A 46,207-nucleotide genomic window follows, 5' to 3' on the forward strand; every position below is an offset into this window, starting at 1 on the left:
GCGCAGCGCAGCGGCAAGAGCCTCGACGATGTCGCCATACTCGTCCGCGCGCAGCACCAGACGCGCGAGTTCGAGGACCGGTTCATCGCGATCGGCATGCCCTATCGCATCATCGGCGGCTTCCGCTTCTACGAACGCGCCGAGATCCGCGACGCGCTCGCCTATCTGCGTATCGTCAACCAGCCGTCCGACGATCTCGCCTTCGAACGCATCGTCAACGTCCCCAAGCGCGGCCTCGGCGACAAGGCGCTCGCCAAGATCCACCAGCTCGCGCGGATCGAGGGCGTGCCGCTGACCATCGCCGCGGCGCGCATCCTCGACACCGACGAACTCACCCCGCAGGCACGGCGCGCGCTCGGCAACCTCGTCGGCGACATCGCACGCTGGCGCGACATGGCGCGCGACCTGCCGCATGCCGAGCTCGCCCGCCAGTTGCTCGACGAAAGCGGCTATACCGCGATGTGGCAGGCCGAGAAATCGGTCGACGCCGCCGGCCGGCTCGAGAACCTCTCCGAACTCGTCCGCGCGATGGAGGAATATGAATCGCTCGGCGCGTTCCTCGAACACGTCAGCCTCGTCATGGACCGCGAGGGCGGCGTCCAGGACCCGCAGGTGACGATCATGACGATCCACGCCGCCAAGGGGCTAGAATACGACACCGTCTTCCTTGTCGGCTGGGAGGAGGGGCTGTTCCCGTCGCAGCGCTCGCTCGACGAGGGCGGCACCAAGAGCCTCGAGGAGGAACGCCGCCTCGCCTACGTTGCGATCACCCGCGCGCGGCGGCGCGCGACGATCCTCCACGCCGCCAATCGCCGCATCTACGGCCAGTGGACGTCGAGCATCCCGAGCCGCTTCGTCGGCGAACTGCCCCCCGAACATACGGACGCCGAGACGACGATGTCGGGTGGCGAAAGCCTGTGGCGCGCGAACTGGAGCGAGCGCGCCGACCCCTTCGCCGACGTCGGCCGCGGCACCGGCCGCGGTCCCGGCTGGCAACGCGCGGCGGGTGCCGCCTCGGGATTCTCGACCGCGCCGACGCGCGTCGTCGAAAGCCGGTCGAGCGCGGTCAGCATCGGCAACAAGGGGCGCAGCGACCTGTCCGTCGGCCTGCGCGTCTTCCATCAGAAATTCGGTTATGGCGCGATCGCCGAGATCGAGGGCAACAAGCTGGAGATCGACTTCGAGGCGGCGGGGCGCAAACGCGTGATGGACAGCTTCGTCACGATCGGCTGAGCGGCGGCCGGCTGAGCGGCGGCGCGGCGGGTTCGTTCAGGAACCGCCAAGGTCGGATCGGCGTATGACCGTTGCGGACCCGACTCAACGGGTCCGGTAGAGGATCATTTCGATGTTCAGGTCCCTTTTGCTCTCCGCCGCGGTCTGCGCGACGCTCGCCGCGACCGCGCCGGCGCTTGCCCAGTCCGCCGCCGACGATGCGCGCTTCGCCGCCGCGCAACAGCGGTTCGACGCCGAAATGGCGCGCTATCGTGCCGAATTCGATCGCTATCGCGCGCTGCGCGGCACGCCAGGCCCAGGCGGCTATCGCCAGGCGCCGGTGCCCGGCGGCTATGACGATCAGCGCTACGACGATCGCGACGACGACCGTTACGAAAACGGCTACGATCCCGCGCGTTACTACCGCCCCGGCACACAGGAGCGGGTGCTGAACCCGAACGATCGCGTCTATGCCGGCACCGACGGCCGCTATTATTGCAAACGCAGCGACGGCACGACCGGCCTGATCGCCGGCGGCGCGGCGGGCGGCATCCTCGGCAACGTCATCGACGGCGGCCACAGCCGCATCGTCGGCACCTTGTTAGGCGGCGCGGTCGGCGCGCTCGCCGGCAAGGCGATCGACCAGAACCAGGCACAGGTGCGCTGCCGCTGATCGATCGGCGGTCGGGCGGTCAGGCCCGCTCGACCGCCATCAGCGTCACGCCCTCGTATTTCTCGGCTGCGGGTTCGAACAGGCTGCTCGGCGTGAACGCCTTGTCGGTCAGCGTCGGTTCGCCCAGCCCGTCCATCTTGAACGTACCGACCTTCTCCTCGCGCGGCGGCTTGCCGTCGCGCTCCACCGTCACCGCATCGACGTAGATTTCGCCGTGACGGGTGTAGAGGATATGCGGGGCGATCGTCACCGTCCCCTTGTTATAGGTGGCGGTCACGGTCAGCAGGCGCACGATCGCTTCGAACATCGTCGGCACCGGCCCCGACGGTGCGGCAGTCACGGCTTCGGTCTGGGTCATCGGCGGCACCATAAACGTTCGTGTTGCGTCGCAGCAAGAACGCTTTGGCGTTAACGATGTTTCACGGCCGGCGGATCGCGCCGCCGGCCGCCGTTCGATCAGCGATAGACGGTGAAACAGCGCCGCTCCGGCCCGTAATAGCCGCGATGCACCCGGCAGACGACCCGGCCGCGACCATAGCCCCGTCCGTAACCGCCGCCATAGCCCCCGCCATAGCCATAACCCCGGCCACGATCGAAACCGCGCCCGTGGTAGCGCGGGCCACCGCGCCATCCGCGATCGTCGCGCCGGTCGTAGCCGCGGTGATCGTAGCCGCGGTCATAGCCGCGATCGTAGCCGTATCGCTGCGCCTCGGCGGGCGCGGCGGTCATCAACGTCCCGGCAGCGAGCGCTGCGGCGCTGAACAAAGCAATGAGCTTCATAGGGTTACTCCTCACACGCCCGACATCGGGCATAGGAGCACCATGACGGGCGCGTCATGCATGCGATCTGAACCCGCGGTTGTCAGAATGTCAGGAATGCTGCCCCGCTACCCGTCAGGGCAGCCGCACCGTCAGCCCGTCGAGCGCCGCGGTCAGCCGTACCTGACAGGCGAGCCGACTCGTCCGCGATGCGGCGGGGACGAGATCGAGCAGATCCTCCTCCTCCGCAAGCGCGGCGGGGATGCGGGCGAAATCCTCCGCGGCGATGACGACGTGGCAGGTCGCGCAGGCCATGTCGCCGTTGCACGTCCCTTCGAGGGGGTGACCATCCGCCTGTGCGAGATCGAGCAGCCGCGCGCCCTCGGCGCCCTCCGCCTGCCGCGCGCGGCCATCGGGATCGACGAACACCACGCGAATCATGCCATCACCCCCTGCCGAGTCGCCGCCGCGACGATAGACGCGAGTCCGTCGCGCAGTTCGTCCTCGCCGGTATAGCGCCCGAAGCCGAGCCGGATGCTCGACCGCGCCTGCGCCTCGGTGAGGCCGAGCCCGCGCAACACATGGCTCGACCGTCCCGAGCCGCTCGCGCACGCCGAGCCCGCCGAGAAGGCGAGGTCGCGGCATTCGCTCATCAGCCGCGCCACGTCGAGCCCGTCGCGTCGCACGTTGAGATTGCCGTGATAGCGCCGCGTCACCGAGCCGTTGACGTCCCACCCCGCCAGCGCCGCGGTCGCGATCGCCCACAACCGGTCGACATGCGCCGCATCGGCCGCGGCCCGCTCCGTCATCAGCCGCGCCGCCGCGCCGAACCCCGCGCACAGCGCCGGCGACAGCGTCCCCGAGCGCCCCGCCGCCTCCTGCCCGCCGCCATGGACCAGCGGCACCAGCGTCACGCCGTCGCGAATCCACAGCGCGCCGATCCCCTTCGGCCCGTGCAGCTTGTGCGCCGACACCGCGACCAGATCGCACGCCGCCGGCACCGGGATGCGCCCATAGCCCTGCACCGCGTCGCACAGCATCAGCGCGCCCGCGTCGTGCGCCAGTCCGGCCAGCGTATCGATCGGCTGGATCACGCCGATCTCGTTGTTGACCAGCATCGCCGCGACCAACCCTACCCCCGGCCGGATCGCCGCCGCCGCCCGATCGAGATCGACCAGCCCGTCGGCACCGACCGGCAACACCGTCACCCGCCGCCCCCGCGCCGCCTCCGCCGCGACGGTGTCGAGAACCGCGGCATGTTCGGTCGCCAGCGTGACGATCGCCCCGGTCGTCCCCTTGATCGCCCAGTTGAGCGCCTCGGTCGCGCCGCTGGTGAAGCTGACACTGCCCCCCGCCGGCGCGAGTGCCGCGATCGCATCGCGCGCCACCTCCACCGTCGCCCTGGCGGCGCGGCCGGGCCGGTGCGGCGAATGCGGATTGGCATGCTGCGATTCGAGCCACGGCAGCATCGCCGCCAAGGCTTCGGGCGCGAGCGGCGTCGTCGCCTGATAATCGAGGTAGATCATGCCGCGCGCCGCGTCGTCCGCGCCATCTGCCGCCAGCCAGCGACGAAGGCGTCGACGTCCGCCTCGCTGGTGGTGCGGCCGAAGCTCACCCGGATCACCTCGCGCCCGGCGGCCTCGTCCCAGCCCATCGCGCCGAGCACGTGGCTGGGCTTCATGCTGCCGCTCGAACAGGCGCTGCCCGCCGAGACGGCGAAGCCGGCGCTGTCGAGCAGGATGAGCTGCGCCGCAGCCGCGACGCCGCGCAACCGATACGATCCGATCGCCGCATGCCGCGGGCTGTCGGCGGCGACGATCTCGCCCCCCGATCGCAGGATCGCATCGTCGAGCCGCGCCCGCAATGCGCGATGGTCCGGCTCCGCCTCGCCGAGCGCCGCGGCATAGCCGAGCGCGCCGGGCAGGTTCTCCGTTCCCGGCCGATAGCCGCGCTCCTGCCCGCCGCTCGGGTGCAGCAGCGCCAGATCGCGCACCAGCAGCGCGCCGATCCCCGGCGGCCCGCCGCGCTTGTGCGCCGACAGCGCCACCATGTCCGCCACCTCGGCCAGCTCCGCCGATGCCGGCATCTGCGCGGCATCGACCAGCAATCGGCCGCCCGCGTCGCGCACCAGCGCGGCGATCTCCGCCAGCGGCTGCCGCACCCCCGTCTCGCTGTTCGCCCATTGCACGCAGACCAGCGCCGGCCCCGCCGCGAGCAGCACCGCGAGCGCCGCCGAATCGACGATCCCGTCCGCAGCCACCGGCGCCACCGCGGCATCGCCGCCGGCGCGCAGCACCGCATCATGTTCCACCGCGGTGACGATCCGCCGCGGCAGCGTCGTCCGCCCCAGCGCGATTCCCAGCGACTCGCTCGCGCCGCTGGTCAGCAGCGTCTCGCCGCACCAGCCATAAGCGGCGGCGATCCCCCGCCGCGCCGCCTCAAGCGCCGCGCGCGCGGCGCGCCCCTCGGCGTGCGGCGACGATGGGTTCGCCCATCGCGCGAGTCCGTCGACGACGGCCGCGCGTGCGGCGGCGGTCATCGGCGTCGTGGCGGCATGATCCAGATAGAGACGATGGGACAGGATTCGTTCCAATTGCGTGTTGGAGCCCGACGCCTATATAGCGCGCAACGTTCTGCGCTCCACAGCGCGCCCCTTCTTACGTGGCGAGACCCATGCCCGAAGTCATTTTTCCCGGCCCCGAAGGCCGTCTCGAAGGCCGTTTCGCTCCCGCTCCCCGCCCGCGCGCACCGGTGGCGATGATCCTCCATCCGCACCCTGCCGCCGGCGGCACGATGAACAGCCGCATCGTCCAGGAACTCTACAAGACCTTCCAGCGCCGCGGTTTCGCGACGCTGCGCTTCAACTTCCGCGGTGTCGGCAAGAGCCAGGGGACCTTCGACAACGGCATCGGCGAACTGTCCGATGCGGCGAGCGCGCTCGACTGGGTGCAGAGCTTCCATCCGGAGGCGTCGACCACCTGGATAGCCGGGGTCAGCTTCGGCGCGTGGATCGGCATGCAGTTGCTGATGCGCCGTCCGGAGATCCGCGGCTTCATCTCGATCGCGCCGCCGGCGAACATGTTCGACTTCTCGTTCCTCGCGCCCTGCCCGTCCTCGGGCATCATCATCCAGGGCGAGGCCGACGAGGTCGCCACCCCCGGCGCGACGCAGAAGCTCGTCGACAAGCTGCGCACGCAGAAGCACATCACCATCCATCACGACACGATCCCGAAGGCGAACCACTTCTTCGAGAACGAGACGCCGGAACTGATGCGTTCGGTCGACAAATACCTCGACATGCGGCTCGACCCGAATTCGCCGATCCGGTGAGGGCGACGCTTGGGGCGCGATATCGCGCCCCCGGGTCACGCTTGCGGCGGCCGATCGCGATCAGTCGCCCGTCAGCAGCCTCTCGGAATCACGAATGCCGGCGTGATATCGCTCGCCCCGCACCTCTTCGCGTGTTTCAAAGACCTGACGCAGCTTTAGCGGTCAACGAGCAAACCAAAAAGGCTCATCGATGCCGCGCCTCCAATACTCTTTAAATTCGTTCTGGCTTATCTCTATTAGGTCCGCATCCGTAAAGCCATCGGCGAGGGAGCAATCCCATAAGGATGGGCAATGATCCCCATTCCGTTGCTCGATGTCGATACTATTCCGAGTGACTCTGCCATCGGAATACAGATCGACTGTCCTGATTACCGCGTCCCGCTCACGGCTAATCTCATACAGATAATATTCGGCCTCACCCGCGGGAACCTCGGGATCAGGCCATCTACCCCGGAAATATTCGAGTGTTTCGGCGGACATTTCCTTTGCCTCATAGCACGCCATGAAGGCGATGGAGCGCTAGTCTTCTACGTTACAGAAGCAAATTGAAGATTACAGAAGGCGAGTGACACGGCACATGCGCCGTTGATAATCGAAGATTTTCATATTGACCGCCCCATCAACGGTTGATCGTAGCTACCATCGACTTCGAAATCACAGCTGCCAGATCACCACATTGCCCAGCAATACCGCCGCCATCACCAGCAACAGTATCGCCTTGCGGCGATCCCCGCCGCGGGCGAGTAGCGCGCCGCCGCCGATCAGGCAGGCGAAGCAGCCGAGCATGGCGAGGGCCGGGGCGGCGTTGGCGATCGATCCGAGAAGCGCTTGCATCTCGCCAAATTGCCTCTCACGGCCTGCGATGTCGAGACGACACGAACGCGCGCGACCGGATATCGCGCTATCCGATCGCCCGCGCATAAGCGTCGATATCGACGTTGCCGCCCGACAGGATCACCAGCAGCCCCGGCTCCGCCGTCACCTTGCCCGCGAGCACCGCCGCGAGCGCCACCGCGCCGCCCGGCTCGATCACCAGCCGCAACTGCGCCGCCGCCCAGCGTTGCGCCGCCGCGGTCTCCGCCTCGCTCACCGCGACGCCGGTCGCATCGCGCCGCGACAGCACGTCGAAGGTCAGCGGCGACACCCGCTGCGTCTGCAACGCGTCGCACGCGGTCGGCGGCGGGTTGTCGCCGACCGGCTCGATCCACGACGCTTCCAGCGACCGGCGCATGTCGTCCCACCCCTCGGGCTCCACAACCGTCACCGCGCTGTCCTTGAGCGCCAGCGCGAGCCCCGCCGCCAGTCCGCCGCCGCCGCAGGGCACGACGACGCGGGTCGGCACGCCGAGCCCCGAGGCTGCCATCTGCGCCGCCGCCTCGATCCCGGCGCTGCCCTGCCCCTCGATGATCCACGGATCGTCGAAGCTCGGCACCAGGGTCGCGCCGCGTGCCTCGGCGAGCCGCGCGGCGATGCCCTCGCGGCTCTCGGTCGCACGATCGTAGCGCACCACCTCGGCGCCGAGCGCCAGCGTCGCCGACAGCTTGGCGCGGGGCGCATCCGCGGGCATCACGATCGTCGCCGCGATCCCCAGCCGCCGCGCCGCCCAGGCGACCCCCTGCGCGTGATTCCCCGACGAGAAGGCGACCACGCCGCGCTGCCGCGCATCCTCGTCCAATGCGGTGAGTCGATGCCAGGCGCCGCGAATCTTGAACGCACCAATCGGCTGGAGCGACTCGGCCTTGAACGCCACCGCTACACCGTTGATTTCATGCAGGTAAAGCGGCGTCGGCGGCAGGATTCGCGCGATTTTCTCGGCCGCATCGCGCACCCCGGCGCGTGTCGGTTGTCGCAAAAACGTCACTTTTCGTCCTTTCCTGCGCTAACCCACTTTACATGGGGGTCGGACGACCATAGATCGCGCCTCCGCTGCCCCATGGGACTTCCAACCGCAAGGCAGCTTTTGTCACCGTATGCCGAAAGGCAATTGGAGGTCCCTTGAATTGGCCAAGCACCATAGCGCGCTGGGGTTAGCGCCCCTCTCGACCGCCCGTTCCGCTCACCGCAGCACGGGCATCGACATCGCCAAGAGCCGACCGGTCGATCCGGTCACGCTCGTTCGCCCGCACGCCGCTGCGCGCGCCGCCCGCTTCTTCGTCGAGAAGTTTCCGGGTCGCTCGATGTATGCCGTGAAGGCGAATCCCAGCCCGGACCTGCTCAAGGTTCTCTGGGACAATGGCATCACGCATTACGACACCGCCTCGATCGCGGAAGTGCGCCTGGTCAAGGCGACGCTGCCGCAGGCGACTTGCTGCTTCATGCATCCGGTCAAGTCGGAAGAGGCGATCGCCGAGGCGTATTTCGTCCATGACGTGAAGACGTTCTCGCTCGACAGCATGGAAGAGCTGGCGAAGATCGTCCGTGCCACCGACGGCGCCACCGACCTCACGCTCTGCGTGCGGCTGCGCGTCTCGTCCGAATATGCCAAGCTCAGCCTCGGCTCGAAATTTGGCGTCGGCCCCGGCGAGAGCAAGGAATTGCTGATCGCCACCCGCCAGGTCGCGGACGCGCTCGGCATCTGCTTCCACGTCGGCAGCCAGACGATGTCGCCGGACGCCTATACCAACGCGATGGAGCGCGCCCGCGCGGCGATCGTCGAGGCGGCGGTAACCGTGGACGTCATCGACGTCGGCGGCGGCTTCCCCTCGGCCTATCCCGGCATGACCCCGCCGCCGCTGGAGCGTTTCTTCGAGACGATCCATCGCGCGTTCGAGAGCCTGCCGATCAGCTATTCGGCCGAATTGTGGGCCGAGCCCGGCCGCTCGTTGAGCGCCGAATATGCCTCGGTCGTGGTCCGCGTCGAGCGGCGCCGCGGCACCGAGCTGTACATCAACGACGGCGCCTACGGCACGTTGTTCGATGCGGCGCATATCGGCTGGAAATATCCGGTGCAGCTGCTGCGCGAGCCGGATTCGGACGCGCGCGACATGGACTTCGCATTCTGGGGTCCGACCTGCGACGATCTCGATTACATGCAGGGCCCGTTCCCGCTCCCCGCGGACACGGTCCCCGGCGATTATTTTGAGATCGGCATGCTCGGTGCCTATGGCTCGGCGATGCGCACCGCGTTCAACGGCTTCGGCACCGGCGACACGGTCGTCGCGACCGACGAGCCGATGCTGTCGGTCTATCTCGACGACGAGATCGCCGACGTGCGTACGAACAACGTCGTAAAGCTGTAACCACAACGCTATAACCGATTGTCTTCCCTCCTCCCGCTCCGGCGGGAGGGGCGGCCCTGGGTTTCCGCGTCCCCAATGTTGAACGACGACGGCTGGATTAGCCAAAGGCGAGCCATGACCGACACCTTGACGAAGACCGCCGGCGCCAACGCGCCGATCAACGACAACCGCAAGGCCGAACTGCTCTCGAAGCAGGTCAAGCATATCGACATCAAGAGCTTCGACGCGCGCCCGATCGTCGATGCGATGGCCGACATGAGCTTCACCAGCCGCGACCTCGGCCGCGCGACCAACATCTACAACCAGATGCTGGCCGACAAGGATTGCTCGATCTTCCTCGTCATCGCCGGCTCGACCTCGGCCGGCGGCTGCATGGACCTGTACGCCGAGCTGGTTCGCAACAACATGGTCGACGGTATCGTCGCGACCGGTGCGACCATCGTCGACATGGATTTCTTTGAAGGCCTCGGCCACAAGCATTACCAGGCGCTCGAGATCCCCGACGACGATACGCTGCGTTCGCTCTACATCGATCGCATCTACGATACGTATATCGACGAGGAAGCGCTCCAGAACGTCGACCACACGATCTTCGAGATCGCCGAGAGCCTCGAGCCGCGCGCCTATTCGAGCCGCGCCTTCATCCGCGAGATGGGCAAATATCTCGTCGAGCACGGCAAGAAGGACAACAGCCTCGTCAAGCTCGCCTATGAGCATGACGTGCCGATCTTCTGCCCGGCGTTCGTCGATTCGTCGGCGGGCTTTGGCCTCGTCAAGCATCAGGTCGATGCGGCCAAGGCGGGCCGTCCGTATCTGATGATCGACGCGGTGGCGGACTTCCGCGAGCTGACCGAGATCAAGATCCAGGCGGGCACCACCGGCCTGCTGATGATCGGTGGCGGCGTGCCGAAGAACTTCATCCAGGACACCGTCGTCTGCGCCGAGATTCTCGGCCACGACGACGTGCAGGTCCACAAATACGCAGTGCAGATCACCGTCGCCGACGTCCGTGACGGCGCCTGCTCGTCCTCGACGCTGCAGGAAGCGGCGAGCTGGGGCAAGGTCAACACCGGCATCGAACAGATGGTCTTCGCCGAGGCCGGCTCGGTGATGCCGCTGCTGGCGTCGGACGCCTATCATCGCGGCCTGTGGAAGGACCGCCCGGTCCACCGCTGGGGCGCGATCTTCGACAAATAAGCCATACCTAAGTCCTCCCCCGCCAGGGGGAGGTGGCACGGCGAAGCCGTGACGGAGGGGGAGGACAGGGCGAGACTTCGTTATGGAGCTGCCACCCTGTCCTCCCCCTCCACCATTCGGCTGAAGCCGAACGGTTCCCCTCCCCCTTGCGGGGAGGAATTGTGGATATTGCCCCCGCCTCCCCGATCCGTCACTCTGCCCACAAAAGGAGAGTGACCACCGATGCACAGCGAAATCCTGCGGCCGATGGCGGCGCTCGTCGCCTGGACGCTCGTCATGCTGGTCTGGATGCTCGCCACCCGCCTGCCGTCGATGAAGGCCGCCGGCCTCCGTCTCGGTACGCTCGTCGGCACCAAGCCGTCCGACGCCGACCGTGGCCTGCCGCCGCAGGTCCAGTGGAAGGCGCACAATTACAACCACCTCCACGAACAGCCGACGCTGTTCTACGCGATCTGCACGGTGATCGCGCTCAGCGGCACCGGCGACGGCGTCAATGCGATGATCGCCTGGCTGTATGTCGGATTGCGCGTGATACATTCGCTGGTACAGGCGACCACGAACAAGGTAGGGCCTCGTTTCATGCTCTTCATCGCCTCCAGCCTCGCGCTCGCCGCGCTCACCCTCCACGCCGTCATGGCGGTGTTCTGATGGCCAAGGGAGAGGTGTTCGAACGCCACCGCCAGCCGTGGACGCAGGACGAGATCCAGAAGCTCCACCAATTCGCCAAGAAGGGCATGGCGCTGAAGGCGATCGCCAAGGCGCTCAAGCGCAGCGAGGAATCGACCAAGGACCGCGCCAAGGAAGACAATCTGTCGATCGCCAAGCTGCGCTAGACGGCGCCCGGGCTCGTACCGAGCCTGTCGACCCTTAGCCGAACAGCCGCTTCGCGCTGCGCTCCAGCATCAGCAATTGCCACAAGGTCCGGCCGTGGTCGGCCCGCCCGCTGCGATGCTCGTCGGCGAGCTTCGCGACCTGCGCCATGTCGAGCCAGCCGCTCTCCACCAACGTCCGCGACCGGGCCAGCCCCTCCGCCTCCGCCGCCAACGCGCCGCGGAACCACGCGCTGATCGGCGTCACGAACCCCATTTTGGGCCGGTAGAGGATGTCCTTGGGCAGATAGCGTTCGAGGCTGCGCTTCATCAGCCATTTGCCCTCGCCGCCGTGCAGCCGCATGCCGACCGGCAGCGTCGCGCAGAATTCGACCAGTCGGTGGTCGAGCAGCGGCTCGCGCGCTTCCAGCCCGACCGCCATGCTGGTCCGGTCGACCTTGGTGAGGATGTCGCCGGGCAGCCAGATCATCATGTCGGCATATTGCGCGCGGTCGAGCGCATCGCGCGCCGGCGCCGCCCGCATCGCCGCGACGTAGCGATCCTCGGCGCGATGCCCGCCGAGCACCCGCCGCGCCTCCGCGCTCAACAGCCGCGCGCGCAGCTCGGGCGAGGTCACTCCCACGGCGCGCGCGTAGGCTTCGTCGCCATCCGCGCCCAGCGCGAGCAGCGTCGCCTTGGCGCGCAGCGGACGCGGCGCCCAATCGGCCTTGGGATAATAGCGCCCCAGCGTCCCGAACGCCGCGCGCCGCCAGCGATCGGGCAGCATGCCGCGCACCCGCTCCTCCGCCGCCTGGAATTTGTAGCGGCGATAGCCGGCCAGCATCTCGTCGGCGCCATCGCCCGACAGCGCCACCGTCACGCTCTTCCGCGCCAGCGCCGCGACCTGATAGGTCGCCAGCGCGCTGCCGTCGGCGAAGGGCTCGTCGAAATGATGGACCAGCGTGTCGATCAGCGCGAAATCGTCGGGCCGCACCACCTGCGCGTGATGATCGGTGGCGAAACGCTGCGCCACCATCGCGGCATGCGCGCGCTCGTCGTGCCCCGCCTCGTCGAAGCCGATCGTGCAGGTCTTGACCGCCGCCTTGCTCGCCTCGGCCATCAGCGCGACCACCGCCGAACTGTCGACCCCGCCCGACAGGAAGGCGCCGAGCGGCACGTCGGCGACCATCCGGCTGCGCACCCCGTCTCGTATCCGCGCCAGCAGTTCCTCGCCGAGCGCCTTGGCCGAGCCGCTCGCGCGGTCGGCGAAGCTCAGCGACCACCAGCGCCGCGGCCGCGGCACCCCCTGCCAGCGCTGCACCAGCAGAAAATGGCCGGCGGGCAGCTTGCGTACGCCCGCGACGAGACAGGCATCGTCGGGGACATAGCCGAAGGCGAGGAAATCCTCGATCGCGGTCACGTCGGGCACCCGCCGCAGCAACGGATGCGCGAGCAGCCCCTTCAATTCGGAGGCGAAGGCAAGGCTGCCATCGGACAGCTCGACATAATGGAGCGGCTTTACCCCCATCCGGTCGCGCGCGAGGAACAACGTCCCCGTGTCGGCATCGTGCAGCGCGAAGGCGAACATGCCGTTGAGCCGGTCGAGCAACGCAGGCCCCCACGCGCGCCAGCCGTGCAGCAGCACCTCGGTATCGCCATCGGTGACGAAGCGCGCGCCCTTGCGCTCCAACTCGCTGCGCAATTCGGCGAAATTGTAGATCTCGCCGTTATAGGTGATCGTCAGCGCACCCGACTGCATCGGCTGCGGCGATCCGGCGAGATCGATGATCGATAGCCGGCGATGGCCGAACCCGACGCCGGGCGCGGTCCATATCCCCTCGCCGTCCGGCCCGCGATGCGCCTGCGCCGCGATCATCGCGGCGATCCGCGACGGGTCGACCGGCTTGGGCGTCTCCGGGTGGAAGATACCGGCGATGCCGCACATCAGCGCGGCGCCACGACGGCATCGCTCAAGCCGTCGACCGGACCGAGCGCCGTCGCCAGCGCGGCGATGTCCGCCCGCGCGTCGCGGCCCGGCACCACTTCCGCCGACAGATGGATCGCCACCGCGCGCTGTGCGCCGCCGAGCAGCTTCGCCTTCATCGTCTCGATCTTCACCACGCGCTCGTCCGACGTTACCGTATCGCCGACGACGTACCATGTCGCGACGATGCGCTCCACCGGCCCCGCGGCGGTGATCCGCATCGCCCTGCCGCCCGCGACCGGCGCTTCGTCGGCGACGCGCACCCAGCGGTCCTCCTCGCGCAGCACACCGGTGCCGAACGCGCCGATCTTATGCCCCTCGCCCTGCGACCCGAACACCGCGATCGCCAGATCGACCGCCGCCCCGCCCCGCGCATAGCGGCCGAACAGCATATGGTCCGCGCCCGGATAGAACGGCTGCCACGGTGCGCGGAGGCTCAACGGCGCACGCGTCCAGCCCGCCACCTGCGGCAGGGCGATGCGCGCCGGCAACGGCGTCGCGCGATGCGCGATTGCGCCGCTCCATGCGGGCCACATGCCGGCCACCGCCACGGCCAGCACCACGCCGATCGGCAACCCCATCCACCGCCCGCGTACCGGCGGCAGCGCGGCGGGATCGAACGCCGGCGCATCGGGCGCGCGATCGAACCAGCGCCAGCCGATCGCCAGCACCGCCGCCATCACCAGCCCGAAGAACAGCCAGCCGTAGACGATATGGTCGAAGCCGGTCGCCGCCTCGACGCTGGTCAGATGCGCGGCATAGATCGTCCCGAAGGCGCGCACGCCGTTGGCGAGCACCGGCACCACCAAGGCCGCGAGCAGGAACCACGCCCGCCGCCGCCACGACACGAAACAGACGTCGGCGACCAACACGCCGAAGGCGAGCATCGCGATGACGAACTTGGCGCCCGAACACGCCTCCGCCACCTCGAACCAATAGCGGCCCGCATGGATCAGCACGCCGTTCGAACTCGCCGGCACACCGAACGCATCGAGCAGCGGCATCACCATCCGCACCGTCACCGCCTGCAACAGCGGCTCCAGTTCCTCGCCGAACGGCACCAGGAACAGCGCATAGCCGAGCGGAAAGGCGAGCCCCCGCGCCACCTGCGGCCCGAGCAGCGTCACCACCGCGCCCTGCAGCATGACGATAAGCCCCAATTGCCGCGCGAAGCTCACCGACCCCGCGTCGCCCATCAGCCAGCCCGCGCCGCCGACCGCGACCAGCGCCAGCCCCGGCCACCACGCGACCGGCGTCAGCGCCGCCAGCTCGCGCCGCCGCTGCCACACCAGCCAGCCGATCACCGGCCCGATGAACAGGCAATGCCCGAACGTCGTGCTCGTCCACCAGATCGACACCAGCCGCGCGACGTCGTTGCGGAACAGCAGCAGGATCGCCGCCGTCGCCAGCGCGAGCCCGATGGCGTGCCGCCGCCACGGTATCGCGGTCACGCCAGCCCCAGCAGCGTATCGAGCGGTGCCAGCCGCGCGGTCCAGTCGTAGCGCGCGATCACCCGCGCCCGCGCCGCCGCACCGAGCGCCGCCGCAGCGTCGGGATCGTCGAGCAGCGCGCCGATCGCCGCGACATGCGCCGCCGCATCGTCGGCGACGCGCAACGCCCCGCCATGATCGATCCCCTCCGCCGCCGCGGCCGAGGCGACGACGGGGCGCGCCATCGCCATCGCCTCGAGCACCTTGTTCTGGATGCCGCGCGCCAGCCGCAACGGCGCGACGCATACAGCCGCCGCCGCCAGCCACGGCCGCACGTCGTCCACCGCGCCGGTGACGATCACGGCGTCGGAGGCGAGCGCCTGCACCACCGCCACCGGCGCCCGCCCGACGATCGCGAAGCGCAGGCCGGGATAGCGCGCGCGTAACGCCGGCAGGATGTCGCGCGCGAACCAGATCACCGCCTCGACATTCGGCCGGTAATCCATCTGTCCGGTGAAGACGATCAGCGGCATATGACGCTTCGACCCGCCCCCCGATTCCCCCGTCACCGCGGACTCGTCCCGGGGTCCACTCGGCGGCGAGGAGAGCGGCTCGTGAGTCGCTACCGTCCCGGGGACGGGTTGCCCCCGGAACACGTCCGGGGTGACGGCGTGGGGGAAGCCGACGTCGCCTGCCACCACGCCCGGATCGAACGCCGCCGCGTCGATCCCGTTCTCCACCGCGACGATCCGCCCCGCCGCGTTGCCGGCGCGGAACAGCGCCGCTTCCGCCTCGCTGACGAACAGGCTCGCCGAGACCTCGGCCGCCACCCGCCGCTCGAACTTGCCGAGCAGCCGCGCCTCGCGCCGCATCATCCATCGCAGCGGCAATGATCCCGCCTCGGCGAAGCCGGCGAACTTGACCGAGTCGACATCCACGAAGTCCATCACCGCCGGCACCCCCGCCGGCAGATATTGCGCCATCTGCCCCGAGAAACAGTAGACCGCATCGGCGCGCACCGCCGCGACCGCCCGCCGCATCTCCGGCGATTCGAACGCGGTCAGCGACACCGGCAATCCCCGCGCCAGTGCCTCCACCGCCGCCATCGCCTGCGACTTGCGCCGCCGCACGATCGTCACGCTCACGAGCGCATCCAGCTCGGCTGGCAGATCGAAATCCGCCTCGCTCTCCCCGAATGCGACCAGATGCACCCGCGCCCGCGTCATCAGATAACGCAGGACGTGATAGCTGCGGATCTTGTCGCCGCGGTCGGGTGGAAAAGGGGCGCGATGGGCGAGGAACAGCAGCTCCATCACCCCAGCCCGCGCGATATCCACGGCCCCAGCATAGTGGCGACCGGCAACGGCAGCCGCTGCCATGTTCGCACCATCAGCGCATATTTCGGGTTGAGCGGATTGACCTCGCGGCTCCCGCCCTCGCTCCGCTTGGCATAGAGCCGCGGCACCCCGGCGAAGCCCCAATTCTTCTTGAACGCCGCCGCACCCGTCCCGGTCTTCGACCGCCCGAAGTCGAACCGCGTGCAGCCGCGCGCCCGCGCATGGCTCATCAGCGTGAAATACATCCGGTCGTTGGCGCGCAAGCCCCGCGCCGCCGCGGTGCCACCACCCCAATAAGGAAACACCGTCCCCTGGAAATACAGGCTGAGCACGCTCGCCACCGCCCGCCCCTCATGGCGCACGGTCAGCACGTCGGCGTCCATCGCCTCGGCGACGCAGCGGAACAGCGCCGCGGGAAACACCGGCGTGCCGAGATTGCGCACCGATTCGGCATAGACGCGGTAATGATCGCGGAGCAGCGCCGCGCCCCCCGTCTCCACCGCCAGGTCGAACCCCAATGCCCGCCGTACCTCGGCACGCTGCTTGCGCGGCACCGCGAGCAGCTCGGCGTCGTCGTCCGCCGCCAGATCGCGCACGAAGCCCAGATAGGAGGTGTCGTCCGTCTCCCACCCCGCCGGCGCCGGCCCGCCGCGCAACTCGACGCCGGGACAGCCGATCCGCCGCGCCAGCGCCCAGGCCGCCGCGCCCAACGCATCGACCCCGTCGCCCAGCACCCCGCCATCCACTCCGAAGCCGGTGGACACCAGCGCCTTGCCGAACAACGGCGAGCGCATCACGGTCAGCGGCAACACCCCGACGAGCTCGCCGCCGCGCTCGGCGACGAGATAGCGCGCGCGCTGTCCGCAGCCGCGCTCGACCGCACGGCTCCATGCGGTAAGGTGGAAGGGCGTCGCCCCGGGGGTGCGTGCGACGAAGCCGTCGATCGCCGCGCTCTCGCCGGCATCGCGCAGCGCGGCCTCGCGCACGGTCGACGACGTCACGACAGCAGCGCCGCCTCGCGCGCCACCACCGCATCGACCCGGTCCCAATCGTGGCGTGCGATCAGCCCGCGCAGCTTGCCCGCCATCGCCCCCAGGCGCGAATAATGGCGCACCTTCGACCGCAGCGGCGCCTCCCGCACCCGCGGCTGCGCCGGATCGACCTCCCACGGGTGGAAATAGAAGATGCCGGCATGGCCTTCGCGATTGACCTGCCGCACCGCGAAGTCCGTCAGCGCCGACGGCAGCAGCCGGAAGAAGCCGCCCCCCGTCGCCAGATGCCGCCCGCCGATCCGCGCCACCGTCACCGGCAGCTCGACCAACGGCGAATCCGCCAGCGGGCGAAACGCGTAGCGCGGCGCGTCGCGCCAGCCATAATGGTCGTGCGCGACCGGCGCGACACTCGACGAATAGGCATAGCCGGCCTCCGCCAGCGCGTTGAACGCCCACAGATTGCGCGTGTCGATCGAGAAGCTCGGCGCGCGATAGCCCGTCACCGCCTGCCCGCCGGCATCCTCCAGCGCCGCTCGCGCGCGCGCGAGATCGGCGCGGAACGCCGCCGCGTCCATCGTGAACACACGCTGATGGTCCCAGCCATGGCTGGCGATCTCATGCCCCGCCTCGGCGATCCGCCGGATGAGCCGCGGCTGCCGCGCCGCCACCCAGCCGAGCGTGAAGAAGGTCGCCTTGACCCCGCTCTCCGCGAACAGGTCGAGCACCGCGCCGGTGTTCGCCTCGACGCGGCTGGCGATCGTCGCCCAGTCGCTCTTGTCGATCACCCGCTCGAACGCGCCGACCTGAAACCATTCCTCGACATCGACCGACAGGCCGTTGCGCACCGCGCTACGCGGCATGGTCCCACGCCGCCGGAGGACGGATCGGCACGTGATCGTCGCGGATGTCGGATGCGCCCGCCGCCATCGCCGCGGAGGCCGCCGCCGCCTCGTGGCGATCCGCCTCGACCCAGTCGACCAGCAGCGTCAGCACGCGGCGCAAGGCGCCCTCCTGCTGGTCGATCCGCGCCTCCAGCGCCGCGATCCGCGCCTCCGCCGCCGCGGACACCCCCTCGGGCGCGGCGGCACGATCCGGCATGGGATCGGCGATCGGCTCCGCCGGCGCGGCGCGCGGGACGAAGCGCCGCACCGAACTCTCCTGCGCGACCGGTGCCGGCGGCTCGACGCTGACCGCCGGCGGCTCGCTCACCGGCATCGGCAGGTCGCCGTGGAGGTCGCCGAGCACCTGCCGCACGATCGCGCCGTCGATGATCTCCGACCCTTCGACCGCGGCATGCAGCATCACCCGCCCGGCGAGCTGGTTGAGCCGTCGCGGCACGCCGCCCGAACCCTCGTACAGCGCGGCGAACGCATCCGCGGCGAAGTCCGGCCGCCCCTGCCAGCCGACCACCGACAGCCGGTGCGCGACATAATCGGCGACCTCATGCGCCTCCATCGGGTCGAGATGGTGGATCGCGATCACCCGCTGGCGCAATTGCTCCAGTCGGTCCGAACCATGCAGCCGCTCGCGGAATTCGGGCTGGCCGAGCAGCAGGATCTGCAACAGCGCATGTCCGCCCGCCTGGAAGTTCGACAGCATGCGCAGCTCTTCGAGCGAATCGATCGGCAGCGCCTGCGCCTCGTCGACGATCAGCAACGTCCGCCGTCCCGAGCGCGCCACGGCATGGAGGCCGCGTTCGATCGCGGTCAGCAATTGCGCCTTGGCCAGCCCCTGCGGATCGACGCCGAGGCCGGTCGCGACGATGCGCAGCAGGTCGTCCGCGGGGATCGCGGTCGAAACGATGGTGATGACGTTGAGCGCCTCGGGATCGACCTGCGCGGTGAGATGCCCGACCAGCGTCGTCTTGCCCGCGCCGATGTCGCCGGTGACGACGACGAAGCCCTCGCCCTGCGCGAGACCGTAACCGAGATAGGCCATCGCCTTGCGATGCGTCGCCGTCTCGTACCAGAAGCGCGCGTCGGGCGTCAGCTGGAACGGCCGCCCCGATAATCCGAAATGCGCGTCGTACATAAGCCGATGCCCTTAGAACGAGTAGCGCGCGGCAAGCAGTGCCTGCGCCGACCAAGCGGTATCCACGTCACCGGTATCGAAGGCGTAAACGCCCGCGCTCGCCGTGGTGGTGATCCGCCCGAAACTGTGACCATAACTCGCCGTGCCGCCATAGGACCAGAGCCCGGCGCTGCGCGCGATCCCAGATTCATAGTAATTGACGAACAGATTGGCGTCGAACGTCGACAAGGCGGTCAGCGTGCGGTTGAAGAAGAGCTGGCCATAGGCGCTCTGGTCCTCGATCCCGAACAGCGTCACGCCCGGCACGCTGTCGCGGTTGAACAGCTTGCGGTTGGCATAGCCGACGCCGCCGCCATAGGTCGACCGCCCGCGCGTGATCGACAGCACCGCATCGACGCCGCGCGCACGATAGCTCGCGGTCGAGATCGACTGGAACACGTCGTTGAGGCAGCCGCCCGGCGTCGATCCGCTGGTCGAGAAGATGCAGCCGTTATATTGCTGGGTGAAGGCGTCGCGCGCGGACAGGAAGCTGGTCGGCAGATTGGCGAGCCCGGTCCGCAATTGCCGGCCGAAGGTGGTGACGCTGTCGTAGACGTCGGCGGCGAACCCGACATGCTCCGACGCCTGATAGGTCAGCAGCCCGGTATAGCTCAACGATCCATACCGCTTGCCGACATGCGCCTCCGCCGCCAGCCGCCGGTTGGGCCGCCACACCACGCCGGCATCGTAATAAACGCCATCGGTGCGATAGGCGATCTGCCGCGGCGCCGCCGGATCGGTGACGAACCGTCCGTCGCGGTCGACCACCGGCGCGCCCGCCGCATCGGTCAATGCCGCACGGTTGCTCGTCTCGACGCGCTCATAGCCGATCCCGCCGGTCAGCGCGACATAGGGCGACACCGGCAGCAGCGCGTCACCGCGGACCCGCCAGCTCTGGTAGCGGCCATCGAGCTGCCCGGCATCCTCGCGCTCCCAGCCGCCGCTCGCGGTCAGCCCGACCGGCAGCACCTGCCCGGGCCGCACGCTGGCGCTGACCCCCGCCGCCTGGCCGAACGAATCGTCGTAATAATCGAGCCGCGGCTGCCCCGCCGGTACCGCGGTGAAGCTCGGGCTCTCGACCTTGGTATAGCCCGCCTGATAGCTCGCCGCGATCGCCACCGGCCCGGCGCGGGTCGCATAGCTCGGCCCGCCATAGACCGCATAGACCTGGCTGATATTGTCGACGTTGCCGACCAGCACGCCCGGCGCCGCGCCGCGGATGTCGGAGCGGCTGCGCGTCGCGATGCCGCCCGCCTCCAGCGTCAGCCCGCGCGCGACCTGCGCCGAGACGCGGGCGAGCCCGGTATGGATGTCGTCGTCGCCGATCCGGTCGTCCCAGGCGATCCGCCGCTCATAGCGATAGGACAATTGGCCGGTCAGCCGCGCGCTGCTCGCCGCGACGTCGATCCCCGCGGCGATCGTCGAATAGGTCAGCACGTCCCCGGAATTGAGATCGGCGTCGAGCACCTGCCCCAGTTCGATATACGGCACCGCGGTCAGCCGCCGGCTCTGCGCCTCGGCCTGACCGGCGACCGCCAGCGCAGCCAGCGCCACCCCTGCCGACAGCATCCGGATCACTTGCCGGGCTCCTGCCCGTAATAGGTGCCGTAGCGGTGGCCGCCGGGGACGAAGGACACCGCATTGAGCACCAGCGCGATCTCGTCGCAACCGTCGAGCCGCTGCACCGCCTCGCGCAATTCGCTCTCCGGCGTGCGGTCGGCGCGCACCACCAGCACCACCTGCCCGACCAGCATCGCCAGCACCGCCGCGGGCGACGCCGCGAGCGCCGGCGGAGAATCGAAGATCACGATGCGCCGCGGGTTGGCCTCGAGCAGCCGTGCGAGCACCTCGCGCGTCCGCGCCGAGGCGAGCAGCTCGGTATCGGTCGCGGTCTTCGTTCCCGCCGGCAGGATCGCCAGCCCGCCGACATCGGTGCGGATCACCAGGCTCTCGACATCGATCCGGCTGTCGGCGAGCGCGTCGAGCAGCCCCGGCTGTTCGGCGAGGCCGAGCCGCGCGAGCACGTCGGGCTTGGCGAAATCGGCATCGACCAGCAGCACTTCGGTGTCGCGCTCCGCCGCCATCGACAGCGCCAGATTGACCGCGCAGAAGGTCTTGCCGTCGCCCGGCCGCGCCGAACACACCAAAGCGGTCCGCGCCCGGTCGCGCGCGGCGGGATCGTCGCGTCCGGCGCGGGACACGCGCTCGCGGGTTATCAGCAACTGCCGCTTGATCAGCCGGAATTCCTCGGCGAGCGGCCCGACCGGCGCGCCCGGCACGATCATCCCCGCCTCGGCGAGCATGCCGCGGTCGATCCCGGCGATATCGGTCAGCTCGGGCGTCTCGTAGAAGGCGTCGGGCAGTTCGTGCCCGACCGGCGCGCGCAATTCCGCCGGGATCGCCAGGAAGGTCGGGTCCGCACCCGGATCGGCCACTGTCCAGGCATCGACCGGCGGTGGCGGCGGTGGTGGCGGCGGTGGTACGGCGACCGCCTCGAGCACCGGCAGGTCGTACGCCGGCGCGCGGCGGCGCAGATGCGAACCGAAATCATAGACGCGTGCGGCGCGCTCCAGCAGCGATTCGGCACGATCCGGCGTCGGCGTCATCTCGTCATCCCGTCGCAGCCCGTTCATGCCGCCATCCCCCGTTGCAGCACTTCGACGCCGAGCAGCAGCACATAGGCCGCGACCAGCCCGGCGGTGCCGCCGAGGAACAGCTTGAGCCGCTTGCCGCGCTGGTCCGCCTGCATCCGCGTCACCACCTCGCCGATCGAGCCGATCACCGGCATGCCCGTCGCTTTCTCCAGCCGCGGCCCGGTCGCGAAGGTCGCGCGCAACTGGCCGAGCGCGAACGCCGCACCGATCCCGGCGGCGAGCCCGGCGATCAGCACGCCGGTCAGCAGCAGCATCCGGTTGGGCGCGGTCGGCGCGCGCGGCATCGTCGGCGGGTCGATCACCGAGAATTTGACGTTGTCGGTCTGCGTCTGAGCCTGGCCACGCAACGCGATCTGTTGCCGCTGGGTCAGCAATTGGTCGTATTGATCCTTGAGCACCTGATAGTCGCGATCGATCTGGCCCTGCTCCGCCGCCACTTCGGGATCGCCCGACAATTTGGCGTTGAGCTGGTCGAGGTCGCCCTGCAACTGCGCCTTGCGCATCTTGAGCGCCGCCACCGCCGATTGCTTGTCGGCCATCATCGATTGCAACGACAGGTACAGCGGGTTGGGCGTGCCGCCACCGCCCGCGCCGATCGGCTCTCCCCGCGCGGCCGCCTGCGCCGCGGCGAGCTGCCGCTTGAGCGCCACCACATCGGGATGCTGGTCGGTATAGCCCCGCGCGCGCGCATCGGCGAGCTGGCCCTGGATCGCGTTCAGCGCGGCGCGTGCCGGCCCGGCGGCGACGCCGCCCGCCCCCGGGATCGTCGCCGGCGTCCCGGCCATCTGCCCCTGCACCGCCGCGAGGCTCGACTGCGCCGCGGCGAGGTCGCCGTCGACCTGCGCCATCTGGCTGCGCGACGCGCCGATCCGGTCGCCGACCGATCCGGTGCCGGGCAGCGCGCCGAGATAGCGCGTCTGGAAGTCCGATCGTTTGGCATCCGCATCGGCGAGCTGCTTTTGCAACTGGTCGAGCTGTTTGTTGAGGAAGTCGAGGCTCTGCGTCGTCTGGCTGCGGTCGCGGCCGAGGTTCTGCTCGACGAAGATATCGATCAATTTCTGGGTGATCGCGCGCGCCAGCTTGGGGCTGGCGGCGGTGGTCGTGATCTGGAACAGATTGTCCTGCTGGCTCTCGACCTTGATCGCGCTGGCAAGGCCCGCGACGCGATCGGCGACGTCGCGATCGCTCGACACCGTCTGCGCCAGATCGGTGCCGCGCACCACCTTTTCGAGGTTGACCGCGCTGATCAGCGTCTGGCGTATCGTATCGACGTCCTTCTGCTGCGTCTGCGCCGGCGCGTCCATCGCGGCGGGCAGGATCGACTGCATCTGTACGAAGACGCGCGCGCGCGATTCGTAGCGGCTCGGCATCTGGCTGACTACGAACCAGCCCGCGACGCACACGCCCCATGCCACCGCCAGCGCCAGCCAGCGCCGCGTCCAGATCGCATGCAGCGCCAGCCGCGCCTCGTCGTAGATGCCGTTCATCGCGCGCGACGCCCGCAGGATCGGTTCGGAAGAGCCACGCCCACGCTCAGAACATCGATTCTGGGATGATGATCACGTCGCCCGGCTGCAGGCTGACGTTGGCGCTCGAATCACCCTTCTTGAGCAGATCGGCGATCTGCAGCTGATATTCCTGCTGCGCCCCGGTCTTGCGATCGTGACGGACCAGCTTCGCCTTGTTGCCGGCGGCATATTGGTTGAGGCCGCCGACAGCGATCATCGCATCGAGCAACGTCATGTTGGCCCGATACGGGATCGACGCCGGCTTTTCGGTCGCGCCAATGATCCGCACCTGCTGGCTATAGGTGCCCGAGAAATTCTCGACGATCACCGAGACGATCGGGTCCTTCACATATTGGCCCAGCGCCTGCTTCATGTCGGCGGCGAGCACCGACGGCGTCTTGCCGACCGCGGGCATGTCGTTGATCAGCGGCGTGGTGATGCGACCGTCGGGGCGCACCTGCACCTTCGCCGACAACTCCGGATTGCGCCACACGAAGACGTTGAGCTGGTCGAGCGGACCGATGACATATTCCTCGCCCGGCTGCTCCTTGCTCGCGACATAGGTCGCCGGCGGCAGCACCGGGCCGCTCGCGCTGCTCGCGCAGCCGCCGAGCACCGACGCCGCGGCACCGACGGCGAGCAGGACACGGACGGGAACACCGGAACGCATAATCTTCTCCTGACCCCCAGGCGCATCGCCGCATCGACGGCGGAGCGCGTGCGGCACGTCATGCGGCGGGAGAGGTGAAGATAGCGTTAGGAACGCTAGTTCAACGATTTCGCCGACATGCCGACGCCCTCCCCAAGACCGCCAGCCTTCGTTATCATGAAGCGATGATCCGTGCTCTTCTTTTGGTGACCGCGTCGTTCACCTTCGCCAATCCCGTTTCGGCACAGTCTTCGTCGCCGCTGACCGATCTCCAGATCACCGCGATCAGCTCCGTCACGCAGTCGGAGCGGATATCGCCCGGCCAGCAGCAGACCGTCCGCCGCCACAGCGGCCCGGTCAGCCTGGTCGTGACGGAAAAGGGCTTCGGCCGCGCCCGCCTGCTCCGCATCGACGGCGTGGTCGCGGCGGCGGAGGCGAGCCAGCGTCCGCTCTGCGGCACCGCGGTCACCGCGGGCGCCTGCCACCCGGGCGACCCCGCCACCGGCGTCGAGATCACCTATCACCTCGGCCCGCTCCCGTCCGGCACGGTCCTGACGGTACAAGACACCACCACGACGCTCCCGCCGCGGACGCTGACCGCGGCGATCGAGCTGCGCTGAGAGCTGGGCTAAGCGGCGCGTTGCCTGCTGCGCACGCTAATGCCTCCTCGACTTCGGCGCAGCGCAATCGCTGGTCGTCAGGACGCTCGATCACCCCGAACATCCGTCACCCCGGATCTCGTCCGGGGTGACGAAAGGACTGGAATGGCGGAAGGGCTAGAGCCGCCAGCCATTTGGAATATCGTCGATATGCCCCCCTCCCCATCGCAAGGAGGGAGGCACCTGCATCAGAAGTGATAGCCCGCGGTCAGTTGCAGGATCGGATACACCTTATATTTGGCCGCGTCCTTCTCCACGCTCTGCCGCTCCGCTTCGAGATCGTCGGTATCGACGCCGTTATTGCTCGCGGTCAGCGATTTGACCCGCAGCGCGCCCTCGAACATCGCTCCGGCCTCGATGCCGAGCTTGAGCCCCTTGGTCAGATGCCCCGAATAGCCCAGCGACAGCGTCGGCGCGATCGGCTTGAAATCGGCGTGCGCATGCAGCGTCCCGATCTCGGCCGGGGTATAATCCTCGTCGCCGATCTCGGTAATCGTCGTCGGCGTCGCATAGGCATGCGCATGATTCTTGTTGAGCCGCGCCCCCGCCGACACGAAGAAGCCGCTGCCGCCGACGTGATAGTCGACCATCAGCCCGACCGAGCGGAACCGCGCTTTGCCGTTATATCTGACGTCATCCGAATCGAAGTCGTGCGACAGGTTGAAGAAGGTGACGTTGCTGCGCACCGCAAAGGTGTTGCCGAGCGCGACGCTCGCCTCCGGGCCGATACCGAGCGTGCCGGCGGTGATGCCGACCGAGCCCTTGGCAGGCTCGCCACGGGCGAGCGCGGGCGATGCGGCTGCGACGGCAGCCAAGGCCAGAACGACCGGCGCCAGCCGGACGATGGAACGTTGCATTTTCCCCCCTAGGGATTGGGGCACAGTCGCGGAAGTCTGCGCCACGGTACAGGAACGAAGGCCGCGAAACTCGTCAGACCCTCGGCCCCGAAGGACCGTGGCGCGCGCGTCGGAGATGAGTCAGGGCGCTGCGGCGACGCAGCGGGCGCGGGCATGGCGCGGCAAGGCCGCTATCGAGCAGATGTAAGCCGACCCGCGATGGCGTGCCGATATGTCCCGAAGCGACCGCTGCTGCTGCATTGATCCATTATAGCGGCGCCCGCGACCGAACCGCGGCGTCGCTGGAAAAATGCCGCGACGGACCTAACGCCGGGCTTCCGCCCCTGCGTGGAACTCCGAGCGAGTCGATGTGGACCGCCCACATCAGGCGGCGGTCACGCCCCAGACTAACCTGCGACGATCTCCACCGCCGCCGGATGGCCGAGGAACCCCGCGGGGCTCGCCGAGGCGCCATAGGCTCCGGCGAGGAACACCGCGATCACATCCCCCGGTTCGGCATGCGGCAATCCGACGCGGTCCCCCAGCCGATCGAGCGGGGTGCACAATGGCCCGACCACCGACACGTCCTCCGCCGCCGCTCCGCCGACATCGCGCGCCAGCGCCAGCGGATAGTTGCGCCGCACCACCGTTCCGAAATTGCCGCTCGCCGCGAGCTGATGGTTGAGCCCGCCGTCGGTGACGAGGAACGTCTCGCCCTGGCTCTGCTTGCGATCGACGATCCGCGTCAGATACACGCCCGCCTCCGCGACCAGCCACCGGCCCAGTTCGATCGCGAACCGCGCCTCGCGCAGCACCGCCGCACGCCCGGCGAGCGCCTCCGCCAGCGCCGCCCCGACCCGCTCGACATCGAGCGGCACGTCCCCGGAAAAATAGGGCACCCCGAACCCGCCGCCGAGATTGACCAGCGGCGGCACCGCCCCCGCCTCCTCGGCGAGCCGCGCGGCCAGCGCCAGCGTCGCCGCCTGCGTCTCCACGATCGCGTCCGCGTCGAGCGCCTGGCTGCCCGCGTAGATATGGAAACCGCGCCAGTCCGCGCCGGCTGCGACCATGCGCCGCACCAGCGCCGCCGCCCGCACCGCATCGACGCCGAACGGCGACGGCCGCCCGCCCATCTTCATCCCCGATCCGCGCAGCTCGATATCGGGATTGACCCGCACCGCCAGCCGCGGCGCCACGCCCAATTCGTCGCCGAGCCGCAATGCGCGCTCCGCCTCGCCCTCCGATTCGACGTTGAGCGTCGCGCCGCTGCGGATCGCGCCGATCAGCTCGGCATCGCGCTTGCCCGGCCCGGCGAAGCTGATCGCCGCCGCCGGCTTCACCGCCAGCGCCGTCTCCAGCTCGCCCCCCGACGCGACGTCGAGCCCGTCGACCAGCGGCGCCACGCGCGCGAGCAGCGCCGGCAAGGGATTGGCCTTGATCGCATAATGCAGGTCGACGTCCGGGAATGCCGCACGGAACCGGCCGACCCGCGCCGCCACGATCCCCACGTCGTAGACGAACGCCGGCGTCTCCACCGCCCAATCGACCGCCGCCGTCCCGGCGATCGTCAGCATCCCGGCTTGCGCGGCGAATTCCGCCGGCAAAGGCCCCATCGGCTTCATGCCGTCACCTCGCTGCGGATCGCGGCGCGATCCAGTTTGCCATTGGCGTTGCGCGGCAGTTCCGCGCGCCAGAGATAGCGTCCCGGCTGCATGAAGCTCGGCAGCAACGTTCGCAATCGGGCCCGCAGCGCCTGCTCCTGCGCCGCATCGCCCGCCAGCATCACGACGATCCCTTGTCCCAGCCGCGCGTCGGGCACGCCGACCGCGACCGCCTCGCGCGCCTCGCCGCCGGCGAGCACCGCCTCCTCGATTTCCAGCGGGCTGATCCGGTTGCCCGCACTCTTGATCATCTCGTCGTCGCGCCCGACGAAGCGGAACAGTCCATCCGCCCCCTCGATCACGTTATCCCCCGACCAGACCGCCAGCCCGCCGCTCGCCGCCCAGTCCGGCGCCGGCCGGAAGCGATGCGCGGTCCGCTCGGGATCGCGCCAATAGCCCTGCGCGACCAGCGGCCCGGCATGCACCAGCTCACCCGGCTCGCCCGCCGCGCGCGCGCCGTCCGCGCGCACCGCCATCACCTCGGCGAAGGGGATCGCCCGTCCCATCGCGTCGGGATGCGAATCGATCAGCGCCGGATCGAGCCACGTCGAACGGAACGCCTCGGTCAGCCCGTACATCGCCACCAACTCCGCCTCGGGGAACCGCGAGCGCAGGCTGCGCACCAGCCGCTCGGTCAGCGCGCCGCCCGAGTTGGTCAGCCGCCGCAACCGCGCCGCGGTCGCCGCCGGCCAGTCGACGTCGAGCAATTGCACCCAGAGCGGCGGCACCCCGGCAAGCGTCGTCGCGCCGACCCGTTCCACCGCCTTCACCACGTCGCGCGCGGTGAGATAGTCGAGCGGCGCCACCGCCGCCCCGGCATACCAGCTCGAAAACAATTGGTTCTGCCCGTAATCGAACGACAAGGGCAGCACGCCCAACACCCGATCGTCGGGCGCGATACGCAGATAGTGCGCCACCGACACCGCCCCCAGCCAGAGATTGGCATGCGACAGCATCACGCCCTTCGGCCGCCCGGTCGATCCGGACGTGTAGAGGATCGCGGCCAGCGCCTGCGCATCGGCCGTCGATCGGCCCGGCCCGGCGCCATCGAGCGGCACCGCCGCATCGTCGACCACCCGGCACCCCGCCGGCGCATCGCCCGCCTCCAGCGTCGCCGCCCGCGCCGCCTGCGTCACCAGCAGCGCCGCGCCGCTATCGGCGAGAATATGCGCCACCTGCGCGCGTCGCAGCGCCGGATTGACCGGCACATGCACCAGCCCCGCCCGCGCCGCCGCCAGCGGCATCACGCAGGCAAGCGCGGTCTTGGGCAGCCACGTCGCCACCCGCTCGCCTGCCGCCAGCCCGAGCCCGCCGAGCCATCCCGCGACGCTGGCGACCGCCGCCTCCAGCTCGGCGAACGACCACGTCCGCCCGCGCTCGATCAGCGCCGGCGCGTGCGGCGCCCCGCGCAGCAGATGGTCGACGGGAAAGGGCGTTGGATCGATCGGCACCATGGCCCCTCATAGCGCCACCCCGTTGCCGAATGCAGCCCCAGCCTCTAACGGGCGTCGATCCGCAACCGGTAAGGGCCGCCGCTTTGCTTCCCGAAGGCTATGATACCGTCGAAACCACCGTCCGCGCCGTGCTGCGCGACGTACTCGGCCTCTCTGCGGACCGCGTCGCGGGCTTCACCGCGACCACGCCGCTGTTCGGCGCTTTGCCCGAGCTCGATTCGATGGCGGTGGCGGGCGTGCTCACCGAGATCGAGGACCGGCTCGGCATCCTGATCGAGGACGACGAGGTCGACGGTGAGATGCTCGAGACGTTCGGCGCGCTCGTCGAATTTGCGGCGAACAAGGCGCTCGTCTAGCGTCGCGCGGCATGGCGCCGCGCATCGATCATTACGAATGGACCGGCGGCCGCGAGGCGATGCTGCGCTTCGGCCCCGATACCGGCCCGCTGCTCGTCGCCGCACTGCCGCTGTTCGAGGAGGCGAACCGCACCCGCACCTTCGCCGTCACGCTGCTGCGCGTGCTGGCGACCCGCGGGATCGCGAGCGTGCTGCCCGACGTGCCGGGCCAGGGCGAGAGCGCCGCGCCGCTCGCCACGCTCCCCGATATGGCCGAGGCGCTCGCCGCGGTCCCTACCGACGGCCGCCCGACCTACGCGCTCGGTCTCCGCAGCGGCGCGCTGCTCGACACCGCCGCCGCGCGCAGGGACCGCTGGCATTTCGCGCCGCAGACCGGCGAGCAGCTCGCCCGCATGCTCCAGCGCACATGGCACGCCGCGGGCAACAGCGGCCCCCAGCCCGACCCCGTCGAGATCGCCGGCAACGTCATCCCGCAAGCGTTCCTCGCCTCGCTAGGCGCCGCCTTGCCGATCGCGGCCGACCGCATCGTCCGCCTGACCAGCGACCCGGAGGACGCCGACCGCAAGGTCGACGCCGCCCCGCTCTGGCGACGCAGCGAACCCGGCAACGATCCCGCGCTGGTCGAGATACTTGCCGATGATATCGCCGACTGGCTGGCCCGATGCGAAGCCTGATCGCTTTCCCCTGCGCCGGCGAGACGCTGATCGGCACGCTCGACGCCGCCCCCGGCCGCACCGGCCTGCTGATCGTGTCGGGCGGCAACGAGATCCGCTGCGGCGCGCACCGCGGCATGGCTTTGCTCGCCGCCCGCGTCGCCGCGGCAGGCTATCCCGTCTTCCGCTACGACCGCCGCGGCATCGGCGATTCGACCGGCGAGGACCGTGGTTATCTTTCGGCCCGCGACGACCTCGTCGCCGCCACCGCCACCTTCCGCGCGCGCGCGCCGCAGCTCGCGACGATCCTCGCTTATGGCAATTGCGACGCCGCCAGCACGCTCGCGCTCCACGGCCACACCGCCGGCATCGATCGCCTCCTGCTCGCCAATCCCTGGACGATCGAGCAGGTCGACGATCTACCCCCCGCCGCCGCGATCCGCGCGACCTACCGCGAGCGGCTGACCAGCCCCAGGGCATGGGCGAAGCTGCTCACCGGCCGCATCGATCTTGCCAAAGCAATCAAAGGCTTACGAAAGGCTTCTGCCAAGACGCCGCAGACGCTGGCCACGCAGATCGTCGCTGCGATCGAAGGCTGGGGAAATGCCGCCAAGGTCATCCTCGCCACCGGCGACGCCACCGCCCAAGCCTATCGCGCCGCCGCCCGCCACCTGCCCGCGCGGACGATCGCAACCGCCTCGCACAGCTTCGCGCGCGAGGAGGACCAACGGCAGCTCCGCGATGCGGTGCTGGCGACGCTGGCGGAGGCTTGATCCACGCGAAGGCGCGAAGAGGGTTCGCACAGAGACGCCGAAGTGTTGCTTTGAACAAGCGCCGGCCTGAGTTCTGCCGCTCTTCCCAATCGTCACCCCGGTGAACGCCGGGGCCATGGTTGCGACGATCCCGATAGCACGCCCGAACCCCACCGGCTGCGTGTCCATGGGTTCCGACTTTCGTCGGAATGACGAGAAGCAAGGCCGGCCGCCTTCGGACAATATCTGCGCAGGCGGCCACCCCACACGACCCATCTTCGCGCCTTCGGCCTTCGCGACAAAACGCTATTCCGCCGCCTCGGCCAGTTCCTCGAACTCCGCCGCCGCGAGGAAGCGCTCCGCATCGAGCGCCGCCATGCACCCGGTCCCCGCCGCGGTCACCGCCTGGCGGTACACCTTGTCCGCGACGTCGCCGCAGGCGAACACCCCCGGCACGTTGGTCCGCGTCGAGCCCGTCTCGACCGCGATATAGCCATCGTCGTCGAGCGCGAGATGCCCGCGGAACAGCTCGGTCGCCGGATGGTGGCCGATCGCCACGAACCCGCCCTCGACGTCCAGCCGCGAGTGTTCGCCCGTCACCGTATCCTCCAGCGTCAGCGCGACGAGCCCGGCATTGCCGCCACCGTCCACGAATTCGCGGACTTCCTTGTTCCACAATACCGTGACGTTGGGATGCGCGTGCAGCCGTTCCTGCAGGATCCGCTCCGCGCGCAGGGAGTCGCGCCGGTGGATCAGCGTCACGTCGTCGCTGTGGTTGGTCAGGTACAGCGCCTCCTCGACCGCGGTATTGCCGCCGCCGATCACCGCCACCTTCTTGCCGCGATAGAAGAAGCCGTCGCAGGTCGCACAGGCCGACACACCCTTGCCCTTCATCGCCTCCTCGCTCTCGAGGCCCAGCCACTTGGCCTGCGCGCCGGTGGCAATCACCAGCACCTCGCCCTCGTAGACGTCGCCGCCGTCGCCGATCAGCCGGAACGGCCGCTGCGACAAATCGACCTCGACGATCGTGTCCCACATCAGCCGCGTGCCGACATGCTCGGCCTGCTTCTGCATCTGCTCCATCAGCCACGGCCCCTGGATGACGTCGGCGAAGCCCGGATAATTCTCGACGTCGGTGGTGGTGGTGAGCTGCCCGCCGGGCTGGATGCCCTGCACCACGATCGGCGCCATGCCCGCCCGCGCGCCATAGATCGCCGCCGACAGCCCTGCCGGGCCGGAGCCGAGGATCAGCATACGCGTGGAATGAGTGGTCATGGGAACAACGCCTGTCGGGGAAGTGGAAGATTCGATCCCTGATCTAGGGGATCGCAACGCGGATTTGAATGCCGTCGGATCACGTCGAGGTCGCAGACCGTCTATCATGGGCCTGGCGGCGGAGAGAACGACGATGACATGGCGCCTGATCCTGTTGGCCGCGACGATGCCGGTCGATCCGGCGGCACTGGAGCGCCTGCCCGCCGTCCGCATCGTCTATTACGACGTTCACGGCCGGCACTATCGGGAGATCGACAGCGATCAGCACCGGCGGGGTCCGGTCGATCCCGCGGACGGACGCCGCTACGACGCATTCACCCGTTTGCGTATCCGCTGGCGCTGGCCGATCGGCCGCGATGGCCGGTGCGATCGGCGACACCCGGACGTGATCTACCGGATCACGGTGACGCTGCCCCGCCTGCACGATCGCGACGCGGTGTCGCCCCTGCTGCTGCGACGCTGGGATCGGCGGGTCATGCGGCTGCGCGTCCACGAAGCGGGGCATGTCGGGCTCGATCTCGCGTATGTGCGGCACGTCACGCAGGCGTTGCGCCGCTCGACCTGCACGCCCACCGATCCCGTCGCTGCGGCACTCGGCGACCAGCTCAACGCCCGCACGCGCGCCTACGATCGGATCACCGATCACGGGCGGCGTCAGGAACGCTGGCATGGTACGGATATCTGACGGTTTGCCCTGCATCCATCCCGCCCTTCCGCGCGTTCCCGTCCGCGAAGCGTGAGGGATGAAGCCAGTGGCCGACGACAAGATCAGCACCGAACCCTATACCGGTCCGTCCGGCGGCTGGGGGTCGATGAAATCGGTCGCCCGCATCAATTTGCGCGAGAAGGTCAACCCCGAGACCGTCCGCGAACTCGCCCGCCAGAACAAGCCGGAAGGCGTGATGTGTGTCTCCTGCGCCTGGGGCAAACCCGCGCATCCGCATATCGCCGAATTCTGCGAGAACGGCGCCAAGGCGACGGCGTGGGAGCTGACCACCTATCGCACCACCCCCGAATTCTTCACCAAGCACAGCGTCACCGAGATGCGCGGCTGGAAGGATTACGATCTGGAACAGGCGGGCCGTCTCACCCACCCGATGAAGTACGACGCCGCCAGCGACCGCTATGTCGCGGTGAGCTGGGACGAGGCGTTCCAGGATATCGGCGCGCACCTCAAGACCTACGACCCGACGAAGGTCGTCTTCTACGCCTCGGGCCGCGCCAGCCTCGAGACGAGCTATATGTGGCAGCTCATGGCGCGGATGTACGGCAGCCAGAACCTGCCCGATTCGTCCAACATGTGCCACGAGACCACGTCGGTCGGCCTCAAGTCGGCGATCGGATCGCCGGTCGGGACGATCCACCTGTCGGATTACGACAGCTGCGACATGATCCTGTATTTCGGCCAGAACCCGGGCGTGAACAGCCCGCGTGCGCTGCACCCCCTGCGCGCCTGCGCCAAGCGCGGCGTCGAGATCATCGTCTTCAATCCGTTGAAGGAGCGCGGCCTCGAACGCTTCACCGATCCGCAGAACCCGATCGAGATGGTGACCGGCAAGTCGACGCCGATCGCCAGCCAATATCATCAGGTCAAGACCGGCGGCGACATCGCGGCGATGATGGGCATCTGCAAATACGTCATCGAGGCGGACGACCAATGCCGCCGCATCAACGCACCGGCGATCCTCGACCACGACTTCATCGCCCAGCATACCAAGGGGTTCGAGGCGTTCGCCGAGATGGTCCGCGCGACCGCGTGGGAGCGGATCGAGCATGAAAGCGGCCTGACCCGCGCCGAACTGGAAGGCGTCGGCGCGATCTACGCCAGATCGAAGCGGGTGATCTGCGTCTACGGCATGGGTCTGACCCAGCACGTCCACGGCATCGACAATCTGCACACGCTGGTGAACCTGATGCTGCTGCGCGGCAACGTCGGCAAGCCCGGCGCGGGCTTCGGCCCGGTCCGCGGCCACAGCAACGTCCAGGGTCAGCGCACCGTCGGCATCACCGAAAAGCCCGAGCTCGCGCCGCTCGACCGGCTGAAAGCGCTCTACGATTTCGAGCCGCCGCGCGAGAAGGGCTGGGACACGGTCGAGGCGTGCGAGCATATCATCGCCGGCACCGCGCAGGCGTTCGTCGGCCTCGGCGGCAACCTCGCCCGCGCCGTGCCCGCCACCGCGGAGATCGAGCCGGCGTGGCAGCGCATGGACCTCACGGTCAGCATCGCCACCAAGCTCAACCGCACGCATCTGCTGCCCGGCAAGACCTGCTATCTGCTTCCCTGTCTCGGCCGGATCGAGACCGACGAACAGGCGAGCGGGCCGCAGGCGGTGACGATGGAGGACAGTTTCAGCCGCGTCTACGGCTCGCGCGGCAAGGCGACGCCCGCCGCGGAGACGTTGCTGTCGGAACCCGCGATCCTCGCCGGCATCGCCAAGGCGACGCTCGCGCCCAATCCCAAGGTCGACTGGGATGCCTGGGTCGGCGATTACGGCCTCGTCCGCGACGCGATCGAGGCGACCTATCCGGACAAATTCACCCGCTTCAACGAGCGGATGTGGGTGCCCGGCGGCTTCTGGAAGGGCGTCGAGGCGGCGCATCGCCAGTGGCTGACCGAAAGCGGCCGCGCCGAGTTCAATGTGCCGACGACGCTCAACGCCACCGGCTTCGAGGAGGCGCCCGGCCGCTTCCGCCTGATGACGCTGCGCTCGAACGACCAGTTCAACACCACGGTCTACGGCTATCACGACCGCTTCCGCGGCATCAAAGGCACGCGCGACATCGTCTTCATGAACCGCGGCGACATGGCGAACATGGGGCTGGCGGAACACGATCTGGTCGATCTGGTCGGCGATGCCGGCGAGAATGGCGACCGGCGGGTCAACAAATTGCTCGTCGTCCCCTACGACATTCCGCAGGGTTGCCTCGGCGCTTATTATCCGGAGTGCAACATCCTCATGCCGGTGACCCACAAGGCCGAACAAAGCCATGTTCCGGCGGGCAAATCCGTGCCGGTCCGGGTGGAGCGCACCGTCTGATCCTCGCCGCGATCCTCGCCGGCGGCCGCTCCAGTCGATTCGGACGGGACAAGGCGGCCGCCCTGTTCGACGACCGGCCGCTGCTAGATTACATGCGCGACCTCGGCGAGCAGCGTGCCGACGCGGTCGTCGTCGTCGGGCGCGACGGCGGGGTGCCCGACCTGCCCGGCCCCGACCTCGGCCCGCTCGGCGGCATCGCCGGCGCGCTCGCTTATGCCGCCGCACAGGGTTTCGAAACGGTGCTGACGCTCCCCTGCGATATGCCGCGACTGCCCGCCGCGCTGCTCGACGCACTGCTCCGGCGCGCGCCGAGCGTCTGCAGCGACGCGCCGGTGATCGGCCATTGGCCCGCCGCGCTGGCGCCCGATCTGCTCGCGCATCTCGCCCGCTCCGAACGCCGCTCGGTGATCGGCTGGGCGCGGGCGATCGGCGCGCTGCCCGTCGCCAGCCCGGAGCCGCTCGCCAATATCAACACCCCCGCCGACCTCGCCGCTTTATGACCGCGGCGCGGCCGGAAGCGACGCTGATCCTGCGCCCCGACGGCTCGGTCACCCCCGGCACCCGCACGATCGCGGTCGAGACGCCGGTGGCGATCGAGGTCGACGGCCTCGGCTATGCGGTGATGATGATGACGCCGCAGGATCTGGAGGCGTTCGCCACCGGCTTCATGCTCACCGAACGGCTCGCCGACACCCCCGAGGACATCCTCGACATCGACGTCTTCCATGCGCCGGCGGGCTGGATCGTCCGGATTGCGCTCGCCGACCGCTGCCGCGACCGCATCCACGACCGTGTCCGCCACCGCACCAGCGACACCAGTTGCGGCCTGTGCGGCATCGCGAGCCTCGAACAGCTCGCCCGCCCGGTCGCGCGCCGCCCCGGCCGCCCCGTCGCGTCGCCCGCCGCGATCTTCGCCGCGCTGGCCGCGGTCCGCGACCACCAGCAGCTCAACCGCGAGACGGGTGCGGTTCATGCCGCCGCCGCCTGCGCTGCGGACGGTACGATCCTCGCGCTGTGCGAGGACGTCGGCCGTCACAATGCGCTCGACAAGCTGATCGGCCGGCAGGCGCCGGGCGCGTTCACGCTGGTCACCTCGCGGATCAGCTTCGAGATGGTCGACAAGGCGCTCGTCGCCGGCACGCCGCTGCTCGTCGGCATTTCCGCGCCGACCAGCCTCGGCATCGATCACGCGCGCGCCCACGGCCTGACGTTGGTGGCGCTGGCACGATCCGACGCGATGCTGGTGCTGAGCGACCCCTGGTCGCTATTCGGTCAGTGACCCCAGTCCCAGACGTGCGCCGACCAGTCGCGCACGCCTGCCGCCACGCCTGAGACCCCGTCGACCACCATATGCCGGAGGTAGCCGTCCCAGAACGCGCTGTCCGCGACGATCATCACCATCACCACCGCCGCCCATAGCACGCCGCGGTGCATCGGCTCGGGCTTGCGGACCAGCCTGATCTCGCTCGCACGCCGGTCGGCCAGCCGCCGCTCGGGCGCGCCCGGGCGCGGCACCGTCGCGACGCGGCGATCGCTGCGCCGTCGTTCGGGGGGATGATGATAGGGCATGACGGGCCTCGTTGCGCAACGCCGCCCGGCGTCGCACGCCGAACGTTTACAAAGCGTTCGCAGCTGTCCGTATCGCTCACACCGGCGGGCGCTACCGAAGAAATGGTAGCGGAGGAGGGACTTGAACCCCCGACCCCAGGATTATGATTCCCGTGCTCTAACCAGCTGAGCTACTCCGCCCCGCCGTGTGAGGTGGCGCCTATAAGTGTGCGATGCAGCAGCCGTCAAGCGAACATATGCCGGGAAAGTGCCTCCCACGGTCCGCCGCGATACCACCAGCTCGCCAACCCGACGATCTCGACGTCGCGCGGACGGAAATCGCGGCTCAGGGCGGTCAGCAGCAGCTTGGCGATATTGGGCTGCACCTTGTTCTGGATGGTGACATGCGGCCGCCATCCGCCTGCGTCCTGCGGCGTCAGCAGCCCGACGAAGGCATCGGCCAGCTCGGCGCGGATCGCCACCAGCTCGGGCGATTCGATCCGATAGGCGACGCCGCGGCCAAGCGAGATCAGTCCGCCGACGCGCGCGACCGGCGCGGCCACCCCGCGCGTCATCCCGGCGAGCCGATGCTTCAGCTCGGCCTCCGCCGACGGTGGCAGATGGTGGAACATGGTGAGATGCGCCGACAGCTGGTTGCGCTCGGGCGGAAAATGCGCGGCGCGTTGCGCGTCGAACCAGCCCTGATCCTGCCGCCCGAACAGCGCGGTCACGATGATCGGCGCGGTCACGATGATCGGCGCGGTCAAATCTCCACCTGGCTGCCGAGCTCGACGACGCGATTCGTCGGCAGGCGGAAGAATTCCATCGCGCTCTCCGCGTTGCGCAGCATCCACGAGAACAGTTTCTCGCGCCACAGCATCATGCCGGGCCGTTCCGAGGGCAGCAACGTCTGGCGCGACAGGAAGAAGCTGGTGTCCATCATCTTGAAATCGGTGCCGCAGCTATGCACGCGCTTCAGCGCGGCGGGCACGTCGACCTCCTCCATGAAGCCGTAGCGCAGGATCAGGCGGAAGAAGCCGTCGCCCATCTCCTCGTTGCTCGCGCGGTCCGCCTCGGGCCAATAGGGTTGCTGGACGATCTTGACGGTCAGCAGGATGACGCGCTCGTGCAGCACCTTGTTGTGCTTGAGGTTGTGGAGCAGCGCGTGCGGCACGCCGTCCGACGACGAGGTCATGAACACCGCCGTCCCCGGCACCCGGCTCGCGGAGCTGGCGGCGGAGGTGATGAACACCTTGATCGGCATCGCCGCCTCGCGCAGCCGGTCCATCATCAGCTGCCGTCCCTTCGACCAAGTGGTCAGGAAAGTGAAGACGATGAAGCCGACCATCAGCGGGAACCAGCCGCCGTCGGGCACCTTGGTAAGGTTCGCCGAGAAATAGGCGCCGTCGACGAGGAAGAAAACCGCCAGCAGCGGCGCGGCGGCATAGATCGGCCAGTTCCACAGCCGCGTCAGCGCGACGCCGAGCAGGCAGGTGTCGATGAACATCGCCCCCGTCACCGCGATGCCATAGGCCGAGGTGAGGTTGGACGAGGTGCGGAAGAACAGCACCAGCAGGATCACCATCACCATCAGCATCCAGTTGACGATCGGGATGTAGATCTGCCCCGCGGTCGAGGCGCTGGTATGTTCGATGCGCAGCCGCGGCATGAAGCCCAATTGGATCGCCTGCTGCGTCACCGAGAACGCGCCCGAGATCACCGCCTGGCTGGCGATGATCGCCGCCATCGTCGCGAGCAGCACCAGCGGCAGCTGGAGGCTGTCCGGCGCCAGCATGTAGAAGGGGCTCTTGAGCGCCTCCTGCCCCTCGCGGAACAACAGGGCACCCTGCCCCAGATAATTGCACATCAGCGCCGGCAGCACGAACACCAGCCACGACAGGCCGATCGGGCGGCGGCCGAAATGGCCCATGTCGGCATAGAGCGCCTCGGCGCCGGTCACCGCCAGCACCACCGAGCCCAAGGCGAGGAAGGCACGAAGCGGGTCGGCGACGAAGAACCGCACCGCATGATGCGGCGAAAAGGCCCAGAGCACCTCGGGCGTCTGCGCGACGCTGATCAGGCCGAGCACCGCGATCACCGCGAAATAGACGAGCATGATCGGCCCGAAGACGAGGCCGATCCGCGCGGTGCCGCTCTTCTGCACCCAGAACAAGGCGATCAGGATGACGATGACGATCGGCAGCACCAGCCCCGCGAAGGCCGGCGCGGCGATCGCCAGACCTTCGACCGCGCCGAGCACGGTCACCGCCGGGGTGATCATCGAATCGCCGTAGAACAGCGAGGTGGCGAAGACGCCGAGCAGGATGATCCCCGCCGACCAGCGCCGGCTTTTCGTGCGGCCCGAGACGAGCGCGAGCAATGCGAGGCTGCCGCCCTCGCCCTTGTTGTCGGCGCGCATGATGATCGCGACATATTTGATGGTCACCACGATCATCATCGACCAGAACATCAGGCTGAGCACGCCCATGATGTGCAGCGGATCGAGCGTGAGCTGGTGATGGCCCGCGAACGTCTCGCGGAAGGCGTAGAGCGGGCTGGTGCCGATATCGCCGAAGACGATGCCGATCGCGCCCACCGCCAGCTTGAGCAGGCCGTCATGATGGCCGTGATCGCCGGATTCGTCCCGCGCGTTGGGCACGGCGGCCGGTACGGGGCCACTCACGAGCGGTACGACCGATCCGACGCGCTGCGGAGACCGGCGCTGTTCCCAACCTGTTCCATAGACGCGCGCCTTAGCATGGGCTGAACGATGCGGGCAACGGCATCGCTGGGTCGGCGTGTCGATCAGGGACGCCTAAATACCTCGCGGATCACGAAATGCGAGGCGAGCCGGGTGACGCCGGGCAACCGCGCCAGCGTCTCGCGGTGGATGCGCTCGAACGTGTCGTCGCGCCGCACCTCGACGTGGAGCATATAGTCGGCTTCGCCGCTCATCAGGAAACAGTCGCGGATTTCCGGCACTGCGCCGATCTCGCGCTCGAATGCGGCCATCGTCTCCTCGCGCTGGTCGCGCAGCGTGACGTTGACGAGCACGACGCTGGGATTGCCGCGCGCCGCCTTGCTCAGCACCGCGCGGAAGCCGGCGATATAGCCGCGTTCCCTGAGCGAGCCGACGCGGCGATGCGCGGCGCTCGGCGACAGGCCGACCGCCTCGCCCAGTTCGGAGCTGGTCAGGTCGGAATTGGCGAGGAGCTGGGCGAGGATTTTGCGGTCGAGGGCGTCGAGCATGATTTTCCCGCTATACCGCGGCGCGACGCAAAACCATCCCGCCTGACATTGGTCTGTCGCAAAACATTGCGACCTTCTCCTGCGCGGTCGCGGCTATGGGTAGGGCAGAAGAGGAGAATATGATGCGCATCGGCGTGCCCAAGGAAATCAAGAACCACGAATATCGCGTCGGCCTGACCCCGCCGTCGGTCGCCGAACTGGTCGCCGCCGGCCATGAGGTCGTCGTCGAGACGAAGGCCGGCTCCGGCATCGATTTCGAGGATCAGGATTATATCGATGCGGGCGCGAAGATTCTGCCCGATCCCGCCGCGGTGTTCGCCGCCGCCGACATGATCGTGAAGGTCAAGGAGCCGCAGGCGAGCGAGATCGCGCTGCTCGAACCGCGCCACCTGCTGTTCACCTATCTCCACCTCGCCGCCGACAAGCCGCAGGCCGAGGGGCTGATCGAGTCGGGCGCGACCTGCATCGCCTATGAGACGGTGACCGCGGCGCGCGGCGGCCTGCCGCTGCTCAAGCCGATGTCGGAAGTCGCGGGCCGCATGTCGGTGCAGGTCGGCGCGCATTATCTCGAGAAGGAACAGGGCGGCCGCGGCGTGCTGCTCGGCGGCGTGCCGGGCGTGGCGCCGGCGAAGGTCGCGATCCTCGGCGGCGGCGTCTCGGGCGTCAACGCCGCGCAGATGGCGGTCGGCATGCGCGCCGACGTGACGATCTACGACATCTCGAACGATCGCCTCGCGGAACTCGACATGTTCTTCTCCAGCCAGATCAAGACCGCTTATGCCAGCAAGGCGGCGATCGCGGCGGCGGTGAAGAGCGCGCATCTCGTCATCGGCGCGGTGCTGGTGCCGGGCGCGGCGGCGCCCAAGCTGGTGACGCGCGAGATGGTCAAGACGATGAAGCGCGGCGCGGTGATGGTCGATATCGCGATCGACCAGGGCGGCTGTTTCGAGACCAGTCATGCGACGACGCATGAGGACCCGGTGTTCGAGGTCGACGGCGTCACCCATTATTGCGTCGCCAACATGCCGGGCGCGGTCGCGCGCACCTCGGCGTTCGCGCTCAACAATGCGACCTTGCCGTTCGCGCTGAAGCTCGCCAACCTCGGCGCCGAGGCGGCGATGGCGGCCGATCCGCATCTCGCCAACGGCCTCAACGTCTCGGGCGGCAAGATCCGGCATCAGGCGGTCGCCGAGGCGCTCGACCTGCCGTTCGAGGCATGGAACGGCTAAGCGGAACGAACGTGGAACAGGGTGGTTGAAGCCTCCGATACCAAGAGAGGCTTCAACCATGTCCGAGACCGAAAACCCCAAGACCCACCCAACCTCGAACGCCGAGAAGGATCCGGATGACTGGACCACCGGCGACGAGACGATGACCGGCGCGCAGGCGAGCTATCTCAAGACGCTGTCCGAGGAAGCCGGCGAGGAATTCGACGATACGCTGACCAAGGCGGACGCCTCGAAGCGCATCGACGAGCTGCAGGGCAAGACCGGCCGCGGAAAGTAACCACGCCGCTGGCGTAAGACGGGCCTCGGCGCTCAGGTACGAACGGTCGTTCGCCTGACGCCGGGGCCCGTTTCGCATGAACCTGCCCGGCGACGCAGATGCAGGCGGCAGGGACGCGCGCCCGGTAGGATCGCATCCGTCTCAAGCGACTGCATCCACAGCGTAAATCCGCCGCGCTGTCCTACACCGCACGCAAGATGCTAGGGATCGCCATCACCCGGCGTTCTTTCTCATCGTGATCGATCAGCACAGAATCGGAAACGATAAGGCCGGATCGTTTCCGTTCAAGTGTCCATGTTGTCCATGTTGCCACGAACTAGCCACACTTACTGCGGGCGTTGCGTAGCCAGCAAACGGTCGAGCAAGTCGAGCCGGACCGCGATGTCGCGGCGGTAGGATGCCCCCTCCGGGCACAAGGCCAGCGCCTTCGCCCATGCCTGCCGCGCCGCCGGATAATCGTTGGCGCGGACATAGGCGAGGCCGAGGAAGAACAGCGGCGCCGGATGCTCGGGAGCGATGCGGATCGCTTGGCGAAAGGCGAACAGCGCCGGCGGCGACAGGGTATTACCGTCATGCGTCGCCAGCGCGGTGCCGAGCCCGGTCCACAGCATCAGGCTGCGCGGATAGCGGTTGAGCCCGCCGAGGATCGCCCGCACCGCCGACCGCCGGTCCCCCGACCGCGCCATCGCATCCGACGCGATCAGATAGGCAGCATCGGCGGTGAACCGCCCGAGCATCCGCTCGCGCAGGTCGACGAGCGACGGATCGTCGGCGACGCGCAACGCCTCTGGCCGCGCCGGAATGGCCGGCAGCGTCGGCGAACCCTGCCACGCATAGCCCGCCGCGCCGAGCATCAGCGCCGCGCCGACCATCGACCACAGCAACCGGTCGACGCGCAGCAGCACGAGCGCGGCCATCGCCGCCGCCGCGATCAGCACGAGCGTCAGCCAGCCCATCAGCGCCGCCGCCGCCGAAAGCTCGACCGCGCGATCACGGCGCCCACCACCAGCAAGGCGATCGGCGCGAGCCACAAGGGCCAGGTCGCCGCGCCGAGGGGCGGATCGTAGCTGACGTAATCACCGTAGCGTTCGATCAGCCACGCGCGGATCGATTCGGGCGTCTCGCCCGCGGCGATGCGGCTGCGCACGAACGCGCGCATGTCGCCGGCCATGCTCGCATCGCTGTCGGCGATCGACTGCCCCTGGCAGACGAGGCAGCGCAGCGTCGCCATCAGGTCGCGCGCCTTCGCCTCCTGCGCGGGATCGCGCAATTGCGTGTTGGCGAGCGCCGCTGGCGGCGTCGAGGGATCGGCCGCGACCGGTGCCGCGATCAGCGCCAGCAGCAGCAGCGCGCGCTTCATCGCGCGCTCCTGACCGCGGCGGCGATGGCGTCGACGTCCTCGGCGCGGATGTCGCCGATATGCTGAAGGACGATCCGTCCCTCGCCGTCGATCACGAAGCTCTCGGGCACGCCCGACGATCCCAGCGCGAGTTGCACCGCGCTCTGCGCGTCGGCGCCGATCCGCTCATAGGGGTCGCCGTAGCGGGCGAGGAAGTCGCGCAGCGCCGGCGCGGTATCGCGGATCGCGATGGCGTCTATCGGGATGCCCATCGCCTTGAGGCGCAGCAGCTGCGGCGATTCGGCGGCGCACGGGATGCACCAGCTCGCAAAGACGTTGAGCAGGTGCGGCTGGCCCTGACGGAACACCGCGGTGGACAGGCCGGGCTTGCCCGGGGCGATCGGCGGCAGCGCGAAATCGGGCAGCGGCTTGCCAATCAGCGCGGACCGCACGGCCTGATCGGCGGGCGCGAACAGCCCGCTGGCCACCACCACGACGATCGCGGCGAACACCGCGAACGGCGCCCAGAGCAGCCACCGCCTCATCGATAGGCCTCCCGGGCCGCCGCCCGGCGCTCGCGGCGCCAGCGGCCGACGAGCGACAGCGCGCCGCCCAAAGCGATCAGCGCGCCGCCGAACCAGATCAACGTCACGAACGGCTTCCACCACAAGCGCAACTGCCAGCGCCCCTGGCTGTCCGGCTGGCCGAGCACGGTATAGAGCTGGCCATCCCATTCGGTGGCGATCGCGCTTTCGCTGGTGGTCGTCACCGGATCGGAGAAGAAGCGCGACTGCGGACGCAGCACGATCCGTTCGCCTTCGCGGGTGGCGCCGAGCCGCGCTTCGAGCGCCGACCAATTCTCGCCCACCACCGGCTTGATGCCGTCGAGCCGGACGACATAGGGGCCGACGCGCACCGGCTGGCCGACGCGGGCGGCGACGAGCGTTTCGGCGGTATAGGCGCTATCGCAGGCCATGCCGGCGAGGCTGACCGCGATGCCGAGATGCGCGACGACCATCCCCCAGGTGAACAAGGGCGTCCGCCACGGATTGCGGCCGATCAGCGGCAGCACGCTCGCCACCGCCAGCCCCGCGGCGAGCGACAGGCCGAGCAGCGGCATCACGCCGGGCGGCGCCAGCGCCACCAGCCCCGCGCCGGTGAAGCCCGCCGCGGCGATCGGCCACACCAGCCGTTCGAGCAGCGCGCTCGCCTCGTCGCGCCGCCAGCGCAGCAGCGGCCCGACCGCCATCGCCACCACCAGCGCGAGTGCGATCGGCCCCGCGGCGGCGTTGAAGAACGGCGGCCCGACCGAGAGCTGGACGCCGAAGCTCGCCGCCACGAGCGGATAGAGCGTGCCGATCAGCACGACGCCGAGAATCACCGACAGCAGCAGATTGTTGATCACCAGTCCGCCCTCGCGGCTGACGAAGTCGAAGGTGGTGCCGGCGCGCACGGTACCGATCCGCGCCGCGAACAACGCCAGCGCACCACCGATATAGAGCGCGAGCAGCACGAGGATGAACGTGCCGCGTGCGGGATCGACCGCGAAGGCGTGGACGCTGGTCAGGATGCCCGAGCGGACGAGGAAGGTGCCGATCATCGACATCGAAAAGGCGACGACGGCGAGCATCACCGTCCACGCCCGCAGCCCGTCGCGGGTGGCGAGCACCGTCACCGAGTGGAGCAGCGCAGTCGCCGCCAGCCACGGCATCAGCGAGGCGTTCTCGACCGGGTCCCAGAACCACCAGCCACCCCAGCCCAGTTCGTAATAGGCCCAATAGCTGCCCGCGGTGATGCCGAGCGTCAGGAATATCCAAGCGCCCAGCACCCACGGCCGCATCGCCTTGGCGAAAACCTGGCCGACGTCGCGGGTGACGAGCGCGCCGACCGCGAAGGAGAAGGCCACCGAGATACCGACATAGCCGATGTAGAGCGTCGGCGGGTGGAAGGCCAGGCCGGGGTCCTGCAACAACGGGTTGAGGCCGAGCCCGTCGCGCGCCGCCGGGCTGATCCGGGCGAAGGGGTTGGAGGCGAAGAGCAAGAAGGCGTAGAAGCCCAGCGCGATGCCCGCCTGCGCGCCGAGCGTCGCGACCAGCGTGCGTTCGGGCAGCCGTCGTTCAAAAATCGCGACCGCACCGCCGGCGAGGCCGAGGATCGTCACCCAAAGCAGCATCGACCCTTCATGATTTCCCCACGCCCCGGCGAATTTGTAGAGCCACGGCTTGGCGGAATGGCTGTTCTCGACGACCAGTTTCACCGACATGTCGGAGGCGAGGAACAGCGCGATCAGCGCCGCCATGGCGATGGCGGCAAGCCCGCCCTGGACGATCGCGATCGGGCGTACCGCGGCAACGCTGGCCGGATGCCCGCGGCCGAGCCCGAGTGCGGCCACCGCCACTTGCAGCGCGGCGAGCGCAGCGGCGAGCCACAAAGCGGCGAGGCCGGCTTCGGCGGTCATGGCTCGAGCGTCCGCGTCTCGTGCATCTTGCCGGCGAGTTCGGGCGGCATGTACTTCTCGTCGTGCTTGGCGAGCAAATTCGTGGCGGTGAAGCTACCGTCGCGGTTGAACTGCCCCTCGGCGACGACGCCGGAGCGTTCGCGGAACAGATCGGGGGTGATGCCGGCGAAGGTGACGGGGGTGGTCGCGATGCCGTCGCCGACGACGAAATGGACGGTGACGCCATCCGCGGCGCGCTTGATCGAGCCGGCTTGCACCATGCCGCCGAGCCGCACCGCGCGCCCGAGCGGCAGCCCCTGCCGCGCGACATCGGAGGGCGCGTAGAAGAACGACGCCTGATCCTTCAGCGCCGACATCGCCAGCAGCGCCGCGGCGACCACCGCCGCCAGCCCGAGCAGCGCCAGCGTAAGCCGTTGATGCTTGGCCTTCATTTCTCGGCGCGCTTCATCGCCAGCCAGCTCGCCAGCGTCAGCGCCGCCGCGGCAGCGAGCGTGATCGCATAAGCGGCGATGACGAACGGCCAGGCGTTCACGACCGCGCCATCCGCCGCATCCGCGCTTCTGCCTTCAGCCGGGCAAGCGTCGCGCGCATCCGCATCAGCACGATTCCCGCGAACAGCAAGGTGAAGCCCGCCACGGTGAAGCCCAGCGGCCAGAGGATGCTGCCGGCGATGCTCGACCGGGTGAGGCCGATCGACGGGCCTTGATGGAGGGTGTTCCACCACACCACCGAATAGCGGATGATCGGCAGCAGCACGGTGCCGGCGATGCCGTAGAGCGCCGGGATACGGCCGTCGCCGCCGCGCTCGGCATCGGCGCGGGCGAGCGCCATATAGCCGCAATAGACGAAGAACAGCAGCAGCATCGAGGTCAGCCGCCCGTCCCATTGCCACCACGTCCCCCAGGTCGGCCGCCCCCAGATCGAGCCGGTGACGAGGCAGATCGCGGCGAATACCGCGCCGGGCAGCGCGATCGCGCGCGCCGCGACCGCGGCGAGCGGGTGGCGCCAGACGAGGAAGGCGATGCTGCTGATCGCGAGCCCGCTCCAGCCGCCCATGCCGAGCCAGGCGGCGGGGACGTGGATGTAGAGGATGCGGACGCTGTCGCCCTGAAGATAATCGGGCGGCGTCCGGGTCAACCCGGCCCAGCAGCCGATCGCCAGCAGCACGATCCCCAACCCGAGCAGCACCGGCGTCGCCGGACGCGCGATCGCGACGAAACGGGCAGGATTGGCAAGGGCATGAAGGGTCGGCACGGCTGTGCAAGTCATAGGAAGCTTTGCGGCCGGCGTCACCCGTTACCGTCGGGTGTTGGACGACATGGACAACATGGACACCTCAACGGAAACGATCGAGCCTTATCGTTTCCGAAATTGCACCGATCGCCACGATGAGAAAGAGCGTGGCGCAGGTTATAGCGATGTGGCGGGGTGTAGGACAGGGCTTCGGGCAATGATGGGGTGGCATATCGCTGGCTTCGCGCCCGCGGAGACGCCCCCTCCACCACTCGCCTGCGGCGAGCGGTCCCCCTCCCCCGCTAAAGCGAGGGAGGAATTTGATCGGGCAGCTTAGTAATTCCTCC

48 protein-coding genes and 1 tRNA gene (1 of these 49 running past the window's edge) are annotated in these 46,207 nt (G+C 69.0%); 17 read left to right on the forward strand and 32 right to left on the reverse strand.

Annotated elements, in window-relative coordinates:
- Both SFC76_RS10510 and SFC76_RS10515 read left to right on the forward strand, forming a co-directional pair.
- Positions 1-1,233, forward strand: partial view of an ATP-dependent helicase gene (locus SFC76_RS10510; protein ID WP_322849418.1) — the 3' portion only. 1,056 nt of this gene lie to the left of the window's left edge; 1,233 of the gene's 2,289 nt are visible here — the last part of the coding sequence; the start codon falls outside the window, past its left edge; its stop codon occupies positions 1,231-1,233.
- Positions 1,234-1,345: 112 nt separating this feature from the next.
- Positions 1,346-1,885 (forward strand): glycine zipper 2TM domain-containing protein, encoded by a 540-nt coding sequence (locus SFC76_RS10515; RefSeq protein WP_322849419.1) that lies wholly within the window; start codon positions 1,346-1,348, stop codon positions 1,883-1,885.
- 19 nt (positions 1,886-1,904) lie between these two features.
- Here SFC76_RS10515 and SFC76_RS10520 read toward each other — a convergent pair whose 3' ends face one another.
- The 5 genes from SFC76_RS10520 to SFC76_RS10540 form a co-directional block, all read right to left on the reverse strand.
- Positions 1,905-2,243, reverse strand: coding sequence for a hypothetical protein (locus tag SFC76_RS10520; RefSeq protein WP_322849420.1), 339 nt, complete (start codon positions 2,241-2,243; stop codon positions 1,905-1,907).
- Between the two features lie 98 nt (positions 2,244-2,341).
- Positions 2,342-2,665 (reverse strand): hypothetical protein, encoded by a 324-nt coding sequence (locus tag SFC76_RS10525; RefSeq protein ID WP_322849421.1) that lies wholly within the window; start codon positions 2,663-2,665, stop codon positions 2,342-2,344.
- A 114-nt stretch (positions 2,666-2,779) separates the two neighbouring features.
- Positions 2,780-3,085 (reverse strand): 2Fe-2S iron-sulfur cluster-binding protein, encoded by a 306-nt coding sequence (locus SFC76_RS10530; RefSeq protein ID WP_322849422.1) that lies wholly within the window; start codon positions 3,083-3,085, stop codon positions 2,780-2,782.
- The gene (locus SFC76_RS10535) at positions 3,082-4,170 is read right to left on the reverse strand and encodes a cysteine desulfurase family protein (RefSeq protein ID WP_322849423.1); all 1,089 of its coding nucleotides are present in this window, start codon (positions 4,168-4,170) and stop codon (positions 3,082-3,084) included. The genes SFC76_RS10530 and SFC76_RS10535 overlap by 4 nt, the downstream gene beginning before the upstream one ends.
- Positions 4,167-5,183 (reverse strand): aminotransferase class V-fold PLP-dependent enzyme, encoded by a 1,017-nt coding sequence (locus SFC76_RS10540; protein ID WP_322849424.1) that lies wholly within the window; start codon positions 5,181-5,183, stop codon positions 4,167-4,169. Before SFC76_RS10540 ends, SFC76_RS10535 begins: the two co-directional genes overlap by 4 nt.
- Before the next feature lie 134 nt (positions 5,184-5,317).
- Between SFC76_RS10540 and SFC76_RS10545 the strand changes: the two genes are divergently transcribed.
- On the forward strand, positions 5,318-5,974 hold the full coding sequence (locus SFC76_RS10545) for an alpha/beta hydrolase (protein ID WP_038659670.1): 657 nt from the start codon (positions 5,318-5,320) through the stop codon (positions 5,972-5,974).
- A gap of 654 nt (positions 5,975-6,628) precedes the next feature.
- Here the strand turns inward: SFC76_RS10545 and SFC76_RS10550 are convergent.
- Together SFC76_RS10550 and SFC76_RS10555 are read right to left on the reverse strand one after the other, a co-directional pair.
- Positions 6,629-6,808: a hypothetical protein gene (locus SFC76_RS10550; RefSeq protein ID WP_322849425.1), complete on the reverse strand. Its 180-nt coding sequence runs from the start codon at positions 6,806-6,808 to the stop codon at positions 6,629-6,631.
- A 67-nt stretch (positions 6,809-6,875) separates the two neighbouring features.
- Positions 6,876-7,835: a threonine/serine dehydratase gene (locus SFC76_RS10555; protein ID WP_322849426.1), complete on the reverse strand. Its 960-nt coding sequence runs from the start codon at positions 7,833-7,835 to the stop codon at positions 6,876-6,878.
- 139 nt (positions 7,836-7,974) lie between these two features.
- Between SFC76_RS10555 and SFC76_RS10560 the strand changes: the two genes are divergently transcribed.
- The 4 genes from SFC76_RS10560 (at position 7,975) to SFC76_RS10575 (ending at position 11,243) form a co-directional block, all read left to right on the forward strand.
- Complete coding sequence (locus SFC76_RS10560) at positions 7,975-9,213, forward strand: type III PLP-dependent enzyme (RefSeq protein ID WP_322849427.1); 1,239 nt, start codon at positions 7,975-7,977, stop codon at positions 9,211-9,213.
- 114 nt (positions 9,214-9,327) lie between these two features.
- Positions 9,328-10,410, forward strand: a complete 1,083-nt coding sequence (locus SFC76_RS10565; RefSeq protein WP_322849428.1) for a 1,9-bis(guanidino)-5-aza-nonane synthase — start codon at positions 9,328-9,330, stop codon at positions 10,408-10,410.
- 222 nt (positions 10,411-10,632) lie between these two features.
- Positions 10,633-11,058: an MAPEG family protein gene (locus SFC76_RS10570; protein ID WP_322849429.1), complete on the forward strand. Its 426-nt coding sequence runs from the start codon at positions 10,633-10,635 to the stop codon at positions 11,056-11,058.
- Positions 11,058-11,243 carry a hypothetical protein gene (locus SFC76_RS10575; protein WP_137899689.1) on the forward strand — a complete coding sequence of 62 codons (186 nt, stop codon included), beginning with the start codon at positions 11,058-11,060 and terminating at the stop codon, positions 11,241-11,243. The genes SFC76_RS10570 and SFC76_RS10575 overlap by 1 nt, the downstream gene beginning before the upstream one ends.
- Before the next feature lie 34 nt (positions 11,244-11,277).
- Here the strand turns inward: SFC76_RS10575 and SFC76_RS10580 are convergent, their stop codons facing one another.
- The 10 genes from SFC76_RS10580 to SFC76_RS10625 are packed head-to-tail and all read right to left on the reverse strand — an operon-like array spanning position 11,278 to position 23,864.
- Positions 11,278-13,164, reverse strand: coding sequence for an XrtA/PEP-CTERM system amidotransferase (locus SFC76_RS10580; RefSeq protein ID WP_322849430.1), 1,887 nt, complete (start codon positions 13,162-13,164; stop codon positions 11,278-11,280).
- Positions 13,164-14,654, reverse strand: coding sequence for an exosortase A (gene xrtA / locus SFC76_RS10585; RefSeq protein WP_322849431.1), 1,491 nt, complete (start codon positions 14,652-14,654; stop codon positions 13,164-13,166). The genes SFC76_RS10580 and xrtA overlap by 1 nt, the downstream gene beginning before the upstream one ends.
- A complete protein-coding gene (locus tag SFC76_RS10590; protein WP_322849468.1) occupies positions 14,651-15,946 on the reverse strand; it encodes a glycosyltransferase in 1,296 nt (431 codons plus the stop codon). Before SFC76_RS10590 ends, xrtA begins: the two co-directional genes overlap by 4 nt.
- On the reverse strand, positions 15,946-16,971 hold the full coding sequence (locus SFC76_RS10595) for a FemAB family XrtA/PEP-CTERM system-associated protein (protein ID WP_322849432.1): 1,026 nt from the start codon (positions 16,969-16,971) through the stop codon (positions 15,946-15,948). The genes SFC76_RS10590 and SFC76_RS10595 overlap by 1 nt, the downstream gene beginning before the upstream one ends.
- Positions 16,968-17,822, reverse strand: coding sequence for an XrtA system polysaccharide deacetylase (locus tag SFC76_RS10600; RefSeq protein ID WP_322849433.1), 855 nt, complete (start codon positions 17,820-17,822; stop codon positions 16,968-16,970). Before SFC76_RS10600 ends, SFC76_RS10595 begins: the two co-directional genes overlap by 4 nt.
- A complete protein-coding gene (locus SFC76_RS10605; protein WP_322849434.1) occupies positions 17,812-18,993 on the reverse strand; it encodes an ExeA family protein in 1,182 nt (393 codons plus the stop codon). The genes SFC76_RS10600 and SFC76_RS10605 overlap by 11 nt, the downstream gene beginning before the upstream one ends.
- A gap of 12 nt (positions 18,994-19,005) precedes the next feature.
- The gene (locus tag SFC76_RS10610) at positions 19,006-20,601 is read right to left on the reverse strand and encodes a hypothetical protein (protein WP_322849469.1); all 1,596 of its coding nucleotides are present in this window, start codon (positions 20,599-20,601) and stop codon (positions 19,006-19,008) included.
- Positions 20,602-20,606: 5 nt separating this feature from the next.
- Positions 20,607-21,638, reverse strand: coding sequence for an AAA family ATPase (locus SFC76_RS10615; protein ID WP_322849470.1), 1,032 nt, complete (start codon positions 21,636-21,638; stop codon positions 20,607-20,609).
- 23 nt (positions 21,639-21,661) lie between these two features.
- Positions 21,662-23,173, reverse strand: a complete 1,512-nt coding sequence (locus tag SFC76_RS10620) for an XrtA system polysaccharide chain length determinant (protein ID WP_322849435.1) — start codon at positions 23,171-23,173, stop codon at positions 21,662-21,664.
- 46 nt (positions 23,174-23,219) lie between these two features.
- Positions 23,220-23,864, reverse strand: a complete 645-nt coding sequence (locus SFC76_RS10625; RefSeq protein ID WP_322849436.1) for an XrtA/PEP-CTERM system exopolysaccharide export protein — start codon at positions 23,862-23,864, stop codon at positions 23,220-23,222.
- Positions 23,865-24,028: 164 nt separating this feature from the next.
- Here SFC76_RS10625 and SFC76_RS10630 point away from each other — a divergent pair, with 164 nt between their 5' ends.
- The gene (locus tag SFC76_RS10630; protein ID WP_322849437.1) at positions 24,029-24,463 is read left to right on the forward strand and encodes a DUF4879 domain-containing protein; all 435 of its coding nucleotides are present in this window, start codon (positions 24,029-24,031) and stop codon (positions 24,461-24,463) included.
- A 227-nt stretch (positions 24,464-24,690) separates the two neighbouring features.
- Here SFC76_RS10630 and SFC76_RS10635 read toward each other — a convergent pair whose 3' ends face one another.
- The 3 genes from SFC76_RS10635 to SFC76_RS10645 form a co-directional block, all read right to left on the reverse strand.
- Positions 24,691-25,359 (reverse strand): hypothetical protein, encoded by a 669-nt coding sequence (locus tag SFC76_RS10635; RefSeq protein ID WP_322849438.1) that lies wholly within the window; start codon positions 25,357-25,359, stop codon positions 24,691-24,693.
- Between the two features lie 386 nt (positions 25,360-25,745).
- Positions 25,746-26,960 (reverse strand): pyridoxal-dependent decarboxylase, exosortase A system-associated, encoded by a 1,215-nt coding sequence (locus SFC76_RS10640; RefSeq protein WP_322849439.1) that lies wholly within the window; start codon positions 26,958-26,960, stop codon positions 25,746-25,748.
- On the reverse strand, positions 26,957-28,453 hold the full coding sequence (locus SFC76_RS10645; RefSeq protein ID WP_322849440.1) for an acyl-CoA ligase (AMP-forming), exosortase A system-associated: 1,497 nt from the start codon (positions 28,451-28,453) through the stop codon (positions 26,957-26,959). Before SFC76_RS10645 ends, SFC76_RS10640 begins: the two co-directional genes overlap by 4 nt.
- An 83-nt stretch (positions 28,454-28,536) precedes the next feature.
- Between SFC76_RS10645 and SFC76_RS10650 the strand changes: the two genes are divergently transcribed.
- The 3 genes from SFC76_RS10650 to SFC76_RS10660 are packed head-to-tail and all read left to right on the forward strand — an operon-like array spanning position 28,537 to position 30,235.
- On the forward strand, positions 28,537-28,809 hold the full coding sequence (locus SFC76_RS10650) for an acyl carrier protein (RefSeq protein WP_179508861.1): 273 nt from the start codon (positions 28,537-28,539) through the stop codon (positions 28,807-28,809).
- A gap of 11 nt (positions 28,810-28,820) precedes the next feature.
- Positions 28,821-29,483, forward strand: a complete 663-nt coding sequence (locus SFC76_RS10655; RefSeq protein WP_322849441.1) for a hypothetical protein — start codon at positions 28,821-28,823, stop codon at positions 29,481-29,483.
- Positions 29,471-30,235, forward strand: a complete 765-nt coding sequence (locus SFC76_RS10660; RefSeq protein WP_322849442.1) for a hydrolase 1, exosortase A system-associated — start codon at positions 29,471-29,473, stop codon at positions 30,233-30,235. Before SFC76_RS10655 ends, SFC76_RS10660 begins: the two co-directional genes overlap by 13 nt.
- Positions 30,236-30,520: 285 nt before the next feature.
- On the opposite strand, the gene trxB is transcribed toward SFC76_RS10660, so the two are convergent.
- Positions 30,521-31,489: a thioredoxin-disulfide reductase gene (trxB, locus tag SFC76_RS10665; RefSeq protein ID WP_322849443.1), complete on the reverse strand. Its 969-nt coding sequence runs from the start codon at positions 31,487-31,489 to the stop codon at positions 30,521-30,523.
- 133 nt (positions 31,490-31,622) lie between these two features.
- Here trxB and SFC76_RS10670 point away from each other — a divergent pair, with 133 nt between their 5' ends.
- The 4 genes from SFC76_RS10670 to fdhD are packed head-to-tail and all read left to right on the forward strand — an operon-like array spanning position 31,623 to position 35,806.
- Positions 31,623-32,174, forward strand: a complete 552-nt coding sequence (locus SFC76_RS10670) for a DUF922 domain-containing protein (protein ID WP_322849444.1) — start codon at positions 31,623-31,625, stop codon at positions 32,172-32,174.
- A gap of 58 nt (positions 32,175-32,232) precedes the next feature.
- Positions 32,233-34,527, forward strand: coding sequence for an FdhF/YdeP family oxidoreductase (locus SFC76_RS10675; protein ID WP_416222408.1), 2,295 nt, complete (start codon positions 32,233-32,235; stop codon positions 34,525-34,527).
- 11 nt (positions 34,528-34,538) lie between these two features.
- Positions 34,539-35,027, forward strand: coding sequence for a molybdenum cofactor guanylyltransferase (gene mobA, locus SFC76_RS10680; RefSeq protein ID WP_322849471.1), 489 nt, complete (start codon positions 34,539-34,541; stop codon positions 35,025-35,027).
- Positions 35,024-35,806 carry a formate dehydrogenase accessory sulfurtransferase FdhD gene (gene fdhD / locus SFC76_RS10685; RefSeq protein WP_322849446.1) on the forward strand — a complete coding sequence of 261 codons (783 nt, stop codon included), beginning with the start codon at positions 35,024-35,026 and terminating at the stop codon, positions 35,804-35,806. Before mobA ends, fdhD begins: the two co-directional genes overlap by 4 nt.
- Here the strand turns inward: fdhD and SFC76_RS10690 are convergent.
- From SFC76_RS10690 to SFC76_RS10710, 5 genes are all read right to left on the reverse strand, one after another.
- Positions 35,800-36,096, reverse strand: a complete 297-nt coding sequence (locus SFC76_RS10690; RefSeq protein ID WP_322849447.1) for a hypothetical protein — start codon at positions 36,094-36,096, stop codon at positions 35,800-35,802. The genes fdhD and SFC76_RS10690 overlap by 7 nt on opposite strands.
- Before the next feature lie 103 nt (positions 36,097-36,199).
- Positions 36,200-36,276: transfer RNA gene (locus SFC76_RS10695), tRNA-Met, on the reverse strand.
- A 44-nt stretch (positions 36,277-36,320) separates the two neighbouring features.
- On the reverse strand, positions 36,321-36,842 hold the full coding sequence (locus SFC76_RS10700; protein WP_416222409.1) for a 2'-5' RNA ligase family protein: 522 nt from the start codon (positions 36,840-36,842) through the stop codon (positions 36,321-36,323).
- Positions 36,839-38,758, reverse strand: a complete 1,920-nt coding sequence (locus SFC76_RS10705; RefSeq protein WP_416222410.1) for a potassium transporter Kup — start codon at positions 38,756-38,758, stop codon at positions 36,839-36,841. The genes SFC76_RS10700 and SFC76_RS10705 overlap by 4 nt, the downstream gene beginning before the upstream one ends.
- A gap of 122 nt (positions 38,759-38,880) precedes the next feature.
- Positions 38,881-39,324, reverse strand: a complete 444-nt coding sequence (locus tag SFC76_RS10710) for an Lrp/AsnC family transcriptional regulator (RefSeq protein WP_322849449.1) — start codon at positions 39,322-39,324, stop codon at positions 38,881-38,883.
- A 122-nt stretch (positions 39,325-39,446) separates the two neighbouring features.
- Between SFC76_RS10710 and ald the strand changes: the two genes are divergently transcribed.
- Both ald and SFC76_RS10720 read left to right on the forward strand, forming a co-directional pair.
- Entirely contained in the window at positions 39,447-40,553 is a 1,107-nt protein-coding gene (ald, locus tag SFC76_RS10715) for an alanine dehydrogenase (protein WP_322849473.1), read from the forward strand.
- A gap of 58 nt (positions 40,554-40,611) precedes the next feature.
- Positions 40,612-40,830 (forward strand): DUF3072 domain-containing protein, encoded by a 219-nt coding sequence (locus SFC76_RS10720; RefSeq protein WP_322849450.1) that lies wholly within the window; start codon positions 40,612-40,614, stop codon positions 40,828-40,830.
- Between the two features lie 326 nt (positions 40,831-41,156).
- Here SFC76_RS10720 and SFC76_RS10725 read toward each other — a convergent pair whose 3' ends face one another.
- From SFC76_RS10725 to ccmC, 6 genes are all read right to left on the reverse strand, one after another.
- Positions 41,157-41,861 carry a tetratricopeptide repeat protein gene (locus SFC76_RS10725; RefSeq protein ID WP_322849451.1) on the reverse strand — a complete coding sequence of 235 codons (705 nt, stop codon included), beginning with the start codon at positions 41,859-41,861 and terminating at the stop codon, positions 41,157-41,159.
- On the reverse strand, positions 41,786-42,190 hold the full coding sequence (locus SFC76_RS10730) for a cytochrome c-type biogenesis protein (protein ID WP_322849452.1): 405 nt from the start codon (positions 42,188-42,190) through the stop codon (positions 41,786-41,788). Before SFC76_RS10730 ends, SFC76_RS10725 begins: the two co-directional genes overlap by 76 nt.
- Positions 42,187-42,714, reverse strand: a complete 528-nt coding sequence (locus SFC76_RS10735) for a redoxin family protein (RefSeq protein WP_322849453.1) — start codon at positions 42,712-42,714, stop codon at positions 42,187-42,189. Before SFC76_RS10735 ends, SFC76_RS10730 begins: the two co-directional genes overlap by 4 nt.
- Positions 42,711-44,627 carry a heme lyase CcmF/NrfE family subunit gene (locus SFC76_RS10740; protein WP_322849454.1) on the reverse strand — a complete coding sequence of 639 codons (1,917 nt, stop codon included), beginning with the start codon at positions 44,625-44,627 and terminating at the stop codon, positions 42,711-42,713. Before SFC76_RS10740 ends, SFC76_RS10735 begins: the two co-directional genes overlap by 4 nt.
- Positions 44,624-45,058: a cytochrome c maturation protein CcmE gene (gene ccmE / locus SFC76_RS10745; RefSeq protein ID WP_322849455.1), complete on the reverse strand. Its 435-nt coding sequence runs from the start codon at positions 45,056-45,058 to the stop codon at positions 44,624-44,626. Before ccmE ends, SFC76_RS10740 begins: the two co-directional genes overlap by 4 nt.
- A gap of 97 nt (positions 45,059-45,155) precedes the next feature.
- Entirely contained in the window at positions 45,156-45,881 is a 726-nt protein-coding gene (gene ccmC, locus SFC76_RS10750) for a heme ABC transporter permease CcmC (RefSeq protein ID WP_322849456.1), read from the reverse strand.
- Positions 45,882-46,207 lie beyond the last annotated feature (326 nt).

Source organism: Sphingomonas sp. CD22 (assembly GCF_034556155.1).
Lineage (GTDB): Bacteria > Pseudomonadota > Alphaproteobacteria > Sphingomonadales > Sphingomonadaceae > Sphingomonas.

Coding starts and splice junctions, on each gene's coding strand:
- SFC76_RS10635 (WP_322849438.1), bottom strand. CDS start 25,359: ATGCAACGTTCCATCGTCCGGCTGGCGCCGGTCGTTCTGGCCTTGGCT.
- SFC76_RS10540 (WP_322849424.1), bottom strand. CDS start 5,183: ATGACCGCCGCCGCACGCGCGGCCGTCGTCGACGGACTCGCGCGATGG.
- trxB (WP_322849443.1), bottom strand. CDS start 31,489: ATGACCACTCATTCCACGCGTATGCTGATCCTCGGCTCCGGCCCGGCA.
- SFC76_RS10580 (WP_322849430.1), bottom strand. CDS start 13,164: ATGTGCGGCATCGCCGGTATCTTCCACCCGGAGACGCCCAAGCCGGTC.
- SFC76_RS10675 (WP_416222408.1), top strand. CDS start 32,233: ATGAAGCCAGTGGCCGACGACAAGATCAGCACCGAACCCTATACCGGT.
- SFC76_RS10525 (WP_322849421.1), bottom strand. CDS start 2,665: ATGAAGCTCATTGCTTTGTTCAGCGCCGCAGCGCTCGCTGCCGGGACG.
- ccmE (WP_322849455.1), bottom strand. CDS start 45,058: ATGAAGGCCAAGCATCAACGGCTTACGCTGGCGCTGCTCGGGCTGGCG.
- SFC76_RS10670 (WP_322849444.1), top strand. CDS start 31,623: ATGACATGGCGCCTGATCCTGTTGGCCGCGACGATGCCGGTCGATCCG.
- SFC76_RS10520 (WP_322849420.1), bottom strand. CDS start 2,243: ATGACCCAGACCGAAGCCGTGACTGCCGCACCGTCGGGGCCGGTGCCG.
- SFC76_RS10535 (WP_322849423.1), bottom strand. CDS start 4,170: ATGATCTACCTCGATTATCAGGCGACGACGCCGCTCGCGCCCGAAGCC.
- SFC76_RS10590 (WP_322849468.1), bottom strand. CDS start 15,946: ATGGAGCTGCTGTTCCTCGCCCATCGCGCCCCTTTTCCACCCGACCGC.
- SFC76_RS10515 (WP_322849419.1), top strand. CDS start 1,346: ATGTTCAGGTCCCTTTTGCTCTCCGCCGCGGTCTGCGCGACGCTCGCC.
- SFC76_RS10565 (WP_322849428.1), top strand. CDS start 9,328: ATGACCGACACCTTGACGAAGACCGCCGGCGCCAACGCGCCGATCAAC.
- SFC76_RS10625 (WP_322849436.1), bottom strand. CDS start 23,864: ATGCGTTCCGGTGTTCCCGTCCGTGTCCTGCTCGCCGTCGGTGCCGCG.
- SFC76_RS10740 (WP_322849454.1), bottom strand. CDS start 44,627: ATGACCGCCGAAGCCGGCCTCGCCGCTTTGTGGCTCGCCGCTGCGCTC.
- fdhD (WP_322849446.1), top strand. CDS start 35,024: ATGACCGCGGCGCGGCCGGAAGCGACGCTGATCCTGCGCCCCGACGGC.
- SFC76_RS10730 (WP_322849452.1), bottom strand. CDS start 42,190: ATGAAGCGCGCGCTGCTGCTGCTGGCGCTGATCGCGGCACCGGTCGCG.
- SFC76_RS10575 (WP_137899689.1), top strand. CDS start 11,058: ATGGCCAAGGGAGAGGTGTTCGAACGCCACCGCCAGCCGTGGACGCAG.
- SFC76_RS10660 (WP_322849442.1), top strand. CDS start 29,471: ATGCGAAGCCTGATCGCTTTCCCCTGCGCCGGCGAGACGCTGATCGGC.
- SFC76_RS10605 (WP_322849434.1), bottom strand. CDS start 18,993: ATGTACGACGCGCATTTCGGATTATCGGGGCGGCCGTTCCAGCTGACG.
- SFC76_RS10655 (WP_322849441.1), top strand. CDS start 28,821: ATGGCGCCGCGCATCGATCATTACGAATGGACCGGCGGCCGCGAGGCG.
- SFC76_RS10735 (WP_322849453.1), bottom strand. CDS start 42,714: ATGAGGCGGTGGCTGCTCTGGGCGCCGTTCGCGGTGTTCGCCGCGATC.
- SFC76_RS10610 (WP_322849469.1), bottom strand. CDS start 20,601: ATGCTGTCGGCAGGGGTGGCGCTGGCTGCGCTGGCGGTCGCCGGTCAG.
- SFC76_RS10640 (WP_322849439.1), bottom strand. CDS start 26,960: ATGAAGCCGATGGGGCCTTTGCCGGCGGAATTCGCCGCGCAAGCCGGG.
- SFC76_RS10550 (WP_322849425.1), bottom strand. CDS start 6,808: ATGCAAGCGCTTCTCGGATCGATCGCCAACGCCGCCCCGGCCCTCGCC.
- SFC76_RS10600 (WP_322849433.1), bottom strand. CDS start 17,822: ATGCCGCGTAGCGCGGTGCGCAACGGCCTGTCGGTCGATGTCGAGGAA.
- SFC76_RS10645 (WP_322849440.1), bottom strand. CDS start 28,453: ATGGTGCCGATCGATCCAACGCCCTTTCCCGTCGACCATCTGCTGCGC.
- SFC76_RS10530 (WP_322849422.1), bottom strand. CDS start 3,085: ATGATTCGCGTGGTGTTCGTCGATCCCGATGGCCGCGCGCGGCAGGCG.
- SFC76_RS10615 (WP_322849470.1), bottom strand. CDS start 21,638: ATGACGCCGACGCCGGATCGTGCCGAATCGCTGCTGGAGCGCGCCGCA.
- SFC76_RS10620 (WP_322849435.1), bottom strand. CDS start 23,173: ATGAACGGCATCTACGACGAGGCGCGGCTGGCGCTGCATGCGATCTGG.
- SFC76_RS10570 (WP_322849429.1), top strand. CDS start 10,633: ATGCACAGCGAAATCCTGCGGCCGATGGCGGCGCTCGTCGCCTGGACG.
- SFC76_RS10690 (WP_322849447.1), bottom strand. CDS start 36,096: ATGCCCTATCATCATCCCCCCGAACGACGGCGCAGCGATCGCCGCGTC.
- ald (WP_322849473.1), top strand. CDS start 39,447: ATGCGCATCGGCGTGCCCAAGGAAATCAAGAACCACGAATATCGCGTC.
- SFC76_RS10630 (WP_322849437.1), top strand. CDS start 24,029: ATGATCCGTGCTCTTCTTTTGGTGACCGCGTCGTTCACCTTCGCCAAT.
- SFC76_RS10545 (WP_038659670.1), top strand. CDS start 5,318: ATGCCCGAAGTCATTTTTCCCGGCCCCGAAGGCCGTCTCGAAGGCCGT.
- SFC76_RS10710 (WP_322849449.1), bottom strand. CDS start 39,324: ATGCTCGACGCCCTCGACCGCAAAATCCTCGCCCAGCTCCTCGCCAAT.
- SFC76_RS10720 (WP_322849450.1), top strand. CDS start 40,612: ATGTCCGAGACCGAAAACCCCAAGACCCACCCAACCTCGAACGCCGAG.